The following is a 55,410-nucleotide window of genomic DNA, read 5'->3' as shown; positions in this document are numbered from 1 at the left end:
CTCAAGGTCGTCTCGGCCACGGCCCCGGATGCCGACACCTTCGTCATGGAGATCGACAAGCCGAACGGGCTCTTCCTCGACACGCTCGCCCGCCAGGATTGCGGCGGCACGGCCGTGATCCACAAGGATTCCGTCAAGGCCGACGGGAGCTGGGACAAGCCGGTCGGCACCGGCCCCTTCATGCTCGGCGAATGGAAGCGCGGTCAGTCGGTCCAGCTCCTCGCCTTCGACCAGTACGTCTCGCCGAAGGGCGACAAGCGCGATGGCTATATCGGCTCCAAGCGCCCGCTGGTGAAGGAAGCGCGCTTCCTGGTCATCCCTGATGCGGCGACGGTGAAAGCCGGCCTGCTCGCAGGCTCGCTCGACATGGCGCTGATGCCGGAATCGGACGTGCCCGACCTGAAGAACGCCCCCAATGTTACGCTGGCGATCGCCCCCAACCCGGTCCGCCACAGCCTGATCATCCAGACGCGCGACCCGCTGATGAAGAACCAGGCCCTGCGCCAGGCGATCGCCGCCGCGATCGACTTCCCCGAGCTCGTCGCCAATGTCAGCAACGGCCTCGGCAAGCCCAACAACTCGCCGGTCTACATGACCTCGAAATACTATGGCGAGGCCGAGAAGCAGGGCTTCAAATACGATCCCGCCGCGGCCAAGGCCCTGCTCCAGAAGGCCGGCTACAAGGGCGAGAAGATCACCATCCTCGCCAACAAGCGCTCCTCGGTGCCGAGCTTCAACACCGCGGTCATCGCCCAGGCGATGATGCAGGCGGTCGGCATCAACGCCGAGATCGAGGTCCTTGAGTGGGCGACGCAGCTCGACCGCTACAACAAGGGCAACTACCAGATGCAGGCCTTCTCCTATTCGAGCCGCTTCGACCCCGCGCTCGGCTTCGAGCAGATCTCCGGCCCGAAGGACAAGCAGCCGCGCAAAGTCTGGGAGGATCCCGAAGCGCTCGCCCTGATCGACAAGTCGATGGTGGTGACCGATCCGGCCGAGCGCCAGAAGCTCTTCGACGAATTGCACAAGCGCTTCATCGAGCAGGTGCCGACGATCTTCACCCATAACGATCTCGACATCATCGCCCATTCCAAGCGCGTGACCGGCGTGACGCCCTGGGCGTCGCAGCTGCGGCTCTGGGAAGTCAGCGTCGCCAAGTAGGCGGCTTCCGGGATCGTCGAGCTTGGGAGGCTTGCATGTTTCGCTTTGCGCTGACGCGGATAGGGATGGCGTTGCCGACGCTGCTGATCGTGGCGGTGTCGGTCTTCGTCCTGATCCGGCTGATTCCGGGTGATCCGGCGCAGTTGATGCTGGGCGATCTGGCGACGCCGGCGAGCCTCGCCGATCTGCGCGGCCGGCTCGGCCTCGACCAGAGCCTGCCGGTGCAGTTCGGCATCTGGTTCGGCCATGTCCTGCACGGCGATTTCGGCCAGTCGATCTCGTCGCAGCAGGCGGTGCTGCCGCTGATCCTGCAGCGTTTCGCGGTCAGCGCGCAGATCGTGCTCGTTGCCGTGCTGCTGGCGAGCCTGTTTGCCGTTCCGGCCGGCGTGATCGCCGCCTGGAAGCAGGATTCGTCCCTCGATATCGGCCTCGTCAGCGCCGCCACGCTGCTGCTCTCGATCCCGACCTTCTGGCTCGGCCTGCTGCTCCTGCTCTTCTTCGGCCTCAAGCTCGGCTGGCTGCCGGTCGTCGGCTATGTCTCGATCGCCGAGAACGCCAAGGCCGGCCTGCTCTACCTGATCATGCCGATCCTGACGCTGTTCCTGCACGAGATGGGCGTGATCCTGCGCATGGCGCGCGCCTCGACGCTGGAGGTGCTCCGGCTCGACTACATCACCCATGCCCGCGCCAAGGGCCTGAGCGAGAGCGCCGTGCTCTGGCGCCACGCCTTCAAGAACGCCTTCGGCCCGACCTGGACGCTGATCGGCCTCGTGCTCGGCAACCTGCTCGGCGGCATCGCGGTCGTCGAGACCGTCTTCACCATCCCCGGATTGGGCCGCCTGCTCGTCGATGCGATCTTCGCGCGCGACTACCCGGTCATCCAGGGCTGCATGCTCTTCGTCGCCTTCACCTATGTGCTGGTGAACCTCGTCATCGACCTCTGCTACCCGGTCTTCGATCCAAGGGTGACTGCGCAATGAGCGGCGACGGCACAATGACCCGCAGCAGCACGATGAGCGGCGAGCGCCGCCTGAAGCTCCCCGCCCCCAATGCGCTCGTCGGCGGCACGCTGATCGCGATCCTGCTCGCCGCCGCCGGCACCGGCGCGCTCTGGACGCCCTACGACCCGCTCAAGCTCTCCTTCCGCGAGAAGCTCGTGGCGCCCAATGCGCTGCACTGGCTCGGCACCGACGAGTTCGGCCGCGACGTGCTCTCGCGCCTGATGGCGGGTGCTGCGACGAGCGTGTGGATCAGCATCCTGACCGTGACGCTCGCCGTCGTGATGGGCACCACGATCGGCCTGTTCTCCGGCTATATGCGCGGCTGGACCGACCGCGTCATCATGGCCTTCAACGACGCACTGCTCGCCTTCCCCGGCATCCTGCTGGCGCTCGGCTTGCTTGCCGTGCTCGGCGCCAACAAATACGGCATCATCGTCGCGCTGGGCATCGCCTATACGCCCTCGGTGGCGCGCGTCGTACGCGGCACGGTGCTCTCGCTGCGCGAGCGCGAATTCATCGCAGCCTCCCGCGTCATGGGCAATGGCGAGGGCTTCACCATGCTCCGCCACATCCTGCCGAACTGCATCGCGCCGCTGACCGTGCTGGCGACCTCGATGTTCGGCTATGTGCTGCTGGCTGAGAGCGCGCTCTCCTTCCTCGGTCTCGGCGTGCCGCCGCCGGCCCCGACCTGGGGCAACATGCTCGCCGGTTCCCGGCCCTATATCGACCAGGCCGCCTGGCTCGGCATCTTCCCGGGCCTGTGCATCTCGCTGACCCTGCTCGGCATCAACCTGCTCGGCGACGCGCTGCGCGACAAGCTCGACCCACGGATGAGGGGCTCGCGATGACCACCAAAGCGTTTTCAAGCGAAGTGGGCGCCGGTTCGCGTGAAGAAAACGCGTCGAACAAGGCCGCTGCACCTCTTCTCGACGTAGCTGGCCTGACGCTGAAGATCGGCGCCAGCGGCCGCAGCGTCGTCAACGACGTCTCCTTCCAGGTCTTCCCGGGCGAGATCGTCGGCATCGTCGGCGAATCCGGCTCGGGCAAGACGCTCGCGGCCCGCGCCGTGATGGGTTTCATCCCGCCGGCCGTGCGCCTGACCGGCGGCGCCATCCGCTTCGAGGGCCAGGATGTGATGGCGATGTCGGGCAAGGATCTGCGCGCCATGCGCGGCTCCCGCGTCGGCATGGTCTTTCAGGAGCCGATGACCTCGCTCAACCCCTCCATGCTGATCGGCCGCCAGCTCGACGAGGGGCTTGAGCTGCATCGCAAGCTCGATGCCGCCGGGCGCAAGGCGCTGATCCTCGACATGCTCCGGCGCGTCGGCCTGCGCGATCCGGAAGGGGCGCTCGACTCCTACCCGCATCAGTTCTCGGGCGGCATGCGCCAGCGCATCATGCTGGCCTCCGTGATGCTGCTCAAGCCGGCTCTGCTCCTCGCCGATGAGCCGACCACCGCGCTCGACGCCGTGGTCCAGCGCGACGTGATGGAGCTGATGGTCGACCTGACCCAGGCCAACGACACCGCCGTGCTGCTGATCTCGCATGATCTCGGCATGGTCGCGCGCTATTGCAGCCGCATCGTCGTGATGTGCCAGGGCGACGTCGTCGAGCAGGGCTCGGCCGAGGACATCCTCGCCCGGCCGCAGCACCCCTACACCCGCAAGCTGCTGGCGGCGATGCCGCAGCGCCTGCCGGCCCGCTTCCTGCCGCAGGATCAGACCCCGATCGTCGCCGTGCGCGACCTCATCGTCGACTATCCCGGCCGGCAGGGCTTCTTCCGCAAGAGCGCGCCCAAGCGCGCCCTGCACGGCATCAGCATCGACGTGCAGCCGGGCGAGGTCGTCGCGGTGGTTGGCGGCTCCGGCTCGGGCAAGACGACGCTCGGCCAGTCGATCGCCGGGTTGGTCAAGCCCTCGGGCGGCGAGATCCTGTTCAACGGCAAGCCGATCGCGAAGAGCGACACCGCCTATTGGGACTACCGGCTCAACTGTCAGATGGTCTTCCAGGACCCCTATTCGTCGCTCGACCCGCGCATGACCATCGGCCAGCTCGTCGGCGAACCGCTACGGCTGGTCGAGGCGATGAGCGGCACGCAGAAGAAGGCCCGCGTCGCCGAGGTGCTGGCCGAGGTCGGGTTGAAGGACGGCTTCGCCGATCGCTATCCGCACGAGCTTTCCGGCGGCCAACGCCAGCGCGTCGCCATCGCCCGTGCCATCGTGCGGCGGCCGAGCTTCGTCATCGCCGACGAGCCGGTCTCGGCGCTCGACGTGACCGTGCGCGCGCAGGTGCTGGAACTCTTCGACGACCTGCAGAAGAAGCACGGCTTCTCCTGCCTGTTCATCAGCCACGATCTCGGCGTGGTCGAGCAGGTCGCCGACCGTGTCATCGTCATGCATGAGGGCCGCATCGTCGAGGAAGGTCCCCGCGACGACATCTTCGACAACCCGCAGCACGACTATACCAAGAAGCTGCTCTCGGCCGTGCCCGGCCTCGAAGGCACCGGCGACGGCGGCGTCAGGCTGTTCTGGCGATTGGGCGAGGGCGAGGCTCCCGCCTCGGCTTGAAAGCAGGCCGTCATGCTCGGGCTTGCCCCGAGCGTCTCGTGCCGGAGGAGGCTCCCCCACCTTCTTGTCCGGAGATTCTCGGGTCGGCGCTGACGCGACGCCCGAGAATGACGTGCAGGGAAGAACTCAGCCCTTGCGCTGCTTGGCGCCGACGAGTTCGTCCCATTTGCGGAAGGCGACGACCATCTTGTCGGGCTTCAGCGGCAGCTCGATCGGATTGTTGGCGATGAGCTCGGCATATTCCGGCCGGCCGAATTCCGCGATGACCTCCTGGCTGCGCTTCGGCGCCAGCGAGAGCGGCACGTTCTTCACCGCCGGGCCCGGATAGAGATAGCCCTCGTCATAGGAATAGGCCTGCATCTTCGGCTGCAGCACATGCGCCATGATGTCGAGCACGACGGCGAGGCGATCGTTCGGCACCCCCTTCGGCACGCACATGAAGAAGGCGTCCGAGACCCAATGGAAGCCCTTCAGCGTCTGGATCTTGGCTTCCTTCGGCACGATGCCGAGCGCGCGCGGGTTGATGTCCCAGCCCGTCGTCGAGATGATGATGTCACGCGAGCCGTCGCCGAACTCCTTCATCGTCGCGCCGGTGCCGGCCGGGTAATACTCGATGTGCTGGCCGAGTTCCTGCAGATAGGCCCAGGTCTTGTCCCAGCCGCCGACCGGATCCTGCGGGTCCTTGTCCCCCAGCAGATAGGGCAGGCCCATCATGAAGGTGCGGCCGGGTCCCGAATTGGTCGGGCGCGCATACATGAACTTGTTGGGATGGGCCTTGGCCCAGGCCAGCAGCTCCTCCGCCGTGGTCGGCACCTGTTTGACGCGGTCGGGCATGTATTCGAGCAGCGGGCCGGACGGGTAATAGTTCATCACCACGCCGAAGCCCGCACCTTGCGCCTTGTGCAGGTTGAGCGCCGCCGGCTCGTAGTTCTCCTCGAGACCGGGGAACTTGTCGGCGAAATCCGGGAAGATCTTGAGCCAGAGATTCTGCTCGAGCCCGGCCGCGAGGCCGTCCGAACCGGTCAGCACGAGGTCGAGATCGGAGCGGCCGGCATCCTGCTGCGCCTTGATCTTGCTCGCAAGCTCCGGCGCCGGCGCCTTCACATAGGTGATGCGCGAGACCAGCTTGGGGTTGGCGCTGCGATAATCGTCGAAAGCCTGCTGCATCAGCGCCAGCGCCCCGCCGACATCGATGATGTTGATCGCGACCGGCGCGGAAGGCAGCGGCGGCGAAGCGGCGAAGGCGCCGCTCGCTCCGGTCGCCAGCGCCCCGAGCCCTCCGAGGATGGCGCGGCGATCGATACCCTTCGAGAATTCCGTCATGGTTCTCCCCTTTTGTTTGATGGTGACGTCTTCAGGCCGCTGCGGGTGCAGCAAATTCGCGCGTGATGTCGCCGACCCGGACGCTGCGCACCCGCAATTCCGGCGACCATGCGATCTCGCTCTCCGGCAAGGCGATGCCGGCCTTCTCCAAGGCTCCCGCGATCGCGGCGAGCGCATGGGTCGAGGCCATCGCCACCGCCTCCTCCGGCGTCGCGATGCCCCAGGCGACGACGTTGCGCACGGCGTCGTCGAGCTTGAGCGCCGAACCTGCGAGCGAAACGCCGCCGGGCTGGCGCACCGAGCCGTCAGCCGCCAGATCGACCGGCATGCCGGCGAAGCTGTAGCGCCCCGGCTCGGCGCCGGCCGCCACGACCGCGTCGGTGACCAGGATCGAGCGTTCGAGCCCCTTGGCCCGGATCAGGCTCTTCAGCGCCTTCGGATGGATATGGATGCCGTCGGCGATGAAGCCCGCCATCAGCCGGTCCTCCGCGAGCTGCGCGAAGAGCGGGTTGACCAGCTTGTGCATCTGCTGCGGCAGGCCGTTGCCGAGATGGGTCGAGAGCGTCGCGCCGGCATCGGCCGCCGCCGCCACGATCTCGAAATCCACCGCCGCATGGCCGATGGCGACGACCTTGCCCATGCCAGCCAACGCAGCCACGAGCGCGATTCCGCCCGCGACCTCGGGAGCCAGCGTCACCATCAGGATCGGCCGCGCGAGGCCTTGCTCCAGCTTCGCGATCAGGCCGGCATCCGCCGCCGTCATCGCCTCAGGCGGATGGCAGCCGGCATAGCCGCCGGTCGGATTGAGGAACGGCCCCTCCAGATGATAGCCGGGGCACATCAGCGGCCCGAGGCGGCTCTCAGCGACCGCCTTGTCGAGCGCCGCGAAGCGCGCTTCCAGCTCGTGGGGATGCGCGGTGATGATCGTTGGCAGGCAAGTGGTGACGCCGGTCGCCAGCATCGCCTCCAGCGCCCGGTCGAGCTCGGCGGCCGTGATCGTCCCGGAATTGAAGTCGACCCCGGCGAAGCCGTTGACCTGGAGATCGACAAGGCCGGGCGTGCGCATCCCTCAGCCCTTCCGGGTCAGCAGCGCGGCGGCGGCCGGATCGATGAAGAGCACGGTGCGCGGATGCGTCTGCAGGATCGAGGCGGGGCTGAGATTGCTGACCGGCCCTTCCAGCGCCGCCTTCGTGGCCTCGGCCTTGCGGGTGTCGGAAACCGAGAGCACGATCAATTCGCTCTTCAGGATCTGGCGGATGCTCATCGAGATCGCCTGCTGCGGCACCGCCTCGAAGCTCGGGAACCAGCCCTCGCCGAATTGCTGGCGCCGGCAGGCCTCGTCCAGCTCCACAACGATATAGGGCTCTTCCGTCTCGAAATCGGCCGGCGGATCGTTGAAGGCGAGGTGGCAGTTCTCGCCAATGCCGGCGAAGCAGACGCAGATGCGCCGGCCGGCGATCAGGCCGCTCAGCGCCTTCGCATTCGCCTGCGGATCCCCCTCGCCATCGACGGGAACGAAGCGCGGCGCATCGTTCAGCGGCGCCATGAAGCGCAGGCGCAGATAGCGCCGGAAGCTCGCCGGATGCGTCTCGGGCAGGCCGACATATTCGTCGAGATGGAAGGCGGTGACCTTCGACCAGTCGATGCCCTCGGCCTTGACCAGATGCGACAGCATCTCGAACTGGCTCGCGCCGGTCGCGACGACGATCGAGGCTTCCCCGTCACGTGCGATCGTCTCGCGGATCGCTTGTGCGCCCAGCGCCGCCGCCTGCCGGCCGAGAAGATCCTTGTCGGAGGCGACATGCATCTCGATCATCGATTTTTGAACCTTTTGCGAGCTAAAATTTCCGATATTCTGGCACTGAGCTTCACCAAGGCCGCTCCGGAACGCAATGATTAATTTTGAACGCAACCGTTCTGAAATACGGCGCTCGTTCCCGAAGCTGCCATGAGTCTGATCGCGCTCGACGAAACACGCTTCGGACTGGCGCATCAGCGCGACTGCGCTCGTGCCTATGGCTTGATCCTCGCCGGCCAGGCCCATTCGCGCGGCGACCTCAGCCGCCTGCTCGACCTGCGCTCGACCAGCACCTCGCGCGTGGTCGGGGATCTGGTGGCGCGCCGCCTCGTCATCGAAACGACCGGCGAAGCCACGGGCCGCGGCCGCCCCTCCGCCATCCTGCTGGCCCATAATCGACGGATCGGCGCCTCCGTCATCCATGTCTCCAGCCAATCCCTGTTCGGCGCGCTGGTCGATCTCAGCGGGCATCTGGTCACCGAGCGCCCCATGCCGATCGAGGCGGAGGCCAGCAACGAGACCATCGCCGAAGCCATGGCCGCGCTGGCGCGGACCCTGCTGGAGGCGATGCCGCCCGGCATGAGCCATGCCGGCACGGCGGTCTCACTCTCCGGCCTGATCGACCTGCGCCGCGGCCAATGGCTTTTGGCCTCGCGCTGGCCGCGGATGCGCGGGCTCGATGTCGAAGCGGTCCTTGCGCCCATCGCCGGGCCGGTCGAGATCTGCCGCAATCTCGATGCCGAGCTGCGCGCCCGTGCCGCCCGCGATCCCGAGCAGTTCGCCGGCGGCACGCTCCTGCTGCATTGGGGCTGGGGCATCGGCCTCGCCTATGCCGAAGACGGCAGGCCCTTCGCCCCGGCCGGCTCCTTCGGCGAGCTCGGCCATTGGCGGCTGGCCGCGCTGGGGGACCGGCCCTGCGGCTGCGGCAATACCGGCTGCCTCGAGACCGGCGCCGCGCTCTGGGCACTGCTCCCGGCCTTGCGCCGGCATTGGCCGGCGCTCGACGAGGACGAGAAGCGCCTGTCCCGCCAGTTCGCCCGGCTCGACCTCCTCGCCTTGCCGGAGATCGACACGGCCTGCCGGACCTTGGCGCGGGCGCTGGCCAATGCCTGCCGATTATTGTTTCCGGCCCGCATCGCGGTCAGCGGTCCCTTCGCCAGCAATCCGCAACTTTGGGCGCATTTCAATGCGCTGTTCCGGGCCGAGGGGACCATGGACGGCTTCGCCGTGCCGGACCTCGTCAGCGTCGATGCCAGCCAGCTCTATGAGATCCACGGCGCTGCTGCCCCGCTTCTGAGCCGGGCCGCCGAAGCGCTGCTGCTGAATTCGTCCTGAAGCACGCTCCGGTTTCGACAAATGGATGCCGGCCATGCGCAGGAATGCGCTTGTTGGCACCGAAAGTAGTGCACTAGTATCCCAGCGTAAGGGCTCCGCGGCGTCGCTCATGACGTCAGAAGAGAGCCGCGAACCCAGGGAGAGAACATGACACATCCGACACGACGCACCGTCATGGCCGGCGCGGCCGGCCTCGCCGCGCTCAAGGCTGGAGGCGCCTTCGCGCAAGCCGCATCCGGCCCCGTCGCGCTCAACATCATCGATGTCGCCGGCAATCTCCAGCTGACCCAGGCGGCCATCGAACGCTTCGGCAAGGAAAATCCGAAGCTGATCTCGCGGCTGAACTTCTCGCGCGCGCCCTCGCCGGAGCTGCCGGGTAAGCTCAAGGCGCAGCAGGCGGCCAACCGCGTCGATATCGACCTCGTGCTGACCGGCCCCGGCGCCATGTCGGACGGCATCCAGCAGGGGCTCTGGGTCGATGTCTGGAAATCGCATGCCGCGAGCCTGCCCAAGGCCGAGGAGATCTATCACGAGCAGGCGCTGATGATGCAGCGCAACTTCGGCCAGAACGAGGGCGTCGCCGTGGTCTACTCGCCCTCCGGCCCGCTCTTCGAATATGCGCCGGACCGGCTCAAGACCGTGCCGAAGACGGCCGAGGACCTCCTCGCCTATGTGAAGCAGAACCCGAAGCGCTTCACCTATGCCCGCCCCGTCAATTCCGGCCCCGGCTGGACCTGGCTGCAGGGCCTGCCCTACATCCTCGGCGATTCCGACCCGAGCGACCCGATGAAGGGCTGGGACAAGAGCTGGGCCTATCTCAAGGAGCTCGGCACCGGCATCGACTATTACCCCGGCGGCACCGCCGCGACGATGAAGGAGCTCGGCGAAGGCACCCGCGACGTCATCGTCTCGACGCTGGGCTGGGACATCAACCCGCGCGCGCTCGGCATCGTGCCGAAGGAGGCCAAGGTCTTCGTTCTCGACAAGACCCATTGGATTCCCGACACGCAGTTCATGTGCATCCCGAAGGGCACTGCGGCCGAGAAGATGCCGGCCCTGCTCGCGCTGATGTCCTACATGCTGAAGCCGGAGGCGCAGGCCTTCACCTTCGACAAGGGCTATTTCTATCCCGGCCCGGCGGTGAAGGGCGTCACCCTGGCGCAGGCGCCGCAGGAGAGCCGCGACGTGCTCGCCGAATTCGGCCGCCCCGAATACGACAAGCTGATCGAGACCCTGCCGACCCGGCCGCCGCTGACGCCGGAGCGCCTCGTCGCCGCCTTCCGCCGCTGGGACCAGGAGGTCGGCGTCGGCCACGGGGCGCCGCAATAGGAGCTATCCGGCATGCGCTTCGCCGCCATCGGCCTCGACCACCGCCATATCTACCATATGGTCGGTGGTCTCCTCGCAGCCGGCGCGACCTGCGTCGGCTTCGATCCCGCGACCAGTGACGAGCGGGTGCTCGACGGTTTCCGCGAGCGCTTCCCGACCCTGCCAGAGGTGAGCGCGGACCGGCTGATCGACGATCCCGCGATCGATCTCATCCTCTGCGCCGCCATCCCTGCTGAGCGCGCCGCCATCGCCATCCGCGCGATGCGGGCGGGCAAGGACGTCATGGTCGACAAGCCCGGCGTCACCGATTTCGACCAGCTCGCCGCGGTCGAGCAGGCGGCAGCGGAGACCGGGCGCATCTTCTCGGTCTGCTTCTCCGAGCGCTTCATCGTTCCCGCAACGATTATAGCCGGCAAACTGATTGCCGACGGCGCGATCGGCCGCGTCGTCCAGACGCTCGGCCTCGGGCCGCATCGCTTCAACCGGGCGATCCGGCCGGGCTGGTTCTTCGACAAGCGCCATTATGGCGGCATCCTGACCGATATCGCCTCGCATCAGATCGACCAGTTCCTGCACTTCACCGGCTCGGACGATGCGGCAATCGTCGCCTCCGGCATCGGCCATTTCGGTGGGCCGGACGTCCCCGATTTCGAGGATTTCGGCGAGATCCTGCTGCGCAGCGACAAGGCCGGCGGCTATATCCGCGTCGACTGGTTCACCGCTGACGGCCTGCCCACTTGGGGCGACGGGCGCCTCACCATCCTCGGCACCGAGGGCACCATCGAATTGCGCAAATATGTCGACATCGCCGGCCGGCCGGGCACCGACCATGTCTTCCTCGTCGACAAGGCCGGCACCCGCCATATCGATGCCTCGCGCGAGCCGCTGACCTATTTTCGCGACCTGATCGTGGATATCGGCGCCCGCAGCGAGACGGCCGTGAGCCAGCGCCACACCTTCACCGTCTGCCGCCTCGCCCTGGAGGCGCAGGCGAAGGCGGCCCGGCTGCCGGTGCGGCCTGAAGCGCGATCCTGAGGAAACGCCATGACACGCAAGCTCGGCATCGCCGTGATCGGGCTCGGGCCCGCCTCCCTGCCGCACTCGAAGAGCCTCGTCGATCTGGCCGGCCGTGCCGAAGTGCGCTGGGCGGTCAGCCGCACGCCGGACCGTGCCAAGGCCTATGCGCAACAATTTCCGTTTCCGACCACGACCGATCTCGATGCCGTGCTGGCGGACCCCACCGTCGACGCCGCCATCGTGCTCACGCCGCCCTCGAGCCATCTCGACGTCTCCGCCCTCTGCCTTGAAGCCGGCAAACATGTTCTGGTCGAAAAGCCTCTGGAGCTGACCAGCGAGCGCGGCCAGCGCCTCGTCGACACCGCCCGCCGCACCGGGAAAACCTTCGGCGTCACGCTGCAGCATCGCTTCCGGCCGGCGAGCCTGCGCCTCAAGGCTGCGCTCGATTCCGGCGAACTCGGCAGCATCGAGGCCGCGTTCCTGACCGTGCCCTGGTGGCGTCCGCAGAGCTATTACGACGAGCCGGGCCGCGGCACGCTGGCCCGCGACGGCGGCGGCGTGCTGCTGACCCAGGCGATCCATTCGCTCGATCTGTTCCGCTCCCTCGTCGGCGTCTCCAAGGTCGTGGCGGCGCAGGCGCGCACCACCGCCATCCATCGCATGGAAACGGAAGACTACGTCTCCGCTCTGCTCGAAACCGGCAACGGCGCCCCCGCGACCCTCGTCACCACCACCGCCGCCTATCCAGGCTATCCTGAGCGCATCGAGATCACCGGCACGAAGGGCTTCGCCTCTCTGATCGGCGGACGGCTTCGCCTCGCCTTCCTCGACGGGCGCGAGGAGGTGGTCGAGGCCGAGGGCTCGACCGGCAGCGGCGCCAACATCATGGATTTCCCGCACGACGCCCACCGCGCCGTCATCGCCGACTTCCTCGACGCGATCGAACAAGGCCGCGATCCCGCCGTCTCCGGCGAGGAGGCCTTGGCCTCGCAGCGGCTCGTCGACGAAATCTTGCAGGCGGCGCGCCGCACCGCTTGACTTGTATCTGATTTGTATCTTCCTATACGGCATCCCGCCGGGAATGCCGCATGATCCGTTATCAGGAGATCGCCCATAGTCTCGAACTCGGCCTTGCGGCCGGGGGCGACGTTTCTCGGGCAATCCCCTCCGAGCACGAGCTTTGCGAACGCTACGGCGCGAGCCGCACCACGATCCGTGCCGCACTGAAGCAGTTGCAGGACCAGGGGCTGATCGAACGCCGGCAGGGCAAGGGCACCTTCTACCGGCCGCGCCACATCACAAAACATCTCGGCAGCATCGTCGACTTCCATAGCGAGGCCCGGATGGCCGGCCGCGTGCCGAAGACGCGGGTGCTCGCTCTCGCCACCCGCGCGGCGACGCCGGCCGAGTTCACCTTGTTCGGCGCCGACATCGCCCGCGACGGTATCGTCGACCTGCTGCGCCTGCGTAGCCTCGACGACCAGCCGGCCGTGCTGCAACGCTCGCGCCTCGGCGCCGGCGTGCTCGGCTCGGTGAGACCGGATGAGTTGATGGATGCCTCGCTCTACCGCTACCTCGCCGAATGCCGCGGCATCCATGTCGCGACCGTCGAGGAGACGCTGGAACCGCTCGCGGCCGAGTCCGAAGACGCCGGCCATCTCGGCATCCCCTCGGGCACCGCGATCTTCCGCTCGCAGCGCATCGCCCGCGACGCGGTCGGCGGCGTGATCGAGGTCAGCGACAACCTGATCCGCGGCGACATCTACCGCTTCACCATCCGCCGGCAGGTCGGGAGCGTCACTCCATGAGCGTGGTCCTCGCCTGCGATCTCGGCGGCACCAGCTTCCGCGCCGCGCTTGTCGACGCGCAAGGGCGCACACGCGCCGAAAGCGTCATCATCGGCCCGACGCTGATCGACCGCATGGGCTGGTCTGAAGTCGATGCCGAAGCCTGGTGGACGATTCTTTGTGAAGCGGCCGCCAAGCTCGCGGAGGCCGAGCCCGAACTGTTCGGCGCGATCGAAGGCATCGCCATCTGCGGCGTCACCCGCACGCAGGTCTTTCTCGGCCGCGACGGGCGCCAGCTCAGGCCGGCGATCACCTGGAAGGACACCCGTTCGGAAGCGGCCGCCGCCCGTCTGCGCGACCGGCTTGGCGCCCATCCCGAAGCCGAACGCATCAATGCCTTCCATCCGCTGGCGCGCCTCGCCTGGCTGGCCGAGGAGGAGGAAGCGAGCTTCCGGGCGCTGGCCAGCGTGCTGGAGCCGAAGGACTGGCTGAATTTCCGCCTCACCGGCCGGCAGGCGGGCGACCCCGTCTCGATGGCGCGGCTGATGGCCTGCACCGAGGTGGCGGGAGATGGCGACGCGCTCTCGGCCCTCGGCCTGAAGCCTTCGATCATTCCACCGGCACTGGAACCTTGCGAGGTGCTTGGGCCGGTCCAGCCGGGTCTGCCCGGCGCGCTCGGGCGATTGGCGGGTGTGCCGGTCTTCTGCTCGTCCAGCGATACCTGGGTCGCCGTGACCGGGCTGGGCGCGATGCGGCCCGGCTTCGCCTACAACATCTCCGGCACCACCGAAGTCCTCGGCGTCGTCGGCGAGCAGGCCGCTGCCACTGAGGGCCTGCTGACGGTCGACTGGCGCGGACTCTGGCAGCTCGGCGGTCCCAGCCAGAACGGCGCCGACACCGCCGCCTGGCTAGTGTCCCTGCTCGGCGGCACGGAGCGCGGCTTCGCGGATGTCGGCGACGGCATCGGCAAGCTGCTCGCCGGGCGGCGCCATCCGCAGCCATTGGTCTTCCTGCCCTATCTCCAGGGCGAGCGCGTGCCTTATTGGAACCCGGCCTTGCGCGGCGCCTTCCTCGGACTTGGCCGCCAGCATGGCGCGACAGATCTCGCTTTTGCCGTTCTGGAAGGTGTCGCCTGCCTCAACCGCATCGTGCTGGAACGGGCCGAGGCCGCGCTCGGCGCCCCGGTCGGCGAGATCCGATTCGGCGGCGGTGCCGCTTCCAACCCGGTCTGGGCGCAGATCAAGGCCGATCTCTGCAATCGCCCGGTCGTGGTCGGTGCCGCGAAGGAACCCGGCCTGCTCGGCGCCGCCATCATCGCCTGGACGGGGCTCGGCCGCTTCCCCTCGCTCGCGGCGGCGCAGGAGGCGCTCGTCACCCCCGCCCGGCGCTACGAACCTGATCCGGCTCGTCGCGAAGCCTATGACGCCCTGTTTGCCGTCTTCCGCCGGGCCGAGGTCGCGCTCGCGCCGATCTCGGCCGATCTCGCCGGGCTCTCGCGCAGCGCCGGCAGCCTGCCCGGCATCCATGCCACGCCATCGTCTCCGTAAGGACCCGACGCCATGAAGACCCTCGTCCAGACCGAATATGGCCGCGACCATCTGCTGGTCGGCTGCGTCCATACGCTCGCCCTGCCCGGCACGCCGCTCTACGACCGCAGCGGCGGCATGCGGAAGATCGTCAAGCAGGCGAAGGAAGAGGCCCGGATCCTGGAGGAGGCCGGCTTCCACGCTTTGCTCTACACCAATGAATCCGACATGCCCTATGAGGCCAACATGCCGGTCGAGGTCGTCGCGGCGATGACCGAGGTGATCGCCGAATGCCAGGCGCAGACGAAGCTGCCGCACGGCGTCAACATGCTGATCGACCCGCCCGCCTCCATCGCCGTCGCCCATGCCACGGGCGGGCGCTTCGTGCGCGCCTTCCTGACCGGGCTGCTCGCCGGCGATATCGGCATGATGACGCCGGACGGCGCCCGCGCCTTGCGCCTGCGCGCCAATCTCGGCGCGGAGAACATCCGCATCATCTGCAACGTCACGCCCGGCTTCTCGATCAATCTCGACACGCGCCCCGTCGAGCAGCATGCCTCGGGCGCGGTCTTCATCGGGCTCGCGGATGTCGTCTGCGTCGGCGGCCCGGCCGCCGGCAAGGAGGCGGACATCTCGGTGATCGAGCGGGTTGCGAAGCAGGTCCCGGATACCCCCGTCGCGGTCGGTACCGGCGTCGCCGAGGAGAATATCGCCCGGCTCTCGGAGGTCGCCGACATCTTCATCATCGGCACCTCGATCAAGAAAGACCGCCAGACCCTGAATCCGGTCGACCCGAAGCGCGCCCACGCCCTGGTGCGCGCCTATGAAGCCCGCAAGGCGGCCTGAGATGACCAGGCCCACCACGACCAAGCCCGTCACGCTCATCACCGGCGCCTCCGGCGGCATCGGCTCGGTCCTCGCCACGACGCTCGCGGCTGCCGGCCACCGCCTCCTGCTCTGCGGGCTCGATCAGGCCGGGCTCGATGTGCTCTCCGCCGACATCACGGCCGCAGGCGGCGAAGCGCAAACGCTGGCCGGCGATGTCCGCGAGCGCGACTTCGCGCAGGCGGCGATCGATCTCGCCGCCACGCGCTTCGGCCGGCTCGACCATCTCGTGACCGGCGCCGGCGCCTCGCGCCCCGTGCCGCTGGTCGAGATGGAGGATGACGAGTGGGACAGGCTCGTCGACATCAACCTTTCGGCCGTCTTCCGCATCTCGAAAGCCGCCGCCCGCCAGATGATCGATCAGGGCGAGGGCGGTTCGATCGTCCACATCTCCTCGATCGCCCACAGCAATGGCGGCGCCAATCTCGCCTATGGCTCGGCCAAGGGCGGCGTCGCGACCCTCACCTACGGCATGGCCCAGCAGCTCGGGCCGCATGGAATCCGCGTGAATGCGGTTGCGCCGGGCATCATCGATACGCCAATGGTGCGCAACGGATTCGCTCAGCAGTTCAACGCGCTGGTCGAGGGCGCGGCGCAGCGGACGCCGCTGGGAAGACTGGGACGGCCCGAGGATGTCGCCAACGTGATCGCTTTCCTGCTTTCGGACGGCGCCGCCTTCGTCACCGGCGCGCTCATCCCGATCACCGGCGGCATCGAGATCCTGTCGCCGATCTCGACCATCGCGAAGGGAGCCTGAACCGGATGGGCGGCGTCCACCTGCGCGAATTGATCGGCCGCTACGGCACGGCGCTCGCCGGGCTGGCGCTGATCCTGTTCTTCCTGATCTTCGCGCCGAATTTCGCTACGGCGACCAATATCATCAACGTGCTGAAGGATACGAGCTTCCTCGCCATCCTGGCGCTGGGTTTCACGCTTGCCTTCATCGTGGCTGAGCTCGATCTCTCCGTCGCCGAGGTCGCGAGCCTTGCCGCGGTGGTCTGCGGCTGGCTGATCAAGCTCCAGTATCCTCCGGCCGCAGCGGTGGCGACGGCGCTGGCAGTCGGCGTGGTCTTCGGCACGCTCAATGGCTTCGGGGTGACGCGGCTGCGCATCCCCTCCCTGATCATGACGCTGAGCACCGGCGCCATCGCGCGGGGCTGCGCCTTCATGATCACGCAGGGCGTCGCCTTCACCGGCCGCTGGCCGATCCAGTTCACTGGGCTGGCGCGCGGCACCAGCTTCGGCATTCCCAATCTCGTGCTCTGGCTGGCGGGCGCCACGCTCTTCGCCTGGGGGCTGGTCAAATGGACCCGCACCGGCGCCCATATGGTCGCGACCGGCGAGGCGGACGAGGCAGCGCGGCTCGCCGGCATCGCGACCGCGCGGATGAAGCGCATCGGCCTCCTGCTCGCCGGCGTCTTCGCCGGCATCATGGCGGTGCTGCTCGCCGCCAACCTGTCCTCGGCCGCGCCGAACATGGCGGGCGACTACCTGCTCTATGCCATCGCCGCCGTGCTGCTCGGCATGACCATGTTCGAGCCCGGCAAGCCCAACGTGCCCGGCACGGTCTTCGCGGCGCTGGTGCTCAAGGTGCTCGGCAATGGCTTGGTGCTGCTCGGCGCCGCCTATTACGTTCAGGACATCATGCTCGGCGCGATCATGATCGGCTCCGTCGCCTTCTCGGCCAGCGCGATCCGGAAGGTGGCGTTCAAGGTCTGACATCCAGAATCTGCGCTCAAAGAAACAGAAGAGGGGAGTTCACATGTTCGGTTTGCGCAAAATGCTGGTCGCGGCGGCCGCGCTCCTGGCGCTTGGCCAATCCGCCGGCGCCTTCGAGCTCGGCGTCATCGGCTTCCAGTTCTCGTCGGAGACGCATGCCCGCGTCGCCAACGCGGCGGCTGCAGCCGCCAAGGCCAAGGGCTGGAACGTCACGCTGCTGAACTCGGAAGGCGCGCTGCCCAAGCACGCCGAGCAGTTCGACGCGCTGATCGCCAAGAAGGTCGACGCCATCATCATCGCCATGGGCAAGCCGGTCGAGGCCGACGCCCAGTTCAAGGCGGCCAAGGATGCCGGCATCCCGGTCATCACCGTGCAATCGGGGTCGAGCCCGCATGCGCTCTTCGACATCCAGTCGAACGAATACAAGATCGGCGCCGATGCCGCGCTCTACCTGCTCGGCCAGCTCGGCTACCAGGGCAACATCCTGACCTCGCGCTTCGACCTCAACGTCGCCTCGCGCATCCGCGGCAAGATTCTCGACGCGGTGCTCTCCGAGAACCAGGCGGTGAAGGAGCTCGGCAAGTTCTCGATGGGCCGCACCCAGAGCTGGCGCGACGATGTCCGCTCCGGCATGCAGGCGCTGCTCCTGCAGAACCAGGGCAAGGTCAACGGCATCTGGGCCTCCTTCGACGGGCAGGCCTACATCATTGACGACCTGCTGCAGGCGCAAGGGGTGAAGAAGGGCCAGATCCCGCTCGTCTCGGTCGATGGCGGCCAGGAGAGCTATGAGCGCATCGCCGACCCCAGCTCGACCTTCATGGCGACCGTCGCCGTGCCTTTCGAGGAGATGGGCAAGAAGGCGGTCGACGCAATCCAGACCATCGTCGTCGAGAAGAAGCCGAAGGAGACCGTCGCCAGCGGCCCCTATCTCTTCATGGACGCCGTGCTCGTCGACAAGAACAACGTCCAGCAGTTCCTGAAGAAGTGAGTGCTCTTCCTTCTCCCCTCGGGGGAGAAGGTGGCTCGACGAAGTCGAGACGGATGAGGGGTCGTGCTGCGATTTCCGGTTTGCGTCGGCAAAGGCAGCATTGGAAGCGTCGAGGGCCCCCTCACCCCACCCCTCTCCCGCAAGGGGCGAGGGGGCAAGTTGCGCCAAGCCGCCCCGCCCCAGAACAGGTTTGAAGCGATGACCGCACCCACCCCCCTCCTCTCCCTGCGCGGCATCGGCAAGAGCTACGGCGCCGTCGTCGCCGTGCGCGAGGTCGATCTCGACATCTTCCCGGGCGAGGTGGTCGCGTTGTGCGGCGACAACGGCGCGGGCAAGTCGAGCCTGATCAAGGTGATTTCCGGCGCCGAGGAGGCGACCAGCGGCACCATCAGCATGCGTGGAAAGCCGGTCGTCTTCGGCTCGCCGCATGACGCGCTCAACCATGGCGTCGCGACGATCTACCAGGACCTTGCGCTGGCCCCGCGCCTCTCCATCGCCCAGAACGTCTTCATGGGCTCGGAGCTGACGAAGCCCGTGCTGCTGCCCTTCCTGCGCGTGCTCGACAAGAAGAGAATGATCGCGGAATCGCGCCGCTATCTGTCGCAGCTCTCGGCCGCCGTCACCGACATGACGAGGCCCGTGGAGCGTCTCTCCGGCGGCCAGCGCCAGGCGGTCGCGATCTCGCGCGCACTCCGCTGGAACGCCGAGATCATCATCATGGACGAGCCGACGGCGGCGCTCGGCGTCAAGGAAAGCGCCCTCGTCCTCGACCTCATCCGCAAGCTCAAGGCGGATGGGCGCACCGTCATCCTGATCAGCCACAACATGCGTGACGTGGTGGCGCTGGCCGACCGCGTCGTCATCATGGGCGCAGGGCGCAAATATGTGGACCGGCCGCTCGGCGACCTCACCGCCGACGACATCGCCCATATGATCATGTCCGGCAACGCCAAGGCGGCCTGACAAAATGCCCGAAGCGATCATCATCGACACCGATCCGGGGCAGGACGACGCCGTTGCCCTGCTGCTCGCTTTCGCCAGCCGCGACCGGATCGACCTCAAGGCGATCACCACCGTCGCCGGCAATGTCCCGGTGGCGCAGACCACCACGAACGCGCTGCGCATCCGCGACCTCGGCCAGCGCGGCGACATCCCGGTCTATCGCGGCGCCGAGGGACCGCTCGTCTTCCCGCTCGAAACCGCCGAATTCGTCTGCGGCCCGGACGGCTTGGCGGGAGCAGACCTTCCCGCCCCTGCCAGCGAGGCCGCGCCGGGCCATGCCGTCCAGGCGATCATCGATCTCTGCCGCGCGGCTCCCGAAGATGGCGTCACGCTTTGCCCGCTCGGGCCGCTGACCAATCTGGCGCTGGCCTTTCGGCTCGCGCCGGACATCCTGCCCAAGGTCAGGCGCATCGTGCTGATGGGCGGCGCGATCGGCCTCGGCAACATCACGCCTGCCGCCGAATTCAACGTTCATGTCGATCCGCATGCGGCGGCAATCGTCTTCGGTTGCGGCCGGCCGATCGTGATGTTCGGCCTCGGCGTCACCTTGCAGGCCATCGCCAGCCACGACCAGATCGCCCGCATCGGCGCGTGCGGCAACGCCGCCGGCAAAGCCGTCTCGGGCATGCTGACCCGCCCGCGCCCCGGCGGACTCGGCAGCGACGGCCACCCGATGCACGACCCCTGCGTCATCGCCTTCCTGCTCTGGTCGGAACTCTTCGAAGGTCGCGACTGTTTCGTCGCGGTCGAGACCGGCGACGGCCCCTTGCGCGGCCGCACCACCATCGACTGGAACGGCCGGCTCAAGCGCGCGCCCAACGCCCATGTCGTCTCGGCCGTGAAGGCCCATGAGCTGTTCGAGCGGATGATCGAACGCCTCGCCACCCTGCCCTGAAGGATCGCTCCATGCCGCATTTCGTCGAAGCGTTGCAGCAGGAGGCGGCGGACGCCATCGCGCGGATGCAGGAAACCGCGCTCCGGGCGCGCCATGCCCATGCCCGCGCCGAACTGATGCGCCACATGCTGACCACCGCCCGCAAGGTGAAGCACAAACCGAAAGCGGAAGCCGTCGAAACCGTGGTGCGCGAGTGGATGGACGCCTGGAACCTCGCTCGCAGCGACTGGCCGCACATCGCCCGAGAGATGGAAGCCTTCACCGAGGCCTTCCACGATTACGCCAACGACCCGAGCGACGCCCATGACGAGCGGCTGCGCGAGACCTGCGCCGCGCTCGACATCGTGCTGGAGAAGGAGGGTACCTCGATCTCCGACCAGATGGCCTTCCGCTCGCAATGCGCCCATGGCTGGTGGGAGCTGGTGAAGCCTCTCCCCGACGACCTGCCCGGCCGCAAGCCGCGGCCCTCGATCCCGCCGCTTGAATCCGGCAAAGCATTCTGGGAAGCCGGCTGCGCCGATTTCTGCCGGTAGGGCAGCATTGTCACGGACAAACGCCGTCATCCCGGGCTTGACCCACGATGACCCCGTGGTTCCGCGTATCATCAGCAGGTTTTAGCCTTAGCCCTCGACGAACTGCATCCGGTGCAGCCGGGCATAGGCGCCGTCGCGCGCCAGCAAAGCGTCATGGCTGCCGGTCTCGACGATCCTGCCCTCGTCCATCACCACGATCAGGTCGGCCTCGCGGATGGTCGAGAGCCGATGCGCGATGACCAGGGTCGTGCGCCCCTTCATCAGCCGCGCCAGCGCCTGCTGGACGAGGCGCTCCGATTCGGTGTCGAGCGCGCTCGTCGCCTCGTCGAGCAGGAGGATCGGCGCGTCCTTCAGGATCGCGCGGGCAATCGCGATGCGCTGGCGCTCGCCACCGGAAAGCTTGTGGCCGCGCTCGCCGACGGAGGCGTCGTAGCCGCCCGGCATCGCCGTGATGAAGTCATGCGCCGCCGCAGCCTGCGCCGCCGCGACGATCTCGGCCTCGCTCGCGCCCGGCCGTCCGAAGGCGATATTGGCCCGCACCGTATCGTCGAAGAGCACGACATCCTGGCTGACGACGCCGATCTGGTGGCGCAGGCTCTTCAAGCTCACATCGCGCAGATCCTGCCCGTCGATCTCGATACGCCCCCCGGTCGGATCGTAGAGGCGCGGCACCAGCGCGAGCAGCGTCGACTTGCCGGAGCCCGAACGCCCGACCAGCGCCGTGGTCTTGCCGCCCTGCGCCACGAGGTCGATTCCTTCCAGCGCGCGCTGATCCTCGCGATAGCGAAAGCGCAGATGCCGGAAGGCGATGCCGCCGGAGGAGACCGCCAGCGGCTTCGCGCCCGGCCGGTCGAGGATCTGGGGTTTCTCGTCGAGCAGCGCGTAATAGCGCTTCAGCGAGGCGCCGGCCTCCTGCACGATGGCGTTGAGATTGCCGAGCGAGCGCATCGGCTGGGCCGCAAGCAGCAGCGCCGAGACATAACCGGTGAAATCGCCCACGGTGGACGAGCCCGAGGTGATGCGCACGCCGATCGCGGCGAGCACGCCCGCGACCGCCATGCCGCCCCCGACCTCCAGCAGCGGATCGAGCCGGCCGCGCGCATTGGCGGCCTTCATCTTGAGCGCCCGGATCGTCTCGAAGGCGCTGGCCGCCCGCTGCTTCAGATAGGGCTCGAGCGAATCGGTCTTGGCGACGCGCGCGCCCTGCAGGCTTTCGGTGACGAGGCTCGCCATGATGCCCGTCTGCTCCTGCTGGGAATTGGCCATGCGCCGGAGCTTCTTGCCGATCCGGCCGATCGGATGGGCGATCACGGGCGCGATCAGCAGCACGACCAGCGTCATCTGCCAGTCGATCCAGAACAGCGCGCCGATCAGCGCGATCGCCGTCACCACATCGCGGATGGCGATGTTGACGATGCGCGTCAGCGCTTCCTTGACGAAGGTGAAATCGGTGGTGAAGCGCTGCGTCAGCGAGGCCGGGTTCTCCTTCTGAAGCTGCGCGAGATCGGCATCGATCAGATGGCCGTAAAGCTCCGTCTGCATGTCGGCCTCGATCCGGCTGACCACGGTATTCGTCATCACCGTCTGAGCGAGCAGCGAGAAGCCCTTGATGGCGGTCACGATGACCACCACGGTCGCGACGGCGTTGATCACGCCGATATCGTAGTTGATCGACTTGGAGACCAGTCGCTCCATGCGCCGCACGAACCCGGTCGATTCGGCGGCCAGCGGATCGGCGAAGGCATCGAAGGCCGCCTTGATCAGCAGCGGATAGAAGCTCGTCGTCGCCGCGATGACCACGACCAGCGCCAGGATCATCGCCATCTGCGGCAGGTAGCGGCTGATCTGCTCGCGCCAGACGCGGGCGAAGAGCGCGAGGGTGTCGTCGGTGACGCGGCCGATCTTCATGGGCCGCGCCCTACCATGCCGGGCCGGCAAGCGCCACTGGCGTGGATGGGACGGGCAATGTGGCAATCGGGTCTTGCTCCGGACACGAAGCTGTCATCCCATGGCCCGAACGATTCAGGAGACTCCATGCCTTCGACCCCGCCGGCGCAGCCGGGCCAGAGCTTTGCCGAGATCGATACGCCTGCGCTGCTGCTCGACCTCGATGCCTTCGAGCGCAATCTCGTCGCCATGGCCGCCTTCAGCGAGGCTCACGGCATTCGTCTGCGGCCTCACGCCAAGACCCATAAGAGCCCGGAGATCGCGCTGCGCCAGATCGCCCATGGCGCCGTGGGGCAATGCTGCCAGAAGGTTTCGGAGGCGGAAATCCTCGTCGCCGGCGGCGTCGGTGACGTGCTGGTGACCAACGAGATCGCGAGCCCCGCCAAGCTGGACCGCCTCGCCATCCTCGCGCGCAGCGCCAAGATCGGCCTTTGCGTCGATCACGCCGACGGTGTGCGCGAGGCGGCTGCGGCTGCCGCGCGCCATGACGTAGTGCTCGACGTCATGGTCGAGATCGATGTCGGCGGGCGCCGCTGCGGCGTCGCGCCGGGAGAAGGCGCCGTCCGGCTGGCCGAGGCCATCGCGCGCTCGAACACGCTGCGCTTCGCCGGCTTGCAGGCCTATCACGGCGCCGCCCAGCACATGCGCTCCATCGACGAGCGCAGCGAGGCCATCGAGCGCGCCGGGCTCGCGGCGCGCAACACCGCCGAGCGTCTCGCCCAGGCCGGTTTGGAGTGCCCGGTCATCAGCGGCGCCGGCACCGGCACCTATGAGCTCGAGGCGCAGTCGGGCATCTGGAACGAATTGCAATGCGGCTCCTACATCTTCATGGACGCCGATTATGCCCGCAACCGCCAGGCCGACGGCTCGCCCTTCCGTAGCTTCGAGCACGCGCTCTTCATCCTCGCCGGCGTGATGAGCAAGCCGGTGCCGGACCGCGCCATCGTCGATGCCGGGCACAAGACCGCCTCGGTCGATTCCGGCATGCCGGTGCCGTTCCAGCGCGAGGGCGCGATCTACACCAAGCCTTCCGACGAGCATGGCGTCCTGACCGGCGATCCCGTCGCGTTGCCGCATCGCGGCGACCGCGTCCTGCTGATTCCCGGCCATTGCGACCCGACCGTGAACCTGCACGACTGGTATGTCTGCGTGCGCGGCCTGCACGGGCCCGATGCCCATGTCGAGGCGGTCTGGCCGGTTGCGGCGCGCGGCGCCCTGACCTGATCTTCCGGGACTGCTGGCTGAGCGCGGCCGCCCGGGTCACATCCTCAGCCGGTTCGAGCTGATGCGAGGCTGTGCCGCCGCCCGATGAAAGCTGGGCTGGGCCGGTCGGGCCCTTCGGCGAGGCCGCGCGCGACCATCAAGCGTTCGGGAGACGGCCTCGGAAACGCACCGTCGTCCCAGGCTTGCCCCGGGATCCATCATCAAGCGCAGCGCCTTTCGATGGATCCCGTATCGGCGTCGCTGGCGCGGCTTGTCCGGGATGACGGAGAGGTTCCGAACGGAACCTGGCAGCGTCAGGGCCGCCAGCCGGTCTCTTCCACCGGAGCGCTCTCGCGCTCTTCCTCGCGGCGCGCCTCCTCGACCACCGCGAAAAGCGCCCGCAGGGCCGCGTCGACACCTTCGCCCGAGGCCGAGGACAGGATGATCGGCATGCGCTTGGCCGCCCGCTTCAAGCGCGCCACCTGTTCCTTCAGCAGCTCCGGCGACAGCGCGTCGACCTTGGAGAGGGCGACGATCTCGGGCTTGTCCGCCAGCCCCTCGCCATAGGCCTCCAGCTCCTCGCGCACGACCTTGTAGGCCTTGCCGGCGTGCTCGCTCGTGCCCTCGACCAGATGCAGCAGCACGCGGCAGCGCTCGATATGGCCGAGGAAGCGGTCGCCGAGACCATGGCCCTCATGCGCGCCCTCGATCAGGCCGGGAATATCGGCCAGCACCATCTCCTGGTCATGGACGCGCACGACGCCGAGGCCGGGATGCAGCGTGGTGAAGGGATAATCCGCGATCTTGGGCTTGGCCGCCGTCACCGCGGCGAGGAAGGTCGATTTGCCGGCATTCGGCAGGCCGACCAGGCCCGCATCGGCGATCAGCTTCAGCCTCAACCAGATCCAGCGCTCCTCGCCCGGCAGGCCAGGATTGGCATGGCGTGGCGCCTGGTTGCTCGAGGTCTTGAAATAGGCGTTGCCGAAGCCGCCATTGCCGCCCTTGCACAGCACGAAGCGCTGGCCCGGCTCGGTCAGATCGGCGATCGGCGTCTCGCCATCCTCCTCGAGGATCTCCGTGCCCGGCGGCACCTTCAGCACGATCGCCGGCGAGTTGGCGCCGTGGCGGTCCTTGCCCATGCCGTGCTCGCCGGTCCTGGCCTTGAAATGCTGCCGGTAGCGGTAGTCGATCAGCGTGTTCAGCCCCTGCACGCATTCGACGACGATGTCGCCGCCACGCCCGCCATCGCCGCCATTGGGCCCGCCGAACTCGATGAATTTTTCGCGACGGAAGGAGACGCAGCCGGCGCCGCCGTCACCCGCCTTCACATAGATCTTGGCCTGGTCGAGGAATTTCATGGCTTCTCAGTAGTGATCCGGGGGCGCTAGGGCAATGCGTCGCATCACGCCGCGAGCCTGAAAGCGCTCATTTCCTCGCGCAGCGCATCGGCGAAGCGCTGGGCCGCCAGCCCGGGATGCGGCGCCATGATCAGCCCGACAGTGAGCTCGAACAGCGGCGGCAGGTCCTCGGCAGGCCCCAGACGGCGCAGCGAGGGCGGCACCGCGCTTTCCGTCATCGCCGTGACGCAGAAACCGCCTTCGACCGCCGACAGCACGCCCGAGGTATGCGAGCAGGAGAAGACCAGCCGATACGCCCGCCCCGCGCTGTTCAGGGCCGCGAGGATGCGCGGTCGCGCCCGGCAGCCTTCCGAGAACAGGGCGAGCGGCAGCGTCTCCTGCAATTCGGGCCGATGGCCACGCGCCGCCACCCAGATCAACGGCTCGCGCCTGAGCATCTCGCCGAGCGGCCGCTGCGGATCCTGCGTCACCACGGCGAGATCGAGTTCGCCGGCCTTGAGCGCCGGCTCGATCCGCTTCGAGATATCGCAGCGGACCTCGAGCTCGACCTTGGGATGCTCAACCGCGAAGCGCGCGATCAGCGGCCTCAGATAGGCGTCCATGTAGTCGTCGGGAACGCCGATGCGCAGCCGCCCTGTCGGCGTCTCCCCGCCCAGATCGGCCAGCGCCTCGCGCTCGACCGCCAGCAGGCGCCTTGCATGGGCGATCAGCCGCTCGCCCGCATCGGTCGGCGTGACGCCGCGGCGCGAGCGCTCCAGCAGCTTGTGGCCGAGCTGGCTCTCCAGATCCTGAATGCGCACCGAGATCGCCGATTGCGTGCGCCCGAGCCGCGCGCTGGCAGCGGTGAAGCCGCCGGTTTCCGCGACGGCGACCAGCATGCCGAGCGCGGCAAGGTCGAAATGGCCGTTCATCATGTGCCTCCGTGAGACGCCGATCATCCATCGATTTTAAGAATGGTTAAATCAGTATAATCCGTTTTTCCGATGCGAAAAAGCGTCCTATAGCAGCGCAGAACCGGTGGACCGGCCGATGCGGGAAGGCGAAGGAAGCCTTCCGGGCCAGGCCGCCGGCACAGAAGCAGTTTCGATGTCCGCCCCCGCGATTTCCGTCCGCCCCGCCTCCCCCGCGCTCGCCATGTTCGCCGCCCTGCTCGCGGGCGCGACCTTCATCGGCTTTTCCGGCATTTTCGTCCGCCTCAGCGATGTCGGCCCGGCCGCTGCCGGCTTCTGGCGGATGATCTTCGCCATGCCCGTGCTGGTGGCCTGGACCGCCTTCGAGCGGCGCCGGCCTGCGGGCGGATCCTCGCTCGGTCGCGGCGCTTTCGTGCCGATCGCGCTGGCCGGCCTGACCTTCGGCGTCGATGTCGTGCTCTACAATGCCTCGCTCGGCTTCACGACCATCGCCAACGCCTCGCTGCTCGGCAATCTCGCGCCGGTCGGCGTCGTGCTCGGCGGCTGGCTGATCCTCGGCGACAAGCCGTCGCGCCGCATCCTCGGCGCGCTGATGCTGGCGATCGCCGGCGCGCTGCTGCTCGTGCTGCCGAAATTCACCGGCAACCCCGCCGCCACCGGCAATCTCCTCGGCGATTCGCTGGCCGTCGGTGCAGCGATGTCCTACGCCGCCTATATCCTCGCCATCGGCCGTGCGCGCGGCCGCGCCGATGCTGGGCTGGTCAGCCTGATCTCCAGCCTCGTCTGCGCCGGCTTCTGCTTCGTCGCGGCGCTGGTCTTGCACGAGCAGATCATCCCGATGAGCCTGCAGGGCTGGCTCGCGGTGATCGGGCTCGGCCTCGTCTCGCATGCGCTCGGCCAGGGGCTGATCACGCTCTCGCTCGGCAGCTATGGCGCCAGCGCGGCCTCGCTTGTCATGGTCTGGCCGGCGCTGGTCGCGGTGCTCGCCGCCTGGGCGATCTTCGGCGAGCAGCCGACCCCGGTGCAGGCCTTCGGCGGCGTCGCCATTCTCGCCGCCGTGCTGATGGTGCGGCGCGGCTGAACTCCGCGCTCAGACCGCCGGCTTGACGCCATAGTGCAGGATCACGGTGCCGTTCTTGAGCGGACGGGCCGCGATCAGCGCATAGTGGCGCTTTTCCGCGTTCGGCTTGAACAAGGGCGTGCCCTGCCCGATCGTGACCGGCGCGACCGCGATCATGATCTCGTCGACCAGCCCCGCCGCCAGCAGCGACTCCGTCAGTACGGCGCTGCCGAAGACATAGATGTCCTTGCCGGCTTCCGCTTTTCGGCGCGTGATCTCCCCGACGATATCGGCCGTGACCGTGGTGTTGTTCCAGTCGGAGCCGGTCAGGCTGCGTGAGGCGACGAGCTTCGGCAGGGCGTTCATGAAACCCTTGGTCTCGCCCTCCTCCTCGGCCGAAGTCCAATAGGCCTTCATGCCCTCATAGGTGACGCGGCCGAAGACGAGCAGCCCCGCCTTGCGCCCGACTTCGCTGCTGAGCGCGGAGAGCTCCTCGCCCCAGGCGTCACCGTGGAAGCCGAGATCCCACTTCTCCTTGCCTTCGAAGAACCCCTCCAGCGTCACCAGATTCCAGACGATCACCTTGGCCATGGCATCCTCTCGATAGGTTCGGTCAAAACCAGTTTCAATTTGCAATCAGTTGCTGTGTAGCGAAACCGATCCTATATTGCAACTGGTTTTGGAGACGAGCATGCGCGAGACCGGCCGTTCGGGCTGTCCGATCAATCTGACGCTGGAAATCCTGGGCGATCGCTGGAGCCTGATCGTCCTGCGCGACATCATGTTCGGCAACCGCCGGCATTTTCGCGAGATGCTGGCGAAATCGGACGAAGGCATCGCCTCGAACATCCTCGCCGACCGGCTGAAGCGGCTGGTCGAGCGCGGGCTGCTCTCGCGCCGCGACGACGCCACGCACAAGCAGAAGGCGATCTACAGCCTGACCGAGATGGGCATCGCGCTCGTCCCGGTCTTCGCCGCGATGGGCGAATGGGGCCGGCGCTTCCTGCCGGTCACCGAGGAATTGTCGATCCGTGCGGAGCTGCTCAGCGAAGGCGGCCCGGCGCTGTGGGAGCGCTTCATGCAGGAGCTCCGGCACCTGCATCTCGACGCGCCCAAGCCCGCGCAATCCGTGCTTGACGAGTTGACGCAGGCCTATCGGGACGCGCTGGCGCGCAGGGCAAGCGCGCGCCCCGGCACCCCTGTTGATCGGTAGTCATAGACTATCGAGGTACTTTCTCATTATCAGGCACCTCTACAAACGGCTTCTCACCGTTCATATCATAGGCGTCATCCAAAAAGTCCAAAAAGGCGCTTTTCAATATTTCGTACCTGCCTCGCTGACTTATACCGTCATTTGTACTTCTATTCAGCGTATCATATCTCGCATACTGCTGATCAACATGAGAGTCTGCTCCCATTTCCTTCTGAGCTTCACGGCTAGCTCTCCGCTCCATCTCAAAAGAGAGCAGAAATGGTCTAATATCATCGCGATATTTCGGAGTCACTGACCTCACAAACCAAAAGTATACCGGAAATATACCTGCCGATGCCAATAGTTCATCGCTGGGTAAGAAAACCTCATCCATCGAGTCGAAGGTATCAACGACACGACGCGCCGCCAATTCGAGCTTATTCTTATCAATTGCCTTCTTGTCAATCTGAATTCCTCGCGCGAAGTCATCTAAGATTGATTTTTTTGTAGTAACAGGACGGCCTTCATATTCAAAAAGCAGAACCTTTGCAGCAGCGTTCTGATCGCCCGCGCGCTTTGTGCTGAAACGGATCGCCTCTTGGAAAACGGAATGCTCTGTCAGACTCCTGATAACGTCGGTTACCGGCCCAGCAATAGCGTTTCTAACCTCCGCACCGGTCAAAGGCTTGCTTCTGTTCAAGCGAACAAACAATTCATTAACGTCACGCTCGTCATCTGCGACAACGCTCATTATATCGAATGAAAAATTCTCAAACTCATCGGCGATAGTGCGGTGGTTGCGCCTAAGATCACGCAAACTTAATCCACCGACCTTTAACGAGGGGTCGCTTCTAAGGACGAAATCCGAATTCAGAACAAGCTTATTATCAAAGAAATCAAATACAGCTTCAAGGCGCTGCTTTCCGTCGATAATAGCATACGGTAATTTTTTCTCGTTCAAAGACGAGTTTCCGTACTGAAAATCAGCAAGGTACAGCTTAGGAATATCAAATCCATTAATTATGGAATCGATCAAAAACCCCTTGTCGATCTGCGACCAGAGTCTTCCCTTTCGCTGGTAAGGCGGAGAGAAATCTATGCTAGCACGGCGCCCATACCACCAGATCAAAGTCCTTGTTTGATGAGGAGTAATTCGAAGCTTCGCCATCAGTGATACCCAAAACTACGCTTTATCTCTAAGGACAACCCAAAAACATCTGGGTAGATCGTCGATTCCGCGATTCCCTTCCTGTACAGAGAAGATAATATACCATCAACACTATTCTTATCTATGATCAGTTTCTGAAAGCTTCCATCTGAAAATTTTCCATCGACGTATAATTTTTCCATCCCCTCTGTGCCCTTACCAAACAATGCAAAGACACCCCTTTGAGCAACGATCCTAGGGCTATTATGCGTACCATATATCATAATCGGCATAGTTGCTCGCTGATCGATCTCAGCCGATGGGCTATAGGCTTTTATTTCTTCGCAGTGCTCATCCAAGACTCCGCCCGCGAAAGATATATGAGACAGGGCTGTCCGGTTCCAGGCAACGGGATCGCAGAGCCAAAGGGCAGCATCAGCTTGAGGCTTTCCGCGTTTATCGCGCCTAACTGAAGTTAAGGCAAAATATAAACCCACAAATGGGCTTTCGGACCAATCAAGCAGCCTAGTCGGAATGCCGTAATGCTGCATAAAGAATAATGTCTTCCACTCGCTGGCAAAATCCATACTGACGAACGGAGGTGATTTTTGGGCAAATGAATTCGCAATTCCTTTCTCAATTTTATTGAGTTGCTCTGCGCTCGGTAACGGAGACAACCGCGCAAGGCCTGGTACAAGGGAATAGCTGGAATCACCGACTCCTCGGTACCAAGAAATACTTCTACTATTCTGAAATTCTTCGATGCAATCGAGAATTGCCGAGATGCTATCGGGCCTCTTTTCTGTAATCTTAGTCACCAATTCCGCTCGCCATAACCCGTCTTTCAGGAAATATGGCAAAAACATGTCATTCGCGCAAGCAGGCCCAACTGAGCGATTAGACCCTCACTCCGCCGCCAACCGCGGCGGCATCTTGCGGCCCATCGCCTCCGCCGTCGCCTCGTCCGGCGTCGCATGCTCGTCATGGATCGGCTCCCACTGGCTTTCGTCCTCCGCCTTGCTGAAGAAGCGGCCGAACAGGCGCCCGGTCAGATGCGAGAGATCGTCCATCACCGCGTAGAAGGACGGCACGAAGATCAGCGAGAGCACCGTCGAGACCAGGAGCCCACCAATCACCGCGATCGCCATCGGCGCGCGGAACTCGCCGCCATCGCCGACGCCATAGGCCGAGGGCAGCATGCCCGCCGCCATGGCGATGGTGGTCATCAGGATCGGGCGGGCCCGCTTGCGGCCGGCTTCGAGCAGCGCCGTCATCCGGTCCTTGCCCCGGCCAACCTCCTCCACCGCGAAATCGACCAGCATGATCGCGTTCTTGGTGACGATGCCCATCAGCATGAGCAGGCCGATATAGACCGGCATCGAGACGGCATTGCCCGTCGCCAGCAGCGCGATCACCACGCCGCCGAAGGAGAGCGGCAGCGAGAGCAGGATGGTGATCGGCTGGAAGACCGAGCCGAAGAGCAGGATCAGCACGGCGAGCACCAGCATCAGGCCGGTGGTCATCGCAGTGATGAAGCCCTGGACGACCTCGCCCTGAATCTCGGCATCGCCGGTGGCGGCGATCCAGACGCCCGGCGGCAGGCCGACCTCCTCGACGATGTCGTGGAACCGGTCCTGCGCGGTGCCGAGCTCGAAGCCGCGCTTGAGGTCGGCGCCGATCTGGGCCCGGCGCACGCGGTCATAGCGGTCGATCGAGCTCGGCCCCTCGCCAAAGCCGACATCGGCGACGGCCGTGAGCGGGATGGAGACGCCGTTGGTATTGGTCACGCGCAGAGCCGCGATGTTGCGGATGTCGGTGCGCGCGGCTTCGTCGAGCTGGACGCGGATCGGGATCTGCCGGTCGCCAGCGTTGAACTTGGCGAGATTGGCGCCGACATCGCCGATGGTCGCAACGCGCACGGCCTCCGAGATCGCTTCCGCCGTGACACCGAGATTGGCGGCCTCCTCCAGCTTCGGCGTGACGCGCAGCTCCGGCCGGCTCAGCGAGCCCGCAGTCGCAACGTTGAGATAGCCCGGGACCTGGCGCATCCGCGCCTCGATCTTGGCCACCGCCGCATCGAGCGCGTCGCCATCCTTCGACAGGATCGAGAAGGCCATCTCGCGCTCGCCGCGCTCGTTGACATACCAGGCGCGCACATCCGGCACGCTGGCGAGCTTCTCGGCGATGGTGACCTTGAGCTCCTTCTGCTTGATGTCGCGCTCGGCCTTCGGCTTGAGCAGGACGAAGACGGCCGCACGGCGCACCTCGCGCTGGCCGGTCGGCGACGCCCCGCCGAGCACGAAGACGTCACGCACCTCGGGAATGGTCTTCAGCGCATCGACGAGCTTGTCGGTGGTGACGCGGGTGTCCTCCAGCGTCGCGCCGGGCGGTAATTCGACCGAAGCGACGACGCGCGAGGTGTCCTCGTCCGGGATAAAGCCGGTCGGCAGGAGCTGCGTCGCCTGGATCGAGCCGAACAGGAAGAGGAAGCCGACCAGCAGCGTCGCATAGGCGGTGTTGAATGGCAGGGTCCGCCACGTGCCGGAGCCGTCGAGGCGCGGGAAGAACGGGATGCGCCGCTTCTTCAGCGTGGTTTTCAGCAGCCCGACATAGCCGCCCATGATCCAGCCATCCTTGGGATCGGCATGTTTCACCGGCCGCATCAGATAGGCCGCCATCATCGGCGTGATCAGGCGCGCGACCAGAAGCGAGAACAGCACCGCGACGGCGACGGTGAGGCCGAACTGCCGGAAATACTGCCCGGCGACGCCACCCATGAAGGAGACCGGCGCGAAGATCGCGACGATGGTCAGCGTGATCGCGATGACGGCGAGCCCGATCTCGTCGGCCGCCTCCATCGCGGCGCGATAGGGCGACTTGCCCATCTTCATGTGCCGGACGATGTTCTCGATCTCAACGATGGCGTCGTCGACCAGGATGCCGGTGACCAGCGTGATGCCGAGCAGGCTCACGAGGTTGAGCGAGAAGCCCATCATCTCCATCGCCCAGAAGGTGGGGATGGCCGAGAGCGGAAGAGCGATGGCCGTGATCAGCGTCGCCCGCCAATTGCGCAGGAACAGGAAGACGACGATGACGGCGAGCGCCGCGCCTTCCAGCAGCGTCTCCATCGCCGCCTTGTAGTTGCCATGGGTATAGGCGACGGCGTCGTCGATCGGCGAGATCTGGATGTTCGGATAGCGCTTGTTGAGGGCCTCGATGCGCTGCTGCACGACCTCCTTCACCGACAATTCGCTCGAGCCCTTCGAGCGGAACACCGCGAAGGTGACGACGGGGTTCTTGTTGAGCCGGCCGAAGGCGCGCGGCTCCGAATTCGAATCCTCGACGCGGCCGAGATCCTTCAGCCGGACCTCGCGGCCCCCGGTCAGCATGATCTTCGTCTCGGCCAGATCGGAGACGGTTCTGGCGCCGGCGAGTGTACGGATCGCCTGCTCCTGACCGCCGACCTCGCCGCGCCCGCCGGCCAGGTCGACATTGGTCGCCCGCACCTGACGGTTGACCTCGCCCGCGGTGATACCGAGCGCCAGCAAACGGTCGGGATCGAGCGAGATGCGGATCTCGCGATCGACGCCGCCATAGCGCTCGACCCGGCCGACGCCTTTCAGCCCTTGCAGTTCGCGCGCGACGACATCGTCGACATGCCAGGAGAGCTGCTCCAGCGTCATGCCGGCCGAGGCCGCTCCATAGGTCAGGATCGACTGGCCCTCGACATCGATACGCTGGATGATCGGCTCGTCGATGGTGCGCGGCAGGTCGGCCCGGATCTTGGCGATGGCGTCCTTGACGTCGTTGACGGCGCGGTCGGTGTTGGTCTCGAGCCGGAACTCGATCAGCGTCAGCGACTGGCCGTCGGTCAGCGTCGAGGTGACGTGCTTGACCCCGGTGATGTTGGCGACGGAATCCTCGACGCGCTTGCTGACCTGGCTTTCGAGCTCGGCCGGCGCGGCGCCCGACTGCGTCACGGTCACCGAGACGAGCGGCACGTCGATGTTCGGGAAGCGCGTCACCGGCAGCTTCGAGAAGGAGAGCAGCCCGAGCACGCAGAGCACGACGAAGAGCAGGATCGCCGGGACGGGCTTGCGGATCGACCAGGCGGAGAAATTGACGTTCATCGCCCGCCCCGTCAGTTGGTCGCGACGGGCGTGATGAGGTCGCCGTCCCGCACGAAGGTGCCGGCGCGCGCCACCACGGTCTCGCCCGCGGCGAGCCCGGTCGCGATCTCGGCGCGCCCGTCCCCGGAGAGGCCGAGCGTCACCTTCCTGGTCACGATCTTGCCCTCCTTCACCGTCTGCACCGTCGGGCCGCTGCGCGTATAGGTGATCGCCGAAAGCGGCAGCGTGACCGCCTGCTTGCGGCCGGTCTCGATGACCCCACGCGCAAAGGAGCCGATCGCGACCGGCGGGTTGCCGTCGAGCGCGACGCGCACGCGGCCGAGCCGCGAGGTCTTGTCGACCTCCGGGGAGATCAGGCGGATCGTGCCCTTGAGCGCTTCCTTGGCGCCGGCCGGCGTGACCGCGACCGGCTGGCCCAGCGTCAGCGCCGGGATATCGACCTCGGCGACCTGCGCCTCCAGCTCGACGGCGCCGTTCGCGATGATCCGGAACAGCGGTTCCGAACTCGGCAGCATGCTCGCCGTCGCGCCGAGCTTGGCGGTGCGGCGGCTGATCATGCCGGCCTGCGGCGCCTTGATCTCGGTCCGCGCCAGACGGACGGCGATGTCGTTGCCCTGCGCCCGCGCCAAAGCGCGATCGGCGGTGGCGATGGCGAGCGCCTCGCGAGCGGAACTGGCCCGAGCCTGAGCCGAGCGCGCCGCGGCGGAGCGCTGGTCGAAGGTCTCGGCGCTGGCATTGCCGCTGTCGCGCAGCGCCTTGGTGCGATCGAAGGCGTTGTTGGCCTGCACCAGATTGGCGTCGGCCTCGGCGATCTGGGCGTTGGCCTGGGCGATCGCAGCTTCGGCGCGGGCGATCTGCGCGTCGTTCTGCGTCTTCTGCACATCGAGCATCGTGCGGTCCAGCCGCGCCAGCACCTGCCCCTTGACGACCTTGTCGCCTTCCTCGGCGAGAATGGCGATGATCGACAGCCCGTCGACCTCAGGCGAGACCAGAACCTCGTCGCGCGCGATCATCGACCCCGAGACGAGGACGCTCTGGACGATCTCGGTGGTCTTGGCATGGGTGACGGTGACGGATGGACCGGTTGCCGGCGCCTGAGGATGGGCCGCCGACGCCTGGGAGCTGGCCGCGGGCGCCTGTGCGCGTGCCGGCACGGCGGCAGTCGCCGCAAGCAGCATCGCCGGAAGCATCAGGCGCAGTGCGGGGGAGAGAAGGCTCATCGGGAACGACCCTGTTGCGGCGGCGCGGCGGAGGCGCGGCAAGTGCGGATGGGAGAGCGCGCGTCGCATCACGGCTGCGTCTCGATTTCGGGGAGGAGCATGGTGCGGGCGAGCGTGCGCATGCTTCTGAACAGAACGTCGGCGCCGGCCTCGGCATCGAAATGGGGCTCGATACCGCGGCGACAGAAAAAGCCGTCTGCCATCATCGAGATCGCCAGCAGGAAGCTCTGCTCGTCGAGGGTCGCCGGCAATTCGCCGTTGCGCTTCGCCTCGGAGATCGCGGCGATGAGCCCCTCCATCAGGGATCCCTCGATGTCAGCGCACATGCTGGCCATCTGCTCGTTACGCGCGGCCTCGGCCCAGATCTGAAGCGCGATCACCGCCTTTTCGCGCGGCTGGCGGACGAGATGCTTGCGCCCGATCTCCTCGAGCTGGTCGAGCAGCGACCCCTTGCTCGGGCAAAGCCCGGCGAAATCCGCGGCGATCGTGCTGCGGTCGCGCTCGGCCATGCCGGCGATGATCGCGTCCTTGGAATTGAAGTAGCGGTAGAGATTGCCCGGGCTCATGCCGGCTTCCGCCGCCACGTCCTGCATCGTGGCCACATGGAATCCGCTGCGCGCGAAGACCCCTTCGGCGGCGTCGAGGATGCGGATATGGCGCTCCGAAAGCGGGCTTTCGGGCAAGGCTGTGGCGAGATGCTGCGACATGGACCGCGCGATAATGAGAATGAACGTTCATTCCCATCGCAGCCAATTGTGGCCGCGTCAAGGAGAGCCTCCCCGCCACAGGCGAGCCGGCTTTCCCTGCAAAGCGTGGCGTGCGTCCGGAATCGGCACGCAACATGCGGCTCAAAATTTGCTTGCTTCGTTCCGTCTGGAACTTCATCCTGCGGTGATCCGTCATGGTTTCACGCGTCCCTCTCAATCCCGGCCGCGCGCCAGCGAGCCTGAAGTCGGTGATGAACGACCACGCCTTTCCTCCTCGTCTGGCCGGACGCACCCGCCCGCCTGCCGCGACCCGGCGCCCGCCCTCGGCTCCCAGGCCGGTGCTGATCGTGCTGCATCAGGAGCATTCCACGCCCGGCCGCGTCGGCCGGCTGCTGCAGGCGCGTGGCCATGCGCTCGACATCCGCAAGCCGCGCTTCGGCGATTCGCTGCCCGCGACCATGCGCGACCATGCCGGGGCAGTGATCTTCGGCGGCCCGATGGGGGCCAATGATCCCGAGGATTTCGTCAAGGCGGAGATCGACTGGATCGGCACCTGCCTGAAGGAGGACGCACCTTTCCTCGGCATCTGCCTCGGCGCGCAGATGCTGGCCAAGCAGATGGGTGCTGAGGTCTACACCCATGGTGAAGGTCGCGCCGAGGTCGGCTATTACCCGCTCTCCATCACCGAGGCTGGAAAGGCCCATGCCGAGACGGCCGGCTTCGTCTGGCCCGGCACCGTCTATCAATGGCACCGCGACGGCTTCGACTGCCCGCGCGGCGCCGAATGCCTCGCCACCGGCGGCGATTTCCCGACCCAGGCGATCCGCGCCGCCTCGCGCGTCTACGGCATCCAGTTCCACCCCGAGGTCACGCCCGCGATGATGTATCGCTGGTCGGTGCGCGGCTATGAGCGCACCCTGATGCCGGGCGCGCAGCTCGGCCACACCCATGTGCCTGGCTGGTTCCAGCACGACCCGGCGATCCGCCTCTGGCTCGACGCCTTCCTCGACCATTGGCTGAAGGAGCCGGCGGAAGCCGGAACGGCAACCGCGTGACTCGTACAGCTCTCGTCCTCGGCGCCGGCATGGTCGGCGTCTCCTGCGCGCTCGCCTTGCAGAAGCGCGGCTTCACCGTGACACTCATCGATCGCAAGGAGCCGGGACGCGAAACCTCCTATGGCAACGCCGGGGTGCTCGCCCGCTCCTCGATCGCACCACTCAACAACCCCTCGCTCTACGGCAAGCTGGCCAGCTATCTCGGTAACGGCCACCCGGCGCTCAATCTGAGCTGGCGCCGCGCCCTGACGCGGCCGGGCTGGCTGCTGCGCTTCCTCTGGGAAGGCCGCCCCTCCCAGGCGGCCGCCCGCATCGCCGCGCTCGATTCCATCACCGCCAGCACGGTCGAGCGCCACCGCGCCCTGATGACCGAGGCCGGCGTGGCGCATCGCCTGCGCGAGAACGGCACGCTCAAGCTCTGGCGCAGCGAAGCCGGCCATGCCGCCGCGCAGGCCGAGCATCATTTCCTCAAGCGCCACGGCATCGCCTCGCGGCTCCTCGACCGGCAGGGCATCTCCGCCGTCGAGCCGCATCTGAACCCGATCTTTCGAGCCGGCCTGCTCATCCCCTCCAACGCCTCGGTCGATTCCCCCGGCGCCGTCACCGCCGCCTATGCCGCGCTCTTCGCCGGCCGCGGCGGGCAGATCGTGCAGGCCGAGGTGAAGGCGCTCACCCGTCAAGACGCCGGCTGGCGCGCCGCAACCGACAAGGGCACCTTCGAGGCCGGGATCGCCGTAGTGGCGCTCGGCCCCTGGAGCGGCGATCTGCTGAAACCGCTCGGCCTCGACCCCAGGCTCGATGTCGAGCGCGGCTATCACCGCCACCTGAAGCCCGAAGCCCGCGCGACCTTGTCGCGGCCGATCTACGATGTCGACGCCGCTTATTTCATGGCGCCGATGGAGCAGGGCTATCGCGTGACCAGCGGCGTCGACCTGTCCTTCCGCGACGCGCCCGACGCGCATCGCCAGATCGACAGCGTGACGGAGGCTGCGCGCGAGGCCTTTCCGCTCGGCGCCGTTGCCGGCGAAACCTGGCGCGGGGCGCGGCCGACCTTGCCGGATTCACTGCCGATGATTGGCGAGGCGCCTGGTAATCCCGGCCTCTGGCTCGCCTTCGGCAACCAGCATATCGGCTTCTCGACTGGCCCGATTACCGGCGAGATGATCGCGGCGATGGTCTGCGGCGAGGCGCCGCCGGCCGATCCTAAGCCGTTCCGGCCGGGACGGTATATCGGCTGAGGTCGGCTTTAGAGACCCATCGAAATGGGCGCTGGGAACCCCTCTCCCGGATGAGAGAAGGGTACCCCGCGCTTTCCACTAGCGACACGCGGACAACACCAACGAAAAAGGCCAGCCCAGAGGCTGGCGTTGATCGAAGCACCGGAAGCGCAGCCGATCGCGCCGGCTCAGACCTGGCGCGCCACCATCATCTTCTTGACCTCGGCGATCGCCTTGGCCGGGTTCAGGCCCTTCGGGCAGGCATTCGCGCAGTTCATGATGGTGTGGCAGCGATAGAGCCGGAAGGGATCTTCCAGATTGTCGAGCCGTTCGCCGGTCGCCTCGTCGCGCGAGTCGATCAGCCAGCGATAGGCCTGCAGCAGCGCGGCCGGGCCGAGATAGCGGTCGCCGTTCCACCAATAGCTCGGGCAGGAGGTCGAGCAGCAGGCGCACAGGATGCACTCGTAGAGGCCGTCGAGCTTCTCGCGGTCGTCCTTGGCCTGGCGCCACTCCTTCTCGGGAGCCGGCGTCGTCGTCTTCAGCCAGGGCTCGATCGAGGCGTGCTGAGCGTAGAAGCGCGTCAGGTCGGGCACGAGGTCCTTGACCACCGGCATATGCGGCAGCGGGTAGATCGCGACCCGGCCCGCATTCTTGCCGGTGCCGCCGCACTCGTCGATGCCGGTGGTGCAGGCCAAGCCGTTCTTGCCGTCCATGTTCATGGCGCAGGAACCGCAGATGCCCTCGCGGCAGGAGCGGCGGAAGGTCAGGGTCGGGTCGACCTTGTTCTTGATCCAGATCAGCGCGTCCAGAACCATCGGCCCGCAATCGTCGCGGTCGACATAATAGGTGTCGGTGCGCGGATTGGCGGTATCGTCCGGGTTCCAGCGATAAATCTTGAACTCGGTGACGTTCTTGGCGCCGGCCGGCTTCGGCCAGGCCTTGCCTTCGGTCAGGCGGGAGTTCTTCGGAAGATTGAATTCAGCCATCAGATCGTCCTCAGTACACCCGTGCCTTGGGCTTGATGTACTCGATGTCGTTGGACATCGTGTAGGTGTGCACCGGTCGGTCGTCGAGCGTGACGGTCCGCTTCTCGTCGTCGATCCAGGACAGGGTGTGCTTCATCCAGTCCTTGTCGTCGCGGTTCGGATAGTCCTCGCGGGCATGGGCACCACGGCTTTCCGGGCGGTTCAGCGCCGAATCCATGGTCACGACCGCCTGGGTGATCAGGTTGTCGAATTCCAGCGTCTCGATCAGGTCCGAGTTCCAGATCAGCGAGCGATCCTTCGTGCCGACATCGGCGATGCCGCCCCAGACCTCGTGGATGAGCTTGTGGCCCTCTTCCAGCGTCTCGCCGGTGCGGTAGACGGCGCAGTTGTCCTGCATCGTCCGCTGCATCTTGTCGCGCAGCACCGCGGTCGGCGTGCTGCCCGAAGCGTTGCGGTACTTGTCGAGGCGGGTGAGCGCGAGGTCGGAGGAGCCCTTCGGCAATTCCGGCTGCTTCTCGCCGGCCGTGACCGTCTCGGCGCAGCGCAGGCCCGCCGCGCGGCCGAAGACGACGAGGTCGATCAGCGAGTTCGAGCCGAGGCGGTTGGCGCCATGCACCGAGACGCAGGCCGCCTCGCCGAGCGCCATCAGGCCGGGAACGACCGTATCCGGATCGCCGCCGACCTTGGTCAGCACCTCGCCGTGGAAGTTCGTCGGGATGCCGCCCATGTTGTAGTGGACGGTCGGCAGAACCGGGATCGGCTCGCGCGTCACGTCGACGCCGGCGAAGATCTTGGCGCTCTCGGAGATGCCCGGCAGGCGCTCATGCAGGATCTTCGGGTCGAGATGGTCGAGATGCAGGTAGATGTGGTCCTTGGTCTTGCCGACGCCGCGCCCGGCCCGGATCTCCATCGTCATCGAGCGTGAGACGACGTCGCGCGAAGCGAGGTCCTTGGCCGAGGGGGCATAGCGCTCCATGAAGCGCTCGCCCTCTGAGTTGGTGAGATAACCGCCTTCGCCACGCGCGCCCTCGGTGATCAGGCAGCCCGAGCCGTAGATGCCGGTCGGGTGGAACTGCACGAACTCCATGTCCTGCAGCGGCAGGCCGGCGCGCAGCACCATGCCGCCGCCGTCGCCGGTGCAGGTATGGGCCGAGGTCGCCGAGAAATAGGCGCGGCCATAGCCGCCGGTCGCCAGGATGGTCTGCTGGGCGCGGAAGCGGTGCAGCGTGCCGTCATCGAGCTTGAGCGCGATCACGCCACGGCAATGGCCGTCCTCGTCCATGATCAGGTCGATGGCGAAATACTCGATGAAGAACTCGGTGTTGTAGCGCAGCGCCTGGCCATAGAGCGTGTGCAGCATGGCGTGGCCGGTGCGGTCGGCCGCGGCGCAGGTGCGCTGGGCCGGCGGGCCTTCGCCGAATTCGGTGGTCATGCCGCCGAAGGGGCGCTGGTAGATGCGGCCGTCCTCGGTGCGCGAGAAGGGCACGCCCCAGTGCTCGAGCTCGTAGACGGCGGCCGGCGCGTTGCGCACGAGATATTCGATGGCGTCCTGGTCGCCGAGCCAGTCCGACCCCTTCACGGTGTCGTACATATGCCACTGCCAGGTGTCCTTGCCCATATTGCCGAGCGAGGCGGCGACGCCGCCCTGGGCCGCCACGGTGTGCGAGCGGGTCGGGAAGACCTTGGTGATGCAGGCGGTGCGCAGGCCGGCCTGCGAGCAGCCGACGGTGGCGCGCAGACCCGCACCGCCAGCGCCGACGACGACGACGTCGAAGGTGTGGTCCGTGATCGGATAGGCGGTGCCGGTATAGGCCGGGACCGGACGGGATTTTGTGATCGCCATCGGATCAGCCTCCAAAAGACAGCTTCAGCACCGCGTAGACGCTGGCGGCGCCGATCGCGATGGCGAAGAAGGTGTTGGCCATGACGGCGAGGATCTTGGTCCCCTCGTTATGGACGTAATCCTCGATGATGACCTGCATGCCGAGCCGCATATGGATGCAGGCCGAGAGGGTGAAGAGCAGCATCAGGATCGCGACGAGCGGATTCGTCAGAAGGGCGACCGCCGCCGGGTAGGGCCGGCCGACCAGCGCGATGACGATGCCGATGAAGATGATCGTCAGGATCAGGTTCGAAACGGCGGTGACACGCTGCAGCCAGAAATGGCCGGTGCCGGACTTGGCGGAACCGAGGCCGCGGACGCGGCCGAGCGGGGTGCGCATCGAGGAATTGGACAGCATGAGCGGGCTCCTCAGCGCAGGACCAGAGCGACGATCCAGATCAGGACCGTCAAGCTCACCGAGGCGACGAGCGAGAACTTCGCCATGTTCATCCGGGTTTCGGGCTCATAGCCCTTGCCCATGTCCCAGACGAAATGCCTCAAGCCCCCGACCATGTGGTGGATCAGCGAGAAGCTGTAGAGGAAGAGGACGAGCCGGCCGAGGAAGGAGCCGGCAATCACCTGGGCCGTATCGAAGGCGGCGGGCCCCGACGCAGCGGCGACCAGCCAGGCGGCGATCAGCACCGTGCCGAGATAGAGCCCCGTGCCGGTGACGCGATGGGCGACGGACATCGCCATCGTCCAGGACCAGCGATAGATCTGCAGGTGGGGCGAAAGCGGACGAGCCGCGGGCTTGACCTCGGCCAATATCATTCTCCGATCAAGCGGCCCGTCGGAAGGAACGGACCCATTTGGGATCATTCTAGAGTGACCCGCTCTGTAACGAAACCGGCACGACGCTGCAATGCGGCAGGCGCGAAGCAAAGTTACAGATTCTGAAATTCGTCATTTTCTTATCGAAAGCTTACCGCGGCAGCAGCGCCCAATAGTCGAAATCGAGGATCACGTCGGGCGCATATTGCTCGCCTTCCTTGAGCGGATGGGCCGCGCACGGCAGATTCTTGGTGGCGACGAGCCGGAGCCTGAGCGCGCCGACATCGCTGCGCCCCGGCAGCTCCGCGCATGCCAGAACCTCGCTCCAGGCATAGACGGTATCCCCCGCGAACAGCGGCGCGACATGGCGCCCGCCATTGATCGCGGCGATGTGAAAGGCGTTGCCGAGCCCGTTGAACGAGAGGGCGCGGGCAAGGCTGATGACATGGCCGCCATAGATCAGCCTCTTGCCGAAGCGGCTGCCCTGCGCGGCATGGGCGTCGAAATGCACCCGCGCCGTGTTCTGGTAGAGCCGCGTGGCGAGCTGATGCTCGGCCTCCTCGACGGTCATGCCGTCCACATGGTCGATCTTCTCGCCCACCGCATAATCGCCCCAGCGAAAGCGCGAACCGGCCAGCGCATCGTCATGGCCGGCGAGATCGAGCGGCGGGCAGCCCTCGCCCAACACGTCCGGCAGGACGGCCTTGGCCAGCTCCGGCACCTGCTCGGCATGGGCGGGCGTGCCCGGCTGGCGCTTGCGCACCAGCACCCAGCGCGCATAGCTCAGCACGATGTCGCCATGCTGGTTGCGGCCGATGGAGCGGACATAGACGATGCCGGCATCGCCGGCCGAGGCCTGCTTCAGCCCGATGACCTCGGAGGTCGTCGAAAGCGTGTCGCCGACGAAGACGGGCTTGAGGAAGCGCCCGTCGGCATAGCCGAGATTGGCAACGGCATTCAGCGAGATATCCGGCACCGTCTTGCCGAAGACGATGTGGAAGACGAGCAGATCGTCGACCGGCGCCGCCGGATAGCCGACGGCGCGGGCGAAGGCCTCGGAGGATTGCACGGCGAAGCGCGGGCCGTAGAGCGCCGTGTAAAGCGCGACGTCGCCCGCCGTGACCGTGCGCGGCGTCGCATGGACGATGACGTCTCCGAGGTGGAAATCCTCGAAAAAGCGGCCGGAACTGGTCTTGATCGTCGCGCCGGTCATGCGTTGCCTCCTGATGGGAGGCGAGTTTGCGTTGCAACGAAGCTCTGCGTCCAGCCCTGAAGACAGGTCGAGCGTCATGCTCGGGCTTGACCCGGGCATCTCGTGAAGGAGAAGCCCCCACGCGTCGCGAGATTCTCGGGTCGCCGCTGCGCGGCACCCGAGAATGACGCCCTTCGATCACCCCGCGATCGTCGCGAGCTTCGCCAGATCGACATTCGCGCCGCAGACGAGCACGCCGAGCCGCTCGCCCTTGGCGGGCTTGTAGGCGCCGCTGATCAGCGCGCCGAAGGCCGCCGCGCCGCCGGGCTCCACCGCGAGACGGAAATCCCGCCACAGCGCCGCCTGCGCCGCCGTGATGGCTGCGTCAGCCACCAGCGCGACATGGTCGACCGTGTCCTTGCAGACATCGTAGACGAGCTGGCCGACATTGCGCGCGCCGAGCGAATCGGCGGCGACGGAGGCGACCTTGACCTCGGCCGGCCCCTTCGCCTCCAGCGCCGCCTGCAAGGCGCGCGAGCCTTCCGGTTCGACGCCGACGACCCTGACCTTGCTGCCGGCAAACCAGCTCGCAATGCCCGAGATCAGTCCGCCACCGCCGACCGCGACGAGAACGGTGTCGAGATCGGGTTCCTGCAGATCCCATTCACGGCCTAGCGTGCCCTGGCCGGTGACGGTCTCCTTCGCCGCGAAGGGATGGATCTTCAGCGCGCCGGTTTCCGCGACGAAGCGGTCGCAGGCCGCCTGGGCATCGTCATATTGCGCGCCGCCGACCACAACCTCGGCACCGAAGCGCTTGATCGCCTCGATCTTGGCCGCGGGCGAGATCTCGGGCACGAAGATCGTCGCCTTCACCCCGCGCTTCATCGCGGCATAGGCCACCGCCGCGCCGTGATTGCCGCCCGAGGCGGCCGAGACGCCCGCAGCCGGCACCGCCAGCGAGAGCAGGTTGTTGAAGGCGCCGCGCGTCTTGAACGAGCCGGCATGCTGTAGGCATTCGAGCTTGAGCGAGAGATCCGCGGCCGAGCCGAGAGCGCCACTGCCCAGCCGCATGACAGGCGTGATCCGGGCATGCCCGGCGATGCGGGCGGCCGCTTCCTCGATCATCGGACGGGTGACGGGGCGTTCGCTCATGGCTCGATCCTGTGATGACGGCGCCCGGGACGAGAATGTCCAGATCGCGATGGGAAGCCCGTGGCTATCGCGCCCCGGCGGATCGGGAAAGGGCTTTCCGCGCCCGGCGGCAATGTGCCGGGCGACGACCAGCGCCGCCAGCGCATCGAGGAGATCGTCCGCCGCCGCGCCGCGCGGAGGCCGCGCCGAGAGCGCCTCGGCTGCGATGCCGGCGTCCCTGAGCAGTCCCCGCCGCTCAGCCATGCCGGGGGGATTGATGACCCCCTTGACCTTCTTCGGATGGGCGAGCGGCACGCCCTTCATCATTCGGAAGGCGAGCTCGGGATGGACTTCGAAGACGCGCTCGCGCCATTCCGCCTCCGCGCGGAGCAAGGCATCGATCTCGCGGATCTTCGGGAAGAGGTGAAAGCCCTGCTTCGAGACCTTGCGGGGCGGATCGGACGCAGCGAGCGCCAACGCGCAAGCCTCTCGATAATCGGACGCTTCGACAGCACGGCGCGCCGGAATCGAAAAAACCGAGGACTGCCTGTCGCCCAGCAGCGCCCGCACCGCCTGCTCCGGTCCGCGCCCGGAACCCGTCACCTGATCCGGCAGACCGATCGGCATGTCGACCGCAACGATATCGGGCCCGATCTCGCCGGCGAACAGATCGGCGAAGCGCGGCACCACACGGATGATCGGCGCCGCCGGCCCTTCGGCGGAAGCGATGGCCGCGATCCAACCCGCCTTGCAGCCATCCACACCGGCCAGCCATGCCATGCCCGTTCCCTCCGCCTTTCGCAGCGCTGGCATCGCATCCGCGTTCGTCTACTGTGCGGCGCAGCACAAGCCGGCCGTGTCAGGAGAGACGATGACCGCGATCCGCCCCCGCCGCAGCGCCCTTTATATGCCGGGCTCGAACGCCCGCGCGCTGGAAAAGGCGCGTGAGATCGCGGCCGACGTCCTGATCCTCGACCTGGAGGATGCTGTCGCCCCCGATGCCAAGGCAACGGCGCGCGAGCAAGTCTGCGCCGCCGTGAAGGCGGGCGGCTATGGCCGGCGCGAGCTGGTGATCCGCGTCAACGGCGCCGGCACGCCCTGGTTCGCGGACGACCTGGCTGCCGCAGCGGAGGCCGGGCCGCAGGCGATCCTGGTCCCGAAGGTCTCGGCGCCGGATGAACTGCACGAGATCGCCAGCCGGCTCGGTGGTCTTCGGGCCGATTCCGCCATCGCGGTCTGGGCGATGATCGAGACCCCGCTCGCGATCCTCGACGTCGAGCGCATCGCACGGGCCGCGCGCGACCCTGCCACGCGGCTCGCCTGCTTCGTCATGGGCACGAACGATCTCGCCAAGGAGACCCGCGCCCGCTTCGTGCCGGGCCGGGCGACGATGCTGCCCTGGCTGACGAGCGCGCTGCTGGCCGCCCGCGCCCATGGCATCGACATCCTCGACGGCGTCTACAACGACATCAAGGACGAGGCCGGCTTCCGCGCCGAATGCGAGCAGGCGCGCGATCTCGGCTTCGACGGCAAGACCCTGATCCACCCCTCGCAGGTCGGGCCGGCGAATACGGTCTTCGCGCCGGACGAGGCGGAGCTCGCCCGGGCACGGGCCATCATCGCCGCCTTCGACCTGCCGGAGAACGCCGGCAAGGGCGCGATCCAGCTCGACGGCCGCATGGTCGAATTGCTGCATGCCGAGATGGCCCGCCGCACCGTGGCGCTGGCGGAGGCGATCGCGGCGTAAGTCCCCTCTCCCCTTGCGGGAGAGGGTTAGGGTGAGGGGTCGCGCGACGTGAACGCGAGCCGGACACTGACTTCCAAAGACCTGCGGGCCACCTTCTCCCGCAAGGGGAGAAGGAAGGTCGCGCTCGGATGGTCGGGCGGCCCGCTCAGCCCTTCGCGGCCTTGGCCCGCTCGATCGCCTCGACGATCAGCTTCTTGGCCATGGCGGCGTCGCCCCAGCCCTTGAGCTTCACCCATTTCCCGGGCTCCAGATCCTTGTAGTGCTCGAAGAAGTGCTGGATCTGGTCGAGGGTGATCTTCGGCAAATCGGTGTAGTCGTGGACGTTCTCGTAGCGCTTGGTCAGCTTCGGTACGGGAACGGCGATGATCTTCTCGTCGCCGCCGCCCTCGTCTTCCATCAGCATCACGCCGATCGGCCTGACCGCGATGTAGGAGCCCGGCACCAGCGGGCGGGTATTGGCGACCAGCACGTCGCAAGGGTCGCCATCCTCCGACAGCGTGTGCGGGATGAAGCCGTAATTGCCGGGATAGCGCATCGGCGTATAGAGGAAGCGGTCGACGAAGAGCGTGCCGGCCTCCTTGTCCATCTCGTACTTGATCGGCTCGCCCCCGATCGCCACCTCGATCAGGACATTCACTTCGTCAGGCGGGTTCTTGCCGATGGAGATGGCGTCGATGCGCATGAGGGAACCTGTCGCTTGGATATTTCGCCGGGCCTTATGCAAGTTCGCGGCAAAAAGTCCAACCCCTTCCGGCAGGACAAGCCATCAGACGATTTGCGCATGGTTGCCGTCACTGCTATCCGGCCCGTCATGAACAGCCCCGAGACCAGGCCGTGCTGAGCCGCCTGCGCCCCGACGAAGAGCGCTATGCCCGCCGCATGGCCCGCATCGCCCGCTGGGACCGGCCGATCGAAGGCCGGGCCGCGCGCCTGCGCGCCTGGGCCAACATGCTGCTGGTCGACCACGGCGTCTTCCGCCTCGCCTATCTCAACGCCCATCGCGTGACGCCGCGTCTCTGGCGTTCGGCCCAGCCTGCGCCCGGCCAGATCGCGGCCTTCGCCCGCAAGGGCGTGAAGACCATCGTCAACCTGCGCGGCGGGCGCGAGCACGGCTCCTGGCCGCTCCAGAAGGAAGCCTGCGAGCGTCACGGCATCGCGCTCGTCGATTTCGTGCTGCGCTCACGCGGCGCGCCCGACCGGGAGACGATCCTCGGCGCCGAGGCCTTCTTCGCGAGCCTCGAAGAGCCGGCGCTGGTCCACTGCAAATCCGGCGCCGACCGGGCGGGGTTCTTCTCGGCGCTCTATCTGCTGATCCATGAAGGCCGCCCGCTCGACGAGGCGATGCGCCAGCTCTCGCTGCGCTACGGCCATTTCCGCTTTGCGAAGACCGGCATCCTCGACGCCTTCTTCGAGGCCTATCGCCGCGAGGGCGAGGCCAAGGGCATCGCCTTCCTCGACTGGGCCGCGACGATCTACGACCCCGAGCGCCTCGAACGGGACTTCAAGCCCGGTCTTCTGTCTTCGCTGATCGCGGACCGGCTGATCCGCCGGGAATAGGTCATCGACCCGAAAAGTGGAGTGCGGTCTTCGGGTCGATGCCAAAAAGCCTAGGTCATCGGCCGAAACGCCGCTGCGAGGATCACATCCTCACGACTTCGCGCCCGAAACTGCGAAATCCCAGCGCGCACTGTCCTCGGCTTCGCCAAGATGCCGCCAGATGAAGACGACATAGGCCAGCGTCCGAGCGATCGAGACCGCGCCGACGGCATAGAGCAGTGCCGGCGTCAGAGCGCCGTACCAGCGCATCACGCCGATCAGGGCCAGGAGCGAGACGGCGTTGATCAGGACTTGCCAGGCGAGTTGGCGTGACAGGGTCGCGACCTCCTGCAAAGGCCCGACCAGTGTGATCCCGCCGTAGAACAGGCTCATGATGGCGATCACCGCACCGACACCGGCCCATTTCGTTCCCTCGATGAAGCTGTCGGCGACATGGGCGCCAAGGCCGACGGCGGCGAACAGTGCGCCCGCCGCAGCGATCAGGCCGAGCGTCATCAGCCTGATCCAGAAGCGCCTGCGCTTGCCGACATAGCTGCGCAGCCCGTTGAGCACGAGCGGGGTGGAGACGGTGCCGAACATCTGGCTCGGCATCTCGAGCAGCCGCATCGCGAGCGCGACATGGGCCGCCAGCAGCGCATTGGAGGCGTAGGGCAGCGCCAGGATCGGCGCGATGCTGAAGCCATAGGCCAGCAGGGCGGAGGGCAGCAGCGCCCGCGGCGCATCGCGCCAGCGCCAGGCCGCCGCGATCAGGCTGCCGCTGTTCCACAATCGTGGCTGGACCAGCGGCCGCAGCGCCGCATGGCGGCGGCGCAGCAGATAGAGGGTCGCCAGGACATGACCGCCGGCATCCGCCATGAAAAGCGCCAGCGCCTTCGGCCCGAAGAGGCCGATCAGCACCAGCATGATCACCGGCTGGACAACCGCCTGCACCACATTGCTGTTGCCGATGGCACGGAAATCCCCTTCCGCGGTCGCCTCCGCCCAGATCAGGCGCAGGACAGAGCGCGCGGCCAGCGAGACGAAGAAGAAAAAGGCGACGGCCGGCGCCACCCAGCCCGTCAGCGCGAGACCGATCAGCACGAGCGCCGTCAGACCGAGGAATGCGGTGCCGACCGCAGCGGCAAGGCGAAAGGCCAGGCCCAGCCGGGCCGTATCGTTGCTCCGGAAGAACACGGCCTCGAGCCGCAGCAGCGAGGCGGTCGAGACGAAATTCGCGGCAGCGGAAAAGACGGCGAAAGCCGCGAAGACGCTCGGCGGGCACAGCGCCGCCGCGACGATCAGCCCCCAGACCGAGATCAGTCGGGCCTGGACGAAGCGCAGGCCGAGCAGGATGGCCGAACCGAAGCTGGAGCGCAGGATCGGCGCGCGCTCCGCCACGAAGCGGCGTCCGGCGGCCAGCGAAGGCCGGCTCGGGGGAAAGGTCGCCCGTTCCATGACGACATGCGCGGCCATATCGACATCCAGGGTTGGAACATCGGGCAAGCCGTCCTCGCTGTCGTCGGTGCGCCCGTCCTGATGGACCCGGTCCGCCGGCATTAGGAGATCACGGCTTTCAGGTGGCAACGCTGCGCCAGTATGGTTAACAACTTGTAAACAGCTTTCATCGCTGAGCGTCGGTGCAGGCCGCTCGCCCGCGCGGGGCATGATGCAGGAAACGCATCCTGCCCCTGCCGCAGCTCAGACGAAGCTCGCCTTCAGGGCCTCGAACCGGTTTAGCTGATCCGGCAGCAAAGCGCGACTGGCATCTCGTCGCACGAAGATCTTGAACATCACCTCGCCCGCCGCATTGAAGAACTGGACCGAGCAGGCCCGCCGGCCCTGCGCGGTCGCGCGGTCGACGAGATAGATCGCGCGGCAATTCTCGGCCTTGATATGTCCGCCGATCGGGCTGTCGCCATGGATATTGTAGTAGCCATGGCCGAAGCTGCCGACCGGCAGCGCGCCCTCGACCTCCAGCACGATGTCGGGCGTGTGCATCAGGAACAGCACCGTTCCCCAGCTCGCCAGCTCCTGCCACAGCGCCTCGAAGCGCTCGGGCGCCACGAACAGCCGCTGCCCGGCCGGCAGCAGCTCCAGCGCCGTGCGGGTCGAGACACCCGCCTCGCGCGCGATCGCCTCGATCAGCCCGTCGGGCTTTGCCGCGAGCAAAGCCCGGGCATGTTCGATCGGGTCGCGGCTCGCGACCTCCGCCGTCGTCATCGCGCGAACCTCACTCGGCCGCCTGGCGGGGCTGATGCGGATTGATCTCGCTCAGCACGGTCTCGAACCCTTCGAACTCGGGATGGCCGAGGAAGACCGGCTTCTCGCGGGGCTGACCGGCGTTGCGATGCGACTCGCGGAATTGCTCCGACTTCGTCCAGGCGACGAAATCCTCCTTCGCGGCCCATGTCGTGTGCGAGGAATAGAGGGTGTGGTCCTCTTTCTCCGGCCCCTTCAGCAGATGGAAGGCGAGGAAGCCCGGCATTTCGTCGAGCCGGCTCTTGCGCGAGGACCAGACCGTCTCGAAGGCGGCCTCCTCGCCCTTGACGACCTTGAAGCGATTCATGGCGATGAACATCGGATGATCCTGCACTGAAAGGGCCGTGACCGGCCGAACACGGGGCGCCGGCGCGAATGTCCTCGCGATGTCGTGATCCAGCCGCGCAGCACGATGCCGCGGGCGAAACCGACACCGCTTGGCGCGTTGCCCTTGACCGCTTCTAGTAAAGCCGAATATCTGCGTCAATAACAGTCGAGGCCAATGCTTGTTTTGAATTACTAAAAACTAGCACTTACTTGACTGGAACGATTTTAAACTGCGGCATCGACAGTTGATCGACGGCGGCAGCGAAGAGCCTGGGCATTCCAGGAGGAGTCGCATCCATGTCCGGCACACAGGCCCCAACGGTTTCCGCACGCTCCCGGCAGCCGAGCCGCCGCCTCGCGGCCGCCATCGGCCTCGCGCTCCTGGCGAGCGGCCTCTGGCCGGCGGGCTGGACGATGCCGGCCCTGGCGCAAAACCCCGACAAGATCGTCGTCGCCGGCGGCGTGATCACCGAGGTGCTCTATGCGCTCGGCCTGCAGGAGCGCATCGTCGGCGTCGATTCGACCAGCCAGTTCCCGCCGGAGGCGCTGAAGGACAAGCCGAACATCGGCTATGTCCGTGCCCTCTCGGCCGAGGGCGTGCTCTCGCTGAAGCCGTCGCTGGTCATGCTGATCGATGGAGCGGGCCCGCCCGACGCCGTCTCGCTGCTGACCGAGTCCGGCGTGAGGATCGCCCGCATCGCCGACGGCCTGACGCCGGAAGGCGTCGCCACCAAGATCGACGCGATCGGCGCGGCGGTCGGCGCCGGCGAGCCGGCCCGGCGCCTCGCCGCGCAAACGACGGCGCGCTTCGAGGAGCTGGCCGGGCTGCGCGCCAAGCTGGCGACGAAGAAGCGTATTCTCTTCGTGCTTTCGCTGCAGAACGGGCGCGCCCTCGTCGGCGGCCGCAACAGCTCGGCCGACGCGATCATCGCGCTGGCCGGCGGCCTCAACGTCGCGAGCGCCATCGAAGGCTACAAGCCGATGACCGAGGAGGCCATCGCCGCCGCGGCGCCCGACATGGTCCTGATGATGCGCAACAGCAGCGCCCACAACACCACCCCCGAAGAGCTCTTCGCCATGCCGGCCTTCGCGCAGACGCCGGCCGCCGCGACGAAGCGCCTGGTCCATATGGACGGCCTCTATCTGCTCGGCTTCGGACCGCGCACGCCGATGGCGGCGCGCGATCTCATGGCGGCGATCTATCCGGAAGCCGCCATCCCGCCGCTGAAGACGGCCGCCGCCCCGTGACCCTCGCCGCGCCCGTCCCGGCCATGGCCGCCAATGCTTTGGCAACGCTCGCCGCCGGCCGGCGGCGCGTCGGGCTCATCGCCGTCATCGGGCTTGCGCTGGCCTGCCTGCTGCTCGCCATCGTCGCGATCGGCCAGGGCGCCATCGCGATCCCGCCGGGCCGGGTCGCCGAGATCCTCATGGCGAAACTGACCGGCGATACCTCGCTTCTGGACGGGCGCGACGTCCTCGTGGTCCTCAACATCCGCCTGCCGCGCGTGCTGCTCGGCCTGCTCGTCGGCGCGGGCCTCGCGGTTTCCGGTGCCTTGATGCAGGGGCTGTTCCGCAATCCCCTGGCCGATCCCGGCCTCGTCGGCGTCTCGAGCGGCGCGGCGCTCGCCGCGGCGGCGACCATCGTCCTCGGCGACCGTTTCATGGCCGGCACGATGATGAAGCTGCCCTTCGCGGCCCTGCCTTTGGGCGCCTTCTGCGGCGGGCTTGGCGCGACGCTCGCGCTCTACCTCATCGCCACGCGCGGTGGGCGCACCTCGGTCGCCACCATGCTGCTCGCCGGCGTCGCGCTCGGCGCCCTCTCCGGCGCGCTGACCGGCCTTCTCGCCTTCATCTCGGACGACCGGCAATTGCGCGACCTGACCTTCTGGTCGCTCGGCAGCCTCGGCGGCGCGAGCTGGACGAAGCTCTCGGCGGTGGCACCGATCGTGCTGCCGCTGCTGTTGCTGATGCCGCTGCTGGCGCGCGGGCTGAACGGCCTGATGCTCGGCGAAGCCGAGGCCTATCACCTCGGCATACCCGTCCAGCGCATCAAGGCACTGGCGATCCTGCTCGTCGCGCTCGCGGTGGGCGCCAGCGTCGCCTCGGCCGGGCTGATCGGCTTCGTCGGCATCGTGGTGCCGCATCTGATCCGGCTCTCGGTCGGCCCGGATCATCGCCTGCTTCTGCCGCTTTCGGCGCTGGGCGGCGCGATGCTGCTGGTCGGCGCCGACATCGTCGCGCGCCTGATCGTGGCGCCGGCCGAATTGCCGATCGGCATCGTCACTGCCACGATCGGCGCGCCCTTCTTCCTCTGGCTGCTGCTGCGCCGCACGAGCCTCATCGATGTCTGAGTCGGGACCGATCCTCTCCGGTCGTGAGATCAGCTTCCTCGCGGGCGGCCGTCGGCTCGTCGCCGAGGCCTCCCTGGAGCTCGCCGGCGGCACGACCACGATCCTGATCGGCCCGAACGGCGCCGGAAAATCGACCCTGCTCAAGCTCCTGACCGGCGAGATCAAGCCGGCCGGTGGACGGATCGAGATCGCCGGCGAGCCGCTCGAGACGGTTCCGGCCTGGCGCCTGGCCTGCCAGCGCTCGGTCATGGCGCAGCATGCCCGCCTCGCCTTCCCCTTCAGCGTCTACGAGGTCGCGCAGCTCGGCGTCGACGGCATCGGCCGGGCGCTGACGCGCCAGCGGCGCGAGGCGGTCGTCGCGGAAGCCCTCGCCGCCGCCGGCGTGCTCGACCTCGCGGGCCGGCGCTACCAGACCCTCTCCGGCGGCGAGCAGCAGCGCGTGCAGTTCGCCCGCGTGCTCTGCCAGCTCGAAGCCGGGCGCAGCGTCGCCGAGCGGCAGGTGCTCTTCCTCGACGAGCCGATCGCGAGCCTCGACCTCTGCCACCAGCTCGCACTGCTCGACATGGCCCGCAGCATCGCCGCACGCGGCGTCGCCGTGCTGATCGTGCTGCACGACCTCAACCTCGCCGTGACCTATGCCGATCATCTCGTCGTGATGGATCGCGGCCGGATCATCGCGCAGGGCCCCCCGGCCCAGACCCTCGACGACGCCCTGCTGCATCAGGTCTTCCGCGTCGATCTTTCGCTGAGCCGCGCCCCCGCGCCGGGCCTGCCCTTCCTGCTGCCGCAGCAGCATCGCGGCCGGCCGACGGCCTGAGCTGGCATTTCCGCCGATTCACCCCGGATTCATGGTGAATCGCACGGGGACCCGCCTTCACCATATTGCTCAACCGCCGGTTCACGGCTGCGGCGCGATGGCTTCCGATCTGTTCAACCGGAGATCGGACCATGTCGAGACAGGTTGCGGCCGCGGGCTTCGCCGTCGCGGGGCTCGCCCTTTCGGCCTTGTGGCTGCCATCGCCCGCCGCGGCCCGCGAGGTCGTCGAGATGCGCGAAACCCGCTATCAGCCCGGCACCATCGTGATCCGCACCGGCGAGCGCCGGCTCTACTACGTCGTCGCCCCGGGCGAGGCCATCCGCTACACCATCGCGGTCGGCAAGGCCGGCAAGCAATGGCGCGGCGTCAAATATGTCGAGGAGCTGCAGGTCGATCCGGCCTGGAGCCCGCCCGCCGAGGTGAAGCGCGACAACCCCCGCCTGCCGGACGTCATTCCCGGCGGCTCGCCGCGCAACCCGATGGGCGCGCGCGTCATCGGCCTCGGCCCCGGCGGCCAATATGCCATCCACGGCACCAACATGCCGACGACGATCGGCAGCGCCGCCTCCTATGGCTGCTTCCGCATGCATAATGGCGATGTGGTCGACCTCTATGCCCGCGTGCAGATGGGCACGCCGGTCGTCGTCTTGCCCTGAGGGGTCACGCCGAGGGTGCCGGGCCTCTCAGGCCCGGTTTCTGGATCAGAGCGCGACGGGCGAAACCAGCGGCTTGCCGGCGAAGAAGGCCCGCAGATTGCCGAGCATGGTTTCCTGCTGCGCCGCCTGCGCCGATTCCGAGGCGGCCGCGATATGCGGCGTCAGCACGACATTGTCGAGCGCCTTCAGCCTGTCGGAGACATGCGGCTCGTTCTCGAAGACATCGAGCCCCGCGCCTGCGATCACGCCCGTCTCCAGCGCCGCGCACAAGGCGTCCTCGTCGACCGCGATGCCGCGCGAGATGTTGACCAGATGTCCGCGCGGCCCCAGCGCCTTCAGCACCGCCGCGTTCACGGCATGCCGGTTCTCGGCGCCGGCGCGGGCCGAGACGACGAGGACATCCGCCCAATCGGCGAGGCCGAGCAGGCTGTCATGGTAGCGATAGGGCATGTCGGCGCGCCGGCTGCGGTTGTGATAGCCGATCTCCATCTCGAAGCCCTCGGCGCGGCGCGCGATGCGGCTGCCGATCGCGCCCAGCCCGTAGATGCCGAGCTTGCGCCCGGCCAGCCCCGGCACCGGAGCCATGCGCTCGACCGCATTGCCCTGCCAGCGCCCGGCCCGGACGTAACGGTCGCTCTGCGGAATCTGCCGTGCCGTGGCGAGCAGCAGCCCCATGGCGAATTCCGCCACGCCGGTGGCATTGGCGTCTCCGGCATTGCCGAGCGCAATCCCGCGCGCCTTGGCATGCGCGCGGTCGACACCCTCGATGCCGGTGCCGTAGCAACAGACCAGCCTGAGCTTCGGCAGGGCGGCCATGAGAGCGGCGTCGGTGCGCAGGGTCCCGATGGTGAGCAGCGCCTCGACCTGCTCCGCCCCCTCCGGGAGCGCCTCCGGCGTCGAATGCTCCATCGGACCCAGCAGCGTATAGCTTTCACGGAGTCGGTCGATGAACGCCGCCGGCAGTCGCGGCACCATGAGGAGAGTGGGTTTCATCGATCGACTCCAGACAATACCGCATCGCAACATTTCCGCGGCATCCGCTCAAGCCCGCCACCGGCAGGACTGCCATATGCCGGATGCACGCCTTTGCCGCAGTGAACTGGCCGAAAGGCGAAAGATCGGCCGACGCCATTTCCCTCGCCTGCGGCAAAAAAGCACGTTAGCTTCGTCCTGCGACACGAAGCTCGCTCGAGCAAGAGCCGGGCCAGATAAGGGGCTACCCGTATGGATCACCTCGCTGACGTGAAGAAGTTTGCCAAGAAGCCGCTGAACGAGGCCGCCTTCGCCGGGATGGCCAAATCCTATGCGCTGGTCATGGGCAAGCCCGACACGCGCTATGTCGCCTGCTCCGACCCGGCCGAACTCGACCGCGTTCGCGAGAACTTCCTGAAGAAGAAGCTCGGGCTGAAATCCGGCGATCTCGACGGCTCGATCAAGGCCGTCTGCGAGCAGATGAAGGAAGACCGGACCAAATCCCGCCTGACCTTCTACTACCTGCTGGCCGAGCACCACGGAAAGCTCGACCTCTTCATCAAGAAATAGGCCGGCGCCGTCCCCGGCATCGCCGGGGATCTTCCTCCAGGGCAAGCGATGCGGCCGGCGGGATGTGCCGGCCTTGCGCAGGCTTGCCCGTTCTCCGTCGGATCCATCGCGAAAGATCGCGGCGCGCCCTGCCGGACGCGGTGGCGGTGATCTATGCGCTTGTCACCGCATCGGATCGTTCCGGGGAGCGGGCTCCGCTTT

General features: G+C 67.0%; 53 protein-coding genes (2 of these 53 only partly in view). 29 read left to right on the top strand and 24 right to left on the bottom strand.

From position 1 onward, the window contains the following. The 4 genes in view from AB6806_RS22930 to AB6806_RS22915 are tightly spaced (at most 50 nt apart) and all read left to right on the top strand, a layout consistent with a single transcriptional unit that may run on beyond the window. A protein-coding gene (locus tag AB6806_RS22930; protein WP_370955611.1) for an ABC transporter substrate-binding protein crosses the window boundary here: on the top strand, positions 1 to 1,161 show its 3' portion. 381 nt of this gene lie to the left of the window's left edge; the window shows 1,161 of its 1,542 coding nt (coding positions 382–1,542); the start codon falls outside the window, past its left edge; it ends in the stop codon at positions 1,159 to 1,161. Positions 1,162 to 1,196: 35 nt separating this feature from the next. Continuing rightward, entirely contained in the window at positions 1,197 to 2,141 is a 945-nt protein-coding gene (locus AB6806_RS22925) for an ABC transporter permease (RefSeq protein WP_038362793.1), read from the top strand. A gap of 50 nt (positions 2,142 to 2,191) precedes the next feature. After that, positions 2,192 to 3,010 (top strand): ABC transporter permease, encoded by an 819-nt coding sequence (locus AB6806_RS22920; protein ID WP_038364018.1) that lies wholly within the window; start codon positions 2,192 to 2,194, stop codon positions 3,008 to 3,010. Next, the gene (locus AB6806_RS22915; RefSeq protein ID WP_142022789.1) at positions 3,007 to 4,728 is read left to right on the top strand and encodes an ABC transporter ATP-binding protein; all 1,722 of its coding nucleotides are present in this window, start codon (positions 3,007 to 3,009) and stop codon (positions 4,726 to 4,728) included. The genes AB6806_RS22920 and AB6806_RS22915 overlap by 4 nt, the downstream gene beginning before the upstream one ends. Positions 4,729 to 4,854: 126 nt before the next feature. Here AB6806_RS22915 and AB6806_RS22910 read toward each other — a convergent pair whose 3' ends face one another. From AB6806_RS22910 to AB6806_RS22900, 3 genes are read right to left on the bottom strand one after another with little or no spacing between them, the layout of a single operon-like run. Next, entirely contained in the window at positions 4,855 to 6,051 is a 1,197-nt protein-coding gene (locus AB6806_RS22910; RefSeq protein ID WP_370955610.1) for an extracellular solute-binding protein, read from the bottom strand. Between the two features lie 31 nt (positions 6,052 to 6,082). Next, positions 6,083 to 7,117: an N-acetylglucosamine-6-phosphate deacetylase gene (locus tag AB6806_RS22905; RefSeq protein WP_142022787.1), complete on the bottom strand. Its 1,035-nt coding sequence runs from the start codon at positions 7,115 to 7,117 to the stop codon at positions 6,083 to 6,085. A 3-nt stretch (positions 7,118 to 7,120) separates the two neighbouring features. Next, on the bottom strand, positions 7,121 to 7,867 hold the full coding sequence (locus tag AB6806_RS22900) for a glucosamine-6-phosphate deaminase (protein ID WP_142022786.1): 747 nt from the start codon (positions 7,865 to 7,867) through the stop codon (positions 7,121 to 7,123). A 132-nt stretch (positions 7,868 to 7,999) separates the two neighbouring features. Between AB6806_RS22900 and AB6806_RS22895 the strand changes: the two genes are divergently transcribed. The 13 genes from AB6806_RS22895 (at position 8,000) to AB6806_RS22835 (ending at position 20,865) form a co-directional block, all read left to right on the top strand. Further along, positions 8,000 to 9,184, top strand: coding sequence for an ROK family protein (locus AB6806_RS22895; protein ID WP_142022785.1), 1,185 nt, complete (start codon positions 8,000 to 8,002; stop codon positions 9,182 to 9,184). A gap of 147 nt (positions 9,185 to 9,331) precedes the next feature. Further along, positions 9,332 to 10,513 carry an extracellular solute-binding protein gene (locus tag AB6806_RS22890; RefSeq protein ID WP_142022784.1) on the top strand — a complete coding sequence of 394 codons (1,182 nt, stop codon included), beginning with the start codon at positions 9,332 to 9,334 and terminating at the stop codon, positions 10,511 to 10,513. A gap of 12 nt (positions 10,514 to 10,525) precedes the next feature. Beyond that, positions 10,526 to 11,548, top strand: coding sequence for a Gfo/Idh/MocA family protein (locus AB6806_RS22885; protein ID WP_142022783.1), 1,023 nt, complete (start codon positions 10,526 to 10,528; stop codon positions 11,546 to 11,548). 9 nt (positions 11,549 to 11,557) lie between these two features. Continuing rightward, positions 11,558 to 12,568 carry a Gfo/Idh/MocA family protein gene (locus AB6806_RS22880; RefSeq protein ID WP_370955609.1) on the top strand — a complete coding sequence of 337 codons (1,011 nt, stop codon included), beginning with the start codon at positions 11,558 to 11,560 and terminating at the stop codon, positions 12,566 to 12,568. Between the two features lie 50 nt (positions 12,569 to 12,618). Then, the gene (locus AB6806_RS22875; protein ID WP_142022781.1) at positions 12,619 to 13,338 is read left to right on the top strand and encodes a GntR family transcriptional regulator; all 720 of its coding nucleotides are present in this window, start codon (positions 12,619 to 12,621) and stop codon (positions 13,336 to 13,338) included. Further along, positions 13,335 to 14,864, top strand: coding sequence for a xylulokinase (locus tag AB6806_RS22870; RefSeq protein ID WP_142022780.1), 1,530 nt, complete (start codon positions 13,335 to 13,337; stop codon positions 14,862 to 14,864). The genes AB6806_RS22875 and AB6806_RS22870 overlap by 4 nt, the downstream gene beginning before the upstream one ends. Positions 14,865 to 14,876: 12 nt before the next feature. After that, the gene (locus AB6806_RS22865) at positions 14,877 to 15,689 is read left to right on the top strand and encodes a BtpA/SgcQ family protein (protein WP_038362777.1); all 813 of its coding nucleotides are present in this window, start codon (positions 14,877 to 14,879) and stop codon (positions 15,687 to 15,689) included. A gap of 1 nt (position 15,690) precedes the next feature. Continuing rightward, complete coding sequence (locus AB6806_RS22860; RefSeq protein WP_185748009.1) at positions 15,691 to 16,485, top strand: SDR family NAD(P)-dependent oxidoreductase; 795 nt, start codon at positions 15,691 to 15,693, stop codon at positions 16,483 to 16,485. A 5-nt stretch (positions 16,486 to 16,490) separates the two neighbouring features. After that, a complete protein-coding gene (locus AB6806_RS22855) occupies positions 16,491 to 17,447 on the top strand; it encodes an ABC transporter permease (RefSeq protein ID WP_210245687.1) in 957 nt (318 codons plus the stop codon). Between the two features lie 43 nt (positions 17,448 to 17,490). Next, positions 17,491 to 18,435 carry a sugar ABC transporter substrate-binding protein gene (locus tag AB6806_RS22850; RefSeq protein ID WP_370955608.1) on the top strand — a complete coding sequence of 315 codons (945 nt, stop codon included), beginning with the start codon at positions 17,491 to 17,493 and terminating at the stop codon, positions 18,433 to 18,435. Positions 18,436 to 18,633: 198 nt separating this feature from the next. Beyond that, a complete protein-coding gene (locus AB6806_RS22845; RefSeq protein ID WP_370955607.1) occupies positions 18,634 to 19,398 on the top strand; it encodes an ATP-binding cassette domain-containing protein in 765 nt (254 codons plus the stop codon). A 4-nt stretch (positions 19,399 to 19,402) separates the two neighbouring features. Beyond that, positions 19,403 to 20,332 (top strand): nucleoside hydrolase, encoded by a 930-nt coding sequence (locus AB6806_RS22840; RefSeq protein ID WP_370955606.1) that lies wholly within the window; start codon positions 19,403 to 19,405, stop codon positions 20,330 to 20,332. Between the two features lie 11 nt (positions 20,333 to 20,343). Next, positions 20,344 to 20,865: a hypothetical protein gene (locus AB6806_RS22835; RefSeq protein ID WP_142022775.1), complete on the top strand. Its 522-nt coding sequence runs from the start codon at positions 20,344 to 20,346 to the stop codon at positions 20,863 to 20,865. Between the two features lie 87 nt (positions 20,866 to 20,952). Here AB6806_RS22835 and AB6806_RS22830 read toward each other — a convergent pair whose 3' ends face one another. Further along, entirely contained in the window at positions 20,953 to 22,773 is a 1,821-nt protein-coding gene (locus tag AB6806_RS22830) for an ABC transporter ATP-binding protein (RefSeq protein ID WP_038362772.1), read from the bottom strand. Positions 22,774 to 22,899: 126 nt separating this feature from the next. Here AB6806_RS22830 and AB6806_RS22825 point away from each other — a divergent pair, with 126 nt between their 5' ends. Beyond that, positions 22,900 to 24,036: a DSD1 family PLP-dependent enzyme gene (locus AB6806_RS22825; protein ID WP_113254344.1), complete on the top strand. Its 1,137-nt coding sequence runs from the start codon at positions 22,900 to 22,902 to the stop codon at positions 24,034 to 24,036. A gap of 293 nt (positions 24,037 to 24,329) precedes the next feature. On the opposite strand, the gene obgE is transcribed toward AB6806_RS22825, so the two are convergent. Then, complete coding sequence (gene obgE / locus AB6806_RS22820; protein ID WP_038362769.1) at positions 24,330 to 25,373, bottom strand: GTPase ObgE; 1,044 nt, start codon at positions 25,371 to 25,373, stop codon at positions 24,330 to 24,332. A gap of 44 nt (positions 25,374 to 25,417) precedes the next feature. Then, positions 25,418 to 26,284, bottom strand: coding sequence for a LysR family transcriptional regulator (locus AB6806_RS22815; protein ID WP_051988146.1), 867 nt, complete (start codon positions 26,282 to 26,284; stop codon positions 25,418 to 25,420). A gap of 175 nt (positions 26,285 to 26,459) precedes the next feature. Between AB6806_RS22815 and AB6806_RS22810 the strand changes: the two genes are divergently transcribed. Next, entirely contained in the window at positions 26,460 to 27,365 is a 906-nt protein-coding gene (locus AB6806_RS22810; RefSeq protein WP_370955605.1) for a DMT family transporter, read from the top strand. A 9-nt stretch (positions 27,366 to 27,374) separates the two neighbouring features. Here the strand turns inward: AB6806_RS22810 and AB6806_RS22805 are convergent, their stop codons facing one another. Next, positions 27,375 to 27,935, bottom strand: a complete 561-nt coding sequence (locus AB6806_RS22805; protein WP_370955604.1) for a dihydrofolate reductase family protein — start codon at positions 27,933 to 27,935, stop codon at positions 27,375 to 27,377. A 100-nt stretch (positions 27,936 to 28,035) separates the two neighbouring features. On the opposite strand from AB6806_RS22805, the gene AB6806_RS22800 reads away from it, so the two are divergent. Continuing rightward, on the top strand, positions 28,036 to 28,557 hold the full coding sequence (locus AB6806_RS22800) for a winged helix-turn-helix transcriptional regulator (RefSeq protein WP_370955603.1): 522 nt from the start codon (positions 28,036 to 28,038) through the stop codon (positions 28,555 to 28,557). Between the two features lie 7 nt (positions 28,558 to 28,564). Here AB6806_RS22800 and AB6806_RS22795 read toward each other — a convergent pair whose 3' ends face one another. The 5 genes from AB6806_RS22795 to AB6806_RS22775 form a co-directional block, all read right to left on the bottom strand. Beyond that, positions 28,565 to 29,704, bottom strand: a complete 1,140-nt coding sequence (locus tag AB6806_RS22795) for a DUF262 domain-containing protein (protein WP_370955602.1) — start codon at positions 29,702 to 29,704, stop codon at positions 28,565 to 28,567. Then, positions 29,704 to 30,549 (bottom strand): FRG domain-containing protein, encoded by an 846-nt coding sequence (locus tag AB6806_RS22790; RefSeq protein WP_370955601.1) that lies wholly within the window; start codon positions 30,547 to 30,549, stop codon positions 29,704 to 29,706. The genes AB6806_RS22795 and AB6806_RS22790 overlap by 1 nt, the downstream gene beginning before the upstream one ends. 39 nt (positions 30,550 to 30,588) lie before the next feature. After that, a complete protein-coding gene (locus AB6806_RS22785; RefSeq protein ID WP_370955600.1) occupies positions 30,589 to 33,813 on the bottom strand; it encodes an efflux RND transporter permease subunit in 3,225 nt (1,074 codons plus the stop codon). 11 nt (positions 33,814 to 33,824) lie between these two features. Continuing rightward, complete coding sequence (locus tag AB6806_RS22780; RefSeq protein ID WP_185748007.1) at positions 33,825 to 35,033, bottom strand: efflux RND transporter periplasmic adaptor subunit; 1,209 nt, start codon at positions 35,031 to 35,033, stop codon at positions 33,825 to 33,827. 68 nt (positions 35,034 to 35,101) lie between these two features. Next, positions 35,102 to 35,740 carry a TetR/AcrR family transcriptional regulator gene (locus tag AB6806_RS22775; protein WP_133560999.1) on the bottom strand — a complete coding sequence of 213 codons (639 nt, stop codon included), beginning with the start codon at positions 35,738 to 35,740 and terminating at the stop codon, positions 35,102 to 35,104. A gap of 251 nt (positions 35,741 to 35,991) precedes the next feature. Here AB6806_RS22775 and AB6806_RS22770 point away from each other — a divergent pair, with 251 nt between their 5' ends. Together AB6806_RS22770 and AB6806_RS22765 are read left to right on the top strand one after the other, a co-directional pair. Further along, a complete protein-coding gene (locus AB6806_RS22770) occupies positions 35,992 to 36,795 on the top strand; it encodes a glutamine amidotransferase (protein WP_112761653.1) in 804 nt (267 codons plus the stop codon). After that, complete coding sequence (locus AB6806_RS22765; protein ID WP_370955599.1) at positions 36,792 to 38,033, top strand: NAD(P)/FAD-dependent oxidoreductase; 1,242 nt, start codon at positions 36,792 to 36,794, stop codon at positions 38,031 to 38,033. The genes AB6806_RS22770 and AB6806_RS22765 overlap by 4 nt, the downstream gene beginning before the upstream one ends. A gap of 167 nt (positions 38,034 to 38,200) precedes the next feature. Here the strand turns inward: AB6806_RS22765 and AB6806_RS22760 are convergent, their stop codons facing one another. The 6 genes from AB6806_RS22760 to AB6806_RS22735 form a co-directional block, all read right to left on the bottom strand. Further along, positions 38,201 to 38,998, bottom strand: a complete 798-nt coding sequence (locus tag AB6806_RS22760) for a succinate dehydrogenase iron-sulfur subunit (RefSeq protein WP_038362753.1) — start codon at positions 38,996 to 38,998, stop codon at positions 38,201 to 38,203. A gap of 10 nt (positions 38,999 to 39,008) precedes the next feature. Further along, positions 39,009 to 40,841, bottom strand: coding sequence for a succinate dehydrogenase flavoprotein subunit (gene sdhA, locus AB6806_RS22755; RefSeq protein WP_142022767.1), 1,833 nt, complete (start codon positions 40,839 to 40,841; stop codon positions 39,009 to 39,011). 4 nt (positions 40,842 to 40,845) lie between these two features. After that, on the bottom strand, positions 40,846 to 41,238 hold the full coding sequence (sdhD, locus tag AB6806_RS22750) for a succinate dehydrogenase, hydrophobic membrane anchor protein (protein WP_370955598.1): 393 nt from the start codon (positions 41,236 to 41,238) through the stop codon (positions 40,846 to 40,848). A gap of 11 nt (positions 41,239 to 41,249) precedes the next feature. Then, positions 41,250 to 41,651 carry a succinate dehydrogenase, cytochrome b556 subunit gene (gene sdhC / locus AB6806_RS22745; protein ID WP_185748006.1) on the bottom strand — a complete coding sequence of 134 codons (402 nt, stop codon included), beginning with the start codon at positions 41,649 to 41,651 and terminating at the stop codon, positions 41,250 to 41,252. A gap of 151 nt (positions 41,652 to 41,802) precedes the next feature. Further along, complete coding sequence (locus AB6806_RS22740) at positions 41,803 to 42,849, bottom strand: MaoC family dehydratase (protein WP_142022984.1); 1,047 nt, start codon at positions 42,847 to 42,849, stop codon at positions 41,803 to 41,805. A 192-nt stretch (positions 42,850 to 43,041) separates the two neighbouring features. Further along, positions 43,042 to 44,754, bottom strand: coding sequence for a serine/threonine dehydratase (locus AB6806_RS22735; RefSeq protein WP_370955597.1), 1,713 nt, complete (start codon positions 44,752 to 44,754; stop codon positions 43,042 to 43,044). A gap of 91 nt (positions 44,755 to 44,845) precedes the next feature. On the opposite strand from AB6806_RS22735, the gene AB6806_RS22730 reads away from it, so the two are divergent. Further along, on the top strand, positions 44,846 to 45,721 hold the full coding sequence (locus tag AB6806_RS22730) for an HpcH/HpaI aldolase/citrate lyase family protein (protein ID WP_142022764.1): 876 nt from the start codon (positions 44,846 to 44,848) through the stop codon (positions 45,719 to 45,721). Between the two features lie 145 nt (positions 45,722 to 45,866). Here AB6806_RS22730 and ppa read toward each other — a convergent pair whose 3' ends face one another. After that, a complete protein-coding gene (ppa, locus tag AB6806_RS22725) occupies positions 45,867 to 46,403 on the bottom strand; it encodes an inorganic diphosphatase (protein WP_038362742.1) in 537 nt (178 codons plus the stop codon). A gap of 152 nt (positions 46,404 to 46,555) precedes the next feature. Between ppa and AB6806_RS22720 the strand changes: the two genes are divergently transcribed. Continuing rightward, the gene (locus AB6806_RS22720) at positions 46,556 to 47,278 is read left to right on the top strand and encodes a fused DSP-PTPase phosphatase/NAD kinase-like protein (RefSeq protein WP_260368415.1); all 723 of its coding nucleotides are present in this window, start codon (positions 46,556 to 46,558) and stop codon (positions 47,276 to 47,278) included. Positions 47,279 to 47,368: 90 nt separating this feature from the next. Here the strand turns inward: AB6806_RS22720 and AB6806_RS22715 are convergent, their stop codons facing one another. The 3 genes from AB6806_RS22715 to hmuQ all read right to left on the bottom strand — a co-directional run bounded on the left by AB6806_RS22715 (position 47,369) and on the right by hmuQ (position 49,835). After that, positions 47,369 to 48,814, bottom strand: a complete 1,446-nt coding sequence (locus AB6806_RS22715) for a hypothetical protein (protein ID WP_142022763.1) — start codon at positions 48,812 to 48,814, stop codon at positions 47,369 to 47,371. A 141-nt stretch (positions 48,815 to 48,955) separates the two neighbouring features. Next, a complete protein-coding gene (gene hutX, locus AB6806_RS22710) occupies positions 48,956 to 49,477 on the bottom strand; it encodes a heme utilization cystosolic carrier protein HutX (protein WP_142022762.1) in 522 nt (173 codons plus the stop codon). Positions 49,478 to 49,487: 10 nt separating this feature from the next. Next, entirely contained in the window at positions 49,488 to 49,835 is a 348-nt protein-coding gene (hmuQ, locus tag AB6806_RS22705; RefSeq protein WP_038362734.1) for a heme-degrading protein HmuQ, read from the bottom strand. Between the two features lie 305 nt (positions 49,836 to 50,140). On the opposite strand from hmuQ, the gene AB6806_RS22700 reads away from it, so the two are divergent. The 4 genes from AB6806_RS22700 (at position 50,141) to AB6806_RS22685 (ending at position 53,667) form a co-directional block, all read left to right on the top strand. Continuing rightward, entirely contained in the window at positions 50,141 to 51,091 is a 951-nt protein-coding gene (locus AB6806_RS22700) for a heme/hemin ABC transporter substrate-binding protein (RefSeq protein WP_248312539.1), read from the top strand. A 23-nt stretch (positions 51,092 to 51,114) separates the two neighbouring features. Continuing rightward, the gene (locus AB6806_RS22695; protein ID WP_142022982.1) at positions 51,115 to 52,194 is read left to right on the top strand and encodes a FecCD family ABC transporter permease; all 1,080 of its coding nucleotides are present in this window, start codon (positions 51,115 to 51,117) and stop codon (positions 52,192 to 52,194) included. Then, positions 52,187 to 53,011 (top strand): heme ABC transporter ATP-binding protein, encoded by an 825-nt coding sequence (locus tag AB6806_RS22690; protein ID WP_112761645.1) that lies wholly within the window; start codon positions 52,187 to 52,189, stop codon positions 53,009 to 53,011. The genes AB6806_RS22695 and AB6806_RS22690 overlap by 8 nt, the downstream gene beginning before the upstream one ends. Positions 53,012 to 53,142: 131 nt before the next feature. Continuing rightward, positions 53,143 to 53,667, top strand: coding sequence for a L,D-transpeptidase (locus tag AB6806_RS22685; RefSeq protein WP_142022761.1), 525 nt, complete (start codon positions 53,143 to 53,145; stop codon positions 53,665 to 53,667). A 45-nt stretch (positions 53,668 to 53,712) separates the two neighbouring features. On the opposite strand, the gene AB6806_RS22680 is transcribed toward AB6806_RS22685, so the two are convergent. After that, entirely contained in the window at positions 53,713 to 54,660 is a 948-nt protein-coding gene (locus tag AB6806_RS22680) for a 2-hydroxyacid dehydrogenase (protein WP_142022760.1), read from the bottom strand. Positions 54,661 to 54,891: 231 nt separating this feature from the next. Here AB6806_RS22680 and AB6806_RS22675 point away from each other — a divergent pair, with 231 nt between their 5' ends. Further along, positions 54,892 to 55,209: a DUF2853 family protein gene (locus AB6806_RS22675; protein WP_038362726.1), complete on the top strand. Its 318-nt coding sequence runs from the start codon at positions 54,892 to 54,894 to the stop codon at positions 55,207 to 55,209. Between the two features lie 151 nt (positions 55,210 to 55,360). Here the strand turns inward: AB6806_RS22675 and AB6806_RS22670 are convergent, their stop codons facing one another. Continuing rightward, on the bottom strand, positions 55,361 to 55,410 hold the final stretch of the coding sequence (locus AB6806_RS22670; protein ID WP_370955596.1) for a class I SAM-dependent methyltransferase. It continues 1,309 nt past the right edge of the window; the window shows 50 of its 1,359 coding nt (coding positions 1,310–1,359); its start codon lies beyond the right edge, outside the window; the stop codon is at positions 55,361 to 55,363.

Origin of the sequence: Allobosea sp. RCC_152_1, assembly GCF_041360765.1 — a bacterium.
In the GTDB taxonomy this organism is placed as follows: domain Bacteria; phylum Pseudomonadota; class Alphaproteobacteria; order Rhizobiales; family Beijerinckiaceae; genus Allobosea; species Allobosea spartocytisi.
The sequence above is the reverse complement of the archived record's forward strand: the minus strand, read 5'-3'. Positions and strand labels throughout refer to the sequence as shown.

Excerpts from the sequence above, each read along its gene's own strand:
- AB6806_RS22925 (WP_038362793.1), top strand. The coding sequence starts at position 1,197 with ATGTTTCGCTTTGCGCTGACGCGGATAGGGATGGCGTTGCCGACGCTG.
- AB6806_RS22915 (WP_142022789.1), top strand. The coding sequence starts at position 3,007 with ATGACCACCAAAGCGTTTTCAAGCGAAGTGGGCGCCGGTTCGCGTGAA.
- AB6806_RS22910 (WP_370955610.1), bottom strand. The coding sequence starts at position 6,051 with ATGACGGAATTCTCGAAGGGTATCGATCGCCGCGCCATCCTCGGAGGG.
- AB6806_RS22905 (WP_142022787.1), bottom strand. The coding sequence starts at position 7,117 with ATGCGCACGCCCGGCCTTGTCGATCTCCAGGTCAACGGCTTCGCCGGG.
- AB6806_RS22900 (WP_142022786.1), bottom strand. The coding sequence starts at position 7,867 with ATGATCGAGATGCATGTCGCCTCCGACAAGGATCTTCTCGGCCGGCAG.
- AB6806_RS22895 (WP_142022785.1), top strand. The coding sequence starts at position 8,000 with ATGAGTCTGATCGCGCTCGACGAAACACGCTTCGGACTGGCGCATCAG.
- AB6806_RS22890 (WP_142022784.1), top strand. The coding sequence starts at position 9,332 with ATGACACATCCGACACGACGCACCGTCATGGCCGGCGCGGCCGGCCTC.
- AB6806_RS22885 (WP_142022783.1), top strand. The coding sequence starts at position 10,526 with ATGCGCTTCGCCGCCATCGGCCTCGACCACCGCCATATCTACCATATG.
- AB6806_RS22880 (WP_370955609.1), top strand. The coding sequence starts at position 11,558 with ATGACACGCAAGCTCGGCATCGCCGTGATCGGGCTCGGGCCCGCCTCC.
- AB6806_RS22875 (WP_142022781.1), top strand. The coding sequence starts at position 12,619 with ATGATCCGTTATCAGGAGATCGCCCATAGTCTCGAACTCGGCCTTGCG.
- AB6806_RS22870 (WP_142022780.1), top strand. The coding sequence starts at position 13,335 with ATGAGCGTGGTCCTCGCCTGCGATCTCGGCGGCACCAGCTTCCGCGCC.
- AB6806_RS22865 (WP_038362777.1), top strand. The coding sequence starts at position 14,877 with ATGAAGACCCTCGTCCAGACCGAATATGGCCGCGACCATCTGCTGGTC.
- AB6806_RS22860 (WP_185748009.1), top strand. The coding sequence starts at position 15,691 with ATGACCAGGCCCACCACGACCAAGCCCGTCACGCTCATCACCGGCGCC.
- AB6806_RS22855 (WP_210245687.1), top strand. The coding sequence starts at position 16,491 with ATGGGCGGCGTCCACCTGCGCGAATTGATCGGCCGCTACGGCACGGCG.
- AB6806_RS22850 (WP_370955608.1), top strand. The coding sequence starts at position 17,491 with ATGTTCGGTTTGCGCAAAATGCTGGTCGCGGCGGCCGCGCTCCTGGCG.
- AB6806_RS22845 (WP_370955607.1), top strand. The coding sequence starts at position 18,634 with ATGACCGCACCCACCCCCCTCCTCTCCCTGCGCGGCATCGGCAAGAGC.
- AB6806_RS22840 (WP_370955606.1), top strand. The coding sequence starts at position 19,403 with ATGCCCGAAGCGATCATCATCGACACCGATCCGGGGCAGGACGACGCC.
- AB6806_RS22835 (WP_142022775.1), top strand. The coding sequence starts at position 20,344 with ATGCCGCATTTCGTCGAAGCGTTGCAGCAGGAGGCGGCGGACGCCATC.
- AB6806_RS22830 (WP_038362772.1), bottom strand. The coding sequence starts at position 22,773 with ATGAAGATCGGCCGCGTCACCGACGACACCCTCGCGCTCTTCGCCCGC.
- AB6806_RS22825 (WP_113254344.1), top strand. The coding sequence starts at position 22,900 with ATGCCTTCGACCCCGCCGGCGCAGCCGGGCCAGAGCTTTGCCGAGATC.
- obgE (WP_038362769.1), bottom strand. The coding sequence starts at position 25,373 with ATGAAATTCCTCGACCAGGCCAAGATCTATGTGAAGGCGGGTGACGGC.
- AB6806_RS22815 (WP_051988146.1), bottom strand. The coding sequence starts at position 26,284 with ATGAACGGCCATTTCGACCTTGCCGCGCTCGGCATGCTGGTCGCCGTC.
- AB6806_RS22810 (WP_370955605.1), top strand. The coding sequence starts at position 26,460 with ATGTCCGCCCCCGCGATTTCCGTCCGCCCCGCCTCCCCCGCGCTCGCC.
- AB6806_RS22805 (WP_370955604.1), bottom strand. The coding sequence starts at position 27,935 with ATGGCCAAGGTGATCGTCTGGAATCTGGTGACGCTGGAGGGGTTCTTC.
- AB6806_RS22800 (WP_370955603.1), top strand. The coding sequence starts at position 28,036 with ATGCGCGAGACCGGCCGTTCGGGCTGTCCGATCAATCTGACGCTGGAA.
- AB6806_RS22795 (WP_370955602.1), bottom strand. The coding sequence starts at position 29,704 with ATGGCGAAGCTTCGAATTACTCCTCATCAAACAAGGACTTTGATCTGG.
- AB6806_RS22790 (WP_370955601.1), bottom strand. The coding sequence starts at position 30,549 with ATGTTTTTGCCATATTTCCTGAAAGACGGGTTATGGCGAGCGGAATTG.
- AB6806_RS22785 (WP_370955600.1), bottom strand. The coding sequence starts at position 33,813 with ATGAACGTCAATTTCTCCGCCTGGTCGATCCGCAAGCCCGTCCCGGCG.
- AB6806_RS22780 (WP_185748007.1), bottom strand. The coding sequence starts at position 35,033 with ATGAGCCTTCTCTCCCCCGCACTGCGCCTGATGCTTCCGGCGATGCTG.
- AB6806_RS22775 (WP_133560999.1), bottom strand. The coding sequence starts at position 35,740 with ATGTCGCAGCATCTCGCCACAGCCTTGCCCGAAAGCCCGCTTTCGGAG.
- AB6806_RS22770 (WP_112761653.1), top strand. The coding sequence starts at position 35,992 with ATGAACGACCACGCCTTTCCTCCTCGTCTGGCCGGACGCACCCGCCCG.
- AB6806_RS22760 (WP_038362753.1), bottom strand. The coding sequence starts at position 38,998 with ATGGCTGAATTCAATCTTCCGAAGAACTCCCGCCTGACCGAAGGCAAG.
- sdhA (WP_142022767.1), bottom strand. The coding sequence starts at position 40,841 with ATGGCGATCACAAAATCCCGTCCGGTCCCGGCCTATACCGGCACCGCC.
- sdhD (WP_370955598.1), bottom strand. The coding sequence starts at position 41,238 with ATGCTGTCCAATTCCTCGATGCGCACCCCGCTCGGCCGCGTCCGCGGC.
- sdhC (WP_185748006.1), bottom strand. The coding sequence starts at position 41,651 with ATGATATTGGCCGAGGTCAAGCCCGCGGCTCGTCCGCTTTCGCCCCAC.
- AB6806_RS22735 (WP_370955597.1), bottom strand. The coding sequence starts at position 44,754 with ATGGCATGGCTGGCCGGTGTGGATGGCTGCAAGGCGGGTTGGATCGCG.
- AB6806_RS22730 (WP_142022764.1), top strand. The coding sequence starts at position 44,846 with ATGACCGCGATCCGCCCCCGCCGCAGCGCCCTTTATATGCCGGGCTCG.
- ppa (WP_038362742.1), bottom strand. The coding sequence starts at position 46,403 with ATGCGCATCGACGCCATCTCCATCGGCAAGAACCCGCCTGACGAAGTG.
- AB6806_RS22715 (WP_142022763.1), bottom strand. The coding sequence starts at position 48,814 with ATGCCGGCGGACCGGGTCCATCAGGACGGGCGCACCGACGACAGCGAG.
- hutX (WP_142022762.1), bottom strand. The coding sequence starts at position 49,477 with ATGACGACGGCGGAGGTCGCGAGCCGCGACCCGATCGAACATGCCCGG.
- hmuQ (WP_038362734.1), bottom strand. The coding sequence starts at position 49,835 with ATGTTCATCGCCATGAATCGCTTCAAGGTCGTCAAGGGCGAGGAGGCC.
- AB6806_RS22700 (WP_248312539.1), top strand. The coding sequence starts at position 50,141 with ATGTCCGGCACACAGGCCCCAACGGTTTCCGCACGCTCCCGGCAGCCG.
- AB6806_RS22695 (WP_142022982.1), top strand. The coding sequence starts at position 51,115 with ATGGCCGCCAATGCTTTGGCAACGCTCGCCGCCGGCCGGCGGCGCGTC.
- AB6806_RS22690 (WP_112761645.1), top strand. The coding sequence starts at position 52,187 with ATGTCTGAGTCGGGACCGATCCTCTCCGGTCGTGAGATCAGCTTCCTC.
- AB6806_RS22685 (WP_142022761.1), top strand. The coding sequence starts at position 53,143 with ATGTCGAGACAGGTTGCGGCCGCGGGCTTCGCCGTCGCGGGGCTCGCC.
- AB6806_RS22680 (WP_142022760.1), bottom strand. The coding sequence starts at position 54,660 with ATGAAACCCACTCTCCTCATGGTGCCGCGACTGCCGGCGGCGTTCATC.
- AB6806_RS22675 (WP_038362726.1), top strand. The coding sequence starts at position 54,892 with ATGGATCACCTCGCTGACGTGAAGAAGTTTGCCAAGAAGCCGCTGAAC.